Origin of the sequence: Pantoea sp. SIMBA_079, from assembly GCF_046940275.1 — a bacterium.
In the GTDB taxonomy this organism is placed as follows: Bacteria; Pseudomonadota; Gammaproteobacteria; order Enterobacterales; family Enterobacteriaceae; genus Pantoea; species Pantoea borealis.
The window spans coordinates 1-56,397 of record NZ_JAWRYR010000008.1; the positions used below are offsets into that span (position 1 = coordinate 1).

At 58.7% G+C, this 56,397-nt stretch carries 58 protein-coding genes (1 of these 58 only partly in view); 37 read left to right on the forward strand and 21 right to left on the reverse strand.

The window, feature by feature from the left end:
• Positions 1 to 196: 196 nt before the first annotated feature.
• On the reverse strand, positions 197 to 1,567 hold the full coding sequence (locus SB719_RS11780; RefSeq protein ID WP_304235538.1) for an amidohydrolase: 1,371 nt from the start codon (positions 1,565 to 1,567) through the stop codon (positions 197 to 199).
• Between the two features lie 89 nt (positions 1,568 to 1,656).
• On the reverse strand, positions 1,657 to 2,517 hold the full coding sequence (locus SB719_RS11785) for a LysR substrate-binding domain-containing protein (RefSeq protein ID WP_412159253.1): 861 nt from the start codon (positions 2,515 to 2,517) through the stop codon (positions 1,657 to 1,659).
• A gap of 87 nt (positions 2,518 to 2,604) precedes the next feature.
• Here SB719_RS11785 and SB719_RS11790 point away from each other — a divergent pair, with 87 nt between their 5' ends.
• From SB719_RS11790 to SB719_RS11810, 5 genes are all read left to right on the forward strand, one after another.
• Positions 2,605 to 3,777, forward strand: coding sequence for a cyanate transporter (locus SB719_RS11790; protein ID WP_412159254.1), 1,173 nt, complete (start codon positions 2,605 to 2,607; stop codon positions 3,775 to 3,777).
• A gap of 217 nt (positions 3,778 to 3,994) precedes the next feature.
• Complete coding sequence (gene lldP / locus SB719_RS11795; protein ID WP_065650004.1) at positions 3,995 to 5,644, forward strand: L-lactate permease; 1,650 nt, start codon at positions 3,995 to 3,997, stop codon at positions 5,642 to 5,644.
• A complete protein-coding gene (lldR, locus tag SB719_RS11800; RefSeq protein WP_223810701.1) occupies positions 5,641 to 6,405 on the forward strand; it encodes a transcriptional regulator LldR in 765 nt (254 codons plus the stop codon). The genes lldP and lldR overlap by 4 nt, the downstream gene beginning before the upstream one ends.
• Positions 6,405 to 7,595 carry an FMN-dependent L-lactate dehydrogenase LldD gene (lldD, locus tag SB719_RS11805; RefSeq protein WP_065650002.1) on the forward strand — a complete coding sequence of 397 codons (1,191 nt, stop codon included), beginning with the start codon at positions 6,405 to 6,407 and terminating at the stop codon, positions 7,593 to 7,595. The genes lldR and lldD overlap by 1 nt, the downstream gene beginning before the upstream one ends.
• Before the next feature lie 60 nt (positions 7,596 to 7,655).
• On the forward strand, positions 7,656 to 8,084 hold the full coding sequence (locus tag SB719_RS11810; protein WP_065650001.1) for an OsmC family protein: 429 nt from the start codon (positions 7,656 to 7,658) through the stop codon (positions 8,082 to 8,084).
• A gap of 64 nt (positions 8,085 to 8,148) precedes the next feature.
• On the opposite strand, the gene SB719_RS11815 is transcribed toward SB719_RS11810, so the two are convergent.
• Both SB719_RS11815 and SB719_RS11820 read right to left on the reverse strand, forming a co-directional pair.
• Entirely contained in the window at positions 8,149 to 8,388 is a 240-nt protein-coding gene (locus SB719_RS11815; RefSeq protein ID WP_039382924.1) for a hypothetical protein, read from the reverse strand.
• A gap of 111 nt (positions 8,389 to 8,499) precedes the next feature.
• Entirely contained in the window at positions 8,500 to 8,670 is a 171-nt protein-coding gene (locus tag SB719_RS11820) for a hypothetical protein (RefSeq protein ID WP_166713742.1), read from the reverse strand.
• A 211-nt stretch (positions 8,671 to 8,881) separates the two neighbouring features.
• On the opposite strand from SB719_RS11820, the gene SB719_RS11825 reads away from it, so the two are divergent.
• From SB719_RS11825 to SB719_RS11845, 5 genes are all read left to right on the forward strand, one after another.
• On the forward strand, positions 8,882 to 9,064 hold the full coding sequence (locus tag SB719_RS11825; protein ID WP_065650502.1) for a hypothetical protein: 183 nt from the start codon (positions 8,882 to 8,884) through the stop codon (positions 9,062 to 9,064).
• Between the two features lie 245 nt (positions 9,065 to 9,309).
• Positions 9,310 to 9,618, forward strand: coding sequence for a PTS sugar transporter subunit IIB (locus SB719_RS11830; protein WP_065650000.1), 309 nt, complete (start codon positions 9,310 to 9,312; stop codon positions 9,616 to 9,618).
• A gap of 88 nt (positions 9,619 to 9,706) precedes the next feature.
• Positions 9,707 to 11,017, forward strand: coding sequence for a PTS sugar transporter subunit IIC (locus tag SB719_RS11835; RefSeq protein ID WP_412159255.1), 1,311 nt, complete (start codon positions 9,707 to 9,709; stop codon positions 11,015 to 11,017).
• Positions 11,017 to 11,334 (forward strand): PTS lactose/cellobiose transporter subunit IIA, encoded by a 318-nt coding sequence (locus SB719_RS11840; protein ID WP_412159256.1) that lies wholly within the window; start codon positions 11,017 to 11,019, stop codon positions 11,332 to 11,334. Before SB719_RS11835 ends, SB719_RS11840 begins: the two co-directional genes overlap by 1 nt.
• Positions 11,335 to 11,343: 9 nt before the next feature.
• Positions 11,344 to 12,783 (forward strand): glycoside hydrolase family 1 protein, encoded by a 1,440-nt coding sequence (locus SB719_RS11845; protein ID WP_412159257.1) that lies wholly within the window; start codon positions 11,344 to 11,346, stop codon positions 12,781 to 12,783.
• Here SB719_RS11845 and SB719_RS11850 read toward each other — a convergent pair.
• Together SB719_RS11850 and SB719_RS11855 are read right to left on the reverse strand one after the other, a co-directional pair.
• Entirely contained in the window at positions 12,773 to 13,804 is a 1,032-nt protein-coding gene (locus SB719_RS11850) for a LacI family DNA-binding transcriptional regulator (protein WP_065649996.1), read from the reverse strand. The two genes, SB719_RS11845 and SB719_RS11850, sit on opposite strands and share 11 nt — an antisense overlap.
• A 91-nt stretch (positions 13,805 to 13,895) precedes the next feature.
• Positions 13,896 to 14,543, reverse strand: a complete 648-nt coding sequence (locus tag SB719_RS11855; RefSeq protein ID WP_065649995.1) for a CPBP family intramembrane glutamic endopeptidase — start codon at positions 14,541 to 14,543, stop codon at positions 13,896 to 13,898.
• A gap of 441 nt (positions 14,544 to 14,984) precedes the next feature.
• Here SB719_RS11855 and SB719_RS11860 point away from each other — a divergent pair, with 441 nt between their 5' ends.
• Positions 14,985 to 15,284, forward strand: coding sequence for an I78 family peptidase inhibitor (locus SB719_RS11860; protein ID WP_412159258.1), 300 nt, complete (start codon positions 14,985 to 14,987; stop codon positions 15,282 to 15,284).
• A gap of 169 nt (positions 15,285 to 15,453) precedes the next feature.
• Positions 15,454 to 15,768 carry a hypothetical protein gene (locus SB719_RS11865; protein WP_039385730.1) on the forward strand — a complete coding sequence of 105 codons (315 nt, stop codon included), beginning with the start codon at positions 15,454 to 15,456 and terminating at the stop codon, positions 15,766 to 15,768.
• 8 nt (positions 15,769 to 15,776) lie between these two features.
• On the opposite strand, the gene SB719_RS11870 is transcribed toward SB719_RS11865, so the two are convergent.
• Positions 15,777 to 16,028 (reverse strand): biofilm development regulator YmgB/AriR family protein, encoded by a 252-nt coding sequence (locus SB719_RS11870; protein ID WP_039382934.1) that lies wholly within the window; start codon positions 16,026 to 16,028, stop codon positions 15,777 to 15,779.
• 152 nt (positions 16,029 to 16,180) lie between these two features.
• The gene (locus tag SB719_RS11875) at positions 16,181 to 19,273 is read right to left on the reverse strand and encodes a beta-galactosidase (protein WP_314686932.1); all 3,093 of its coding nucleotides are present in this window, start codon (positions 19,271 to 19,273) and stop codon (positions 16,181 to 16,183) included.
• A gap of 254 nt (positions 19,274 to 19,527) precedes the next feature.
• Here SB719_RS11875 and iraP point away from each other — a divergent pair, with 254 nt between their 5' ends.
• The 3 genes from iraP to SB719_RS11890 all read left to right on the forward strand — a co-directional run bounded on the left by iraP (position 19,528) and on the right by SB719_RS11890 (position 21,832).
• The gene (gene iraP, locus SB719_RS11880; RefSeq protein ID WP_065649992.1) at positions 19,528 to 19,782 is read left to right on the forward strand and encodes an anti-adapter protein IraP; all 255 of its coding nucleotides are present in this window, start codon (positions 19,528 to 19,530) and stop codon (positions 19,780 to 19,782) included.
• A gap of 80 nt (positions 19,783 to 19,862) precedes the next feature.
• A complete protein-coding gene (locus tag SB719_RS11885) occupies positions 19,863 to 20,171 on the forward strand; it encodes a PsiF family protein (RefSeq protein WP_304235521.1) in 309 nt (102 codons plus the stop codon).
• A 134-nt stretch (positions 20,172 to 20,305) separates the two neighbouring features.
• On the forward strand, positions 20,306 to 21,832 hold the full coding sequence (locus tag SB719_RS11890) for an FAD-dependent oxidoreductase (protein ID WP_304235519.1): 1,527 nt from the start codon (positions 20,306 to 20,308) through the stop codon (positions 21,830 to 21,832).
• 67 nt (positions 21,833 to 21,899) lie between these two features.
• Here the strand turns inward: SB719_RS11890 and proC are convergent, their stop codons facing one another.
• Positions 21,900 to 22,712, reverse strand: a complete 813-nt coding sequence (gene proC, locus SB719_RS11895; RefSeq protein ID WP_304235517.1) for a pyrroline-5-carboxylate reductase — start codon at positions 22,710 to 22,712, stop codon at positions 21,900 to 21,902.
• A 142-nt stretch (positions 22,713 to 22,854) separates the two neighbouring features.
• Between proC and SB719_RS11900 the strand changes: the two genes are divergently transcribed.
• Positions 22,855 to 23,298: a YaiI/YqxD family protein gene (locus SB719_RS11900; RefSeq protein WP_065649988.1), complete on the forward strand. Its 444-nt coding sequence runs from the start codon at positions 22,855 to 22,857 to the stop codon at positions 23,296 to 23,298.
• On the opposite strand, the gene SB719_RS11905 is transcribed toward SB719_RS11900, so the two are convergent.
• Positions 23,299 to 23,958, reverse strand: coding sequence for a DUF2076 domain-containing protein (locus tag SB719_RS11905; RefSeq protein ID WP_304235513.1), 660 nt, complete (start codon positions 23,956 to 23,958; stop codon positions 23,299 to 23,301).
• A 284-nt stretch (positions 23,959 to 24,242) separates the two neighbouring features.
• Between SB719_RS11905 and aroL the strand changes: the two genes are divergently transcribed.
• From aroL to ppnP, 3 genes are all read left to right on the forward strand, one after another.
• A complete protein-coding gene (gene aroL / locus SB719_RS11910; RefSeq protein WP_304235510.1) occupies positions 24,243 to 24,767 on the forward strand; it encodes a shikimate kinase AroL in 525 nt (174 codons plus the stop codon).
• A 111-nt stretch (positions 24,768 to 24,878) separates the two neighbouring features.
• Positions 24,879 to 25,070: a YaiA family protein gene (locus SB719_RS11915; protein WP_065649985.1), complete on the forward strand. Its 192-nt coding sequence runs from the start codon at positions 24,879 to 24,881 to the stop codon at positions 25,068 to 25,070.
• 143 nt (positions 25,071 to 25,213) lie between these two features.
• Complete coding sequence (gene ppnP / locus SB719_RS11920) at positions 25,214 to 25,498, forward strand: pyrimidine/purine nucleoside phosphorylase (RefSeq protein WP_039382944.1); 285 nt, start codon at positions 25,214 to 25,216, stop codon at positions 25,496 to 25,498.
• A 56-nt stretch (positions 25,499 to 25,554) separates the two neighbouring features.
• Here ppnP and rdgC read toward each other — a convergent pair whose 3' ends face one another.
• Positions 25,555 to 26,466, reverse strand: coding sequence for a recombination-associated protein RdgC (gene rdgC, locus SB719_RS11925; RefSeq protein ID WP_412159259.1), 912 nt, complete (start codon positions 26,464 to 26,466; stop codon positions 25,555 to 25,557).
• A gap of 147 nt (positions 26,467 to 26,613) precedes the next feature.
• Here rdgC and mak point away from each other — a divergent pair, with 147 nt between their 5' ends.
• Positions 26,614 to 27,537: a fructokinase gene (gene mak / locus SB719_RS11930; protein WP_293006636.1), complete on the forward strand. Its 924-nt coding sequence runs from the start codon at positions 26,614 to 26,616 to the stop codon at positions 27,535 to 27,537.
• Here the strand turns inward: mak and SB719_RS11935 are convergent.
• From SB719_RS11935 to sbcD, 3 genes are all read right to left on the reverse strand, one after another.
• On the reverse strand, positions 27,532 to 27,921 hold the full coding sequence (locus SB719_RS11935) for a cell envelope integrity TolA C-terminal domain-containing protein (protein WP_292969372.1): 390 nt from the start codon (positions 27,919 to 27,921) through the stop codon (positions 27,532 to 27,534). The two genes, mak and SB719_RS11935, sit on opposite strands and share 6 nt — an antisense overlap.
• A 103-nt stretch (positions 27,922 to 28,024) precedes the next feature.
• Positions 28,025 to 31,702 (reverse strand): SbcC/MukB-like Walker B domain-containing protein, encoded by a 3,678-nt coding sequence (locus SB719_RS11940; RefSeq protein WP_304235503.1) that lies wholly within the window; start codon positions 31,700 to 31,702, stop codon positions 28,025 to 28,027.
• A complete protein-coding gene (gene sbcD / locus SB719_RS11945; protein WP_304235500.1) occupies positions 31,699 to 32,916 on the reverse strand; it encodes an exonuclease subunit SbcD in 1,218 nt (405 codons plus the stop codon). Before sbcD ends, SB719_RS11940 begins: the two co-directional genes overlap by 4 nt.
• Before the next feature lie 192 nt (positions 32,917 to 33,108).
• On the opposite strand from sbcD, the gene phoB reads away from it, so the two are divergent.
• The 6 genes from phoB to proY all read left to right on the forward strand — a co-directional run bounded on the left by phoB (position 33,109) and on the right by proY (position 40,535).
• A complete protein-coding gene (gene phoB, locus SB719_RS11950) occupies positions 33,109 to 33,798 on the forward strand; it encodes a phosphate response regulator transcription factor PhoB (protein WP_065649979.1) in 690 nt (229 codons plus the stop codon).
• Between the two features lie 15 nt (positions 33,799 to 33,813).
• Complete coding sequence (gene phoR, locus SB719_RS11955) at positions 33,814 to 35,124, forward strand: phosphate regulon sensor histidine kinase PhoR (protein WP_304235497.1); 1,311 nt, start codon at positions 33,814 to 33,816, stop codon at positions 35,122 to 35,124.
• A 68-nt stretch (positions 35,125 to 35,192) separates the two neighbouring features.
• Positions 35,193 to 36,113: a PstS family phosphate ABC transporter substrate-binding protein gene (locus tag SB719_RS11960; RefSeq protein ID WP_292969837.1), complete on the forward strand. Its 921-nt coding sequence runs from the start codon at positions 35,193 to 35,195 to the stop codon at positions 36,111 to 36,113.
• Positions 36,114 to 36,282: 169 nt separating this feature from the next.
• Entirely contained in the window at positions 36,283 to 37,389 is a 1,107-nt protein-coding gene (locus SB719_RS11965; RefSeq protein WP_304235495.1) for a cobalamin-independent methionine synthase II family protein, read from the forward strand.
• 401 nt (positions 37,390 to 37,790) lie between these two features.
• Positions 37,791 to 39,110: a branched-chain amino acid transport system II carrier protein gene (brnQ, locus tag SB719_RS11970; RefSeq protein WP_304235492.1), complete on the forward strand. Its 1,320-nt coding sequence runs from the start codon at positions 37,791 to 37,793 to the stop codon at positions 39,108 to 39,110.
• 69 nt (positions 39,111 to 39,179) lie between these two features.
• Entirely contained in the window at positions 39,180 to 40,535 is a 1,356-nt protein-coding gene (gene proY, locus SB719_RS11975; protein WP_065649975.1) for a proline-specific permease ProY, read from the forward strand.
• 288 nt (positions 40,536 to 40,823) lie between these two features.
• Here proY and SB719_RS11980 read toward each other — a convergent pair whose 3' ends face one another.
• From SB719_RS11980 to SB719_RS11990, 3 genes are all read right to left on the reverse strand, one after another.
• Complete coding sequence (locus SB719_RS11980) at positions 40,824 to 42,053, reverse strand: histidine-type phosphatase (protein WP_304235490.1); 1,230 nt, start codon at positions 42,051 to 42,053, stop codon at positions 40,824 to 40,826.
• Entirely contained in the window at positions 42,050 to 42,856 is an 807-nt protein-coding gene (locus SB719_RS11985; protein WP_292969390.1) for an inositol monophosphatase family protein, read from the reverse strand. Before SB719_RS11985 ends, SB719_RS11980 begins: the two co-directional genes overlap by 4 nt.
• A gap of 162 nt (positions 42,857 to 43,018) precedes the next feature.
• Entirely contained in the window at positions 43,019 to 43,600 is a 582-nt protein-coding gene (locus SB719_RS11990; RefSeq protein ID WP_304235488.1) for an ACP phosphodiesterase, read from the reverse strand.
• Positions 43,601 to 43,702: 102 nt separating this feature from the next.
• Between SB719_RS11990 and queA the strand changes: the two genes are divergently transcribed.
• From queA to secF, 5 genes are all read left to right on the forward strand, one after another.
• Positions 43,703 to 44,782 carry a tRNA preQ1(34) S-adenosylmethionine ribosyltransferase-isomerase QueA gene (gene queA, locus SB719_RS11995; RefSeq protein ID WP_065649971.1) on the forward strand — a complete coding sequence of 360 codons (1,080 nt, stop codon included), beginning with the start codon at positions 43,703 to 43,705 and terminating at the stop codon, positions 44,780 to 44,782.
• A gap of 71 nt (positions 44,783 to 44,853) precedes the next feature.
• Positions 44,854 to 45,978, forward strand: coding sequence for a tRNA guanosine(34) transglycosylase Tgt (tgt, locus tag SB719_RS12000; RefSeq protein ID WP_039385736.1), 1,125 nt, complete (start codon positions 44,854 to 44,856; stop codon positions 45,976 to 45,978).
• Positions 45,979 to 46,003: 25 nt separating this feature from the next.
• Positions 46,004 to 46,336, forward strand: coding sequence for a preprotein translocase subunit YajC (yajC, locus tag SB719_RS12005; RefSeq protein WP_039382958.1), 333 nt, complete (start codon positions 46,004 to 46,006; stop codon positions 46,334 to 46,336).
• Positions 46,337 to 46,360: 24 nt separating this feature from the next.
• A complete protein-coding gene (gene secD / locus SB719_RS12010; protein WP_075050751.1) occupies positions 46,361 to 48,208 on the forward strand; it encodes a protein translocase subunit SecD in 1,848 nt (615 codons plus the stop codon).
• Positions 48,209 to 48,218: 10 nt separating this feature from the next.
• Positions 48,219 to 49,187, forward strand: coding sequence for a protein translocase subunit SecF (gene secF, locus SB719_RS12015; protein WP_065649969.1), 969 nt, complete (start codon positions 48,219 to 48,221; stop codon positions 49,185 to 49,187).
• A gap of 49 nt (positions 49,188 to 49,236) precedes the next feature.
• Here the strand turns inward: secF and SB719_RS12020 are convergent, their stop codons facing one another.
• Entirely contained in the window at positions 49,237 to 49,785 is a 549-nt protein-coding gene (locus SB719_RS12020) for a DUF3251 domain-containing protein (protein ID WP_293006643.1), read from the reverse strand.
• 15 nt (positions 49,786 to 49,800) lie between these two features.
• Positions 49,801 to 50,238, reverse strand: coding sequence for a peptidoglycan-binding protein LysM (gene lysM, locus SB719_RS12025; protein WP_065649967.1), 438 nt, complete (start codon positions 50,236 to 50,238; stop codon positions 49,801 to 49,803).
• 172 nt (positions 50,239 to 50,410) lie between these two features.
• Here lysM and nrdR point away from each other — a divergent pair, with 172 nt between their 5' ends.
• The 6 genes from nrdR (at position 50,411) to pgpA (ending at position 54,472) form a co-directional block, all read left to right on the forward strand.
• Positions 50,411 to 50,860: a transcriptional regulator NrdR gene (gene nrdR, locus SB719_RS12030; protein WP_039382963.1), complete on the forward strand. Its 450-nt coding sequence runs from the start codon at positions 50,411 to 50,413 to the stop codon at positions 50,858 to 50,860.
• A gap of 3 nt (positions 50,861 to 50,863) precedes the next feature.
• Positions 50,864 to 51,967 carry a bifunctional diaminohydroxyphosphoribosylaminopyrimidine deaminase/5-amino-6-(5-phosphoribosylamino)uracil reductase RibD gene (ribD, locus tag SB719_RS12035; RefSeq protein ID WP_065649966.1) on the forward strand — a complete coding sequence of 368 codons (1,104 nt, stop codon included), beginning with the start codon at positions 50,864 to 50,866 and terminating at the stop codon, positions 51,965 to 51,967.
• Positions 51,968 to 52,061: 94 nt separating this feature from the next.
• A complete protein-coding gene (gene ribE / locus SB719_RS12040; RefSeq protein ID WP_039382965.1) occupies positions 52,062 to 52,532 on the forward strand; it encodes a 6,7-dimethyl-8-ribityllumazine synthase in 471 nt (156 codons plus the stop codon).
• Between the two features lie 19 nt (positions 52,533 to 52,551).
• Complete coding sequence (gene nusB, locus SB719_RS12045; RefSeq protein ID WP_065649965.1) at positions 52,552 to 52,971, forward strand: transcription antitermination factor NusB; 420 nt, start codon at positions 52,552 to 52,554, stop codon at positions 52,969 to 52,971.
• A 45-nt stretch (positions 52,972 to 53,016) separates the two neighbouring features.
• Complete coding sequence (gene thiL / locus SB719_RS12050; RefSeq protein ID WP_314686887.1) at positions 53,017 to 53,994, forward strand: thiamine-phosphate kinase; 978 nt, start codon at positions 53,017 to 53,019, stop codon at positions 53,992 to 53,994.
• Positions 53,981 to 54,472: a phosphatidylglycerophosphatase A gene (gene pgpA, locus SB719_RS12055; protein WP_065649963.1), complete on the forward strand. Its 492-nt coding sequence runs from the start codon at positions 53,981 to 53,983 to the stop codon at positions 54,470 to 54,472. Before thiL ends, pgpA begins: the two co-directional genes overlap by 14 nt.
• Before the next feature lie 457 nt (positions 54,473 to 54,929).
• Here pgpA and SB719_RS12060 read toward each other — a convergent pair whose 3' ends face one another.
• Both SB719_RS12060 and dxs read right to left on the reverse strand, forming a co-directional pair.
• Complete coding sequence (locus SB719_RS12060; protein ID WP_065649962.1) at positions 54,930 to 55,904, reverse strand: aldo/keto reductase; 975 nt, start codon at positions 55,902 to 55,904, stop codon at positions 54,930 to 54,932.
• 68 nt (positions 55,905 to 55,972) lie between these two features.
• On the reverse strand, positions 55,973 to 56,397 hold the 3' end of the coding sequence (gene dxs / locus SB719_RS12065) for a 1-deoxy-D-xylulose-5-phosphate synthase (protein ID WP_304236269.1). It continues 1,441 nt past the right edge of the window; the window shows 425 of its 1,866 coding nt (coding positions 1,442–1,866); its start codon lies off the right edge, out of view; it ends in the stop codon at positions 55,973 to 55,975.

Consider the following 56,397-nt stretch of genomic DNA (forward strand, 5'->3'; position numbering starts at 1 on the left):
GAAGCGGGCGTGAGCGAGGGAACCGCGCAGCGGCGGGCGGGGCTGGCGCAGGGCCGGGGAGTGCAGAGGGCGCGGCCTGGCGTCCTCTGCCCGGTCGCCGCGCCGGGGCGGAGGCAGCCGCCGGGGCTGACGGCGAACGGAACCGGCGCTTAACCCGGAACCGGTGTCCGCGCCCGGCGGCGAACAAAACCGGTGCTTAACCGGCAAAAAACACCGCTTTGCCGCGCTGAAAGGTGGCCTGCACCGGTGCAATCCGCGCCACGGCTTCAGCAGAACAGCTGGCTTTAACCAGCATCATACTGGCTTGATCCTGCAGCGCAGGCCACTGCCGCACGCCCTGATTAGAGAGCGGCAGGATCCCCCCGGTTGCGATATGCAGTGCGCGGCTTAGCCCATACTCATCAGAGCCGCGATAAAGCTGTGCATAGAGATTGGCTTTCTCCAGCATGCTGCCGGTACCAAAGGGGGACCAGTGATCGATCACGCTGTCAGTGCCGGTCATCACGTTAACGCCTGCCGCCTGCAGCTGCGGCAGCGGCATGGTCAGCCTGCCGATCGGAATGGTGGAGGCCAGGCTAATCTGCTGCTCCGCCAGGCCGGCAATCATTCGATCCAGCGCGCGTCCCTCCAGCGTGGCCAGCGCAAAGCCGTGGCTCAGCGTGACCCGACCTTTAAGCTGCGGATGACGGGCAACGGTATCAATCATGTACTGAATAGCCGCCACGCCTGCCGGGCTGGTCTCATGGAGATGAATATCCACGCCGCGCTGATAGTCGAGCGCTATCTGAAACATCGCATCAAGCGACGCTTCCATTGCGCCATCAACGCTGGTCGGATCGAGGCCGCCCACATGCGTGACGCCGGGCTGCATCGCCTCGCGCATGAGCCCGTCAACCTGTGAGTGCAGCAGGCCGTGTTGCGGAAAGGCGACAATGCCGCAGCGAAAATCGGGATGCTTTGCCAGCGCCTGCTGCAGGTGCGCCAGGCTCTGCAGGCCGCTGACCGGATCGATGTTGCAGTGGCTGCGCGCTTCAGTGGTGCCTTTACTCTGCAGCAGGCCAATCAGCGCTTCGGCGCGCGCCTGTGAAGCAGGCAGCAGCTGCGGGATCAGCACTTCTTCCCGGGCGATCATATCCATAATGGTTTTGCCCTGACGCGGGCGCGGAGCCTGCCACGGGCCGCCGTAAAACGTCTTATCAAGGTGGATATGCATATCACGGGTGCGGGGCAGCAGCAGCGCATCCTGCGCATCCCACTGCGGCAGCGCGGCGTTGCGCGACGTGCCGGCGGGCTCAATCGCGACAAAAAGCCCCTCTTTGATCGTGAGGTCATAGCGCGCGGTATGGGTGGCGATCACTTCGCCGCCCTCACGTTCAAACGCCTCTTCAAGGCGCACGTTGCAGAGCTGATAGTGGGCGGCGTCAGGCGGTGGCACCGCGGTCTCACAGGCTGAAATAGCGGACAATGGCGCGGCGCGGCTGATACCGGCCGCCAGCAGGCTGCCGGCTGCGGTCAGACGTACGCCCTGACTGAGAAAAGAACGACGGCTGGCAGAGGTAACGGGCATAGCGGGCTCCGGATAGCAGGGAAAACCTTAATCTGACAAATCTGTCGCCCCGCCGCTGCGATATTTGCCACTGCCCGGCAGTGGAAAAATCACTGCCACTGCAGATGGCAGAAATCAGCCAGCGCCTGCGCCAGCGTCTGCTGCAGCGTATCCTGTGGCAGACGACAGAACAGCGCCAGCTCAAAGTGTGTAACCGGCGGCAGGCCGTCGGCGATGCCCAGTACGCGGTGGCCGGGGAGACGGCAGCTGGCGGGCAGCAGCGTCAGGCCCAGTCCGGCGGCGCTGGCGCTGGCGAGCGCTGCCAGGCTGGCGCTGCTGTAGCTGATGCGCCAGCTGCGTGCCAGCTGGTCCAGCGCCTGGCACATCTCCTCCCGGTAGAGTCCCTGCTGCGGAAATACCACCAGCGGCACCGGCGAGCGGGTAAAGCAGGGGTGAGCCTGGCTGTCGAGCCAGAGCAGCGGCTCAGGACGCGAGGCGAGGGGGCGCTCGCCGCCGGGTTGCTTAATGAGCATGATATCCAGCTCTTCGCGCTGCCATGCACGGTGCAGATCAACATACATGCCGCTCATGACATCGAGGCGCAGCTGCGGATGCGTCCGGCTGAAATCCGCCAGCAGATCGGCGGTAGGCGCCGCAAAATCTTCCGGTACGCCAAGCCGCAGAATGCCGTCACGCCAGGTATCGCCTATGACATCCCACGCTTCGCTGTTAAGTGCAATGATGCGGCGCGCATAGGCCAGCATCTTTTCACCCTCTTCGGTCAGCATGACCTGATGTGAGGTACGCACCAGCAGCGCTCTGCCGATCATCTCCTCCAGCCGGCGCACCTGCTGGCTGACGGTGGACTGCGAGAGGTGCACCCGCCCGGCGGCGCGGGTAAAGCTGGCGGTTTCGCAGACGGCAACAAAGCTCAGCAGCTGCTGAGGCGTGAACATAGGCTGACGATTCATTTTTCCACTGCTGGCTATGACATTATTTTATTTCCCAATAGTAAACGCTGCTGCGATGCTGGCAACCTTTTCACTGTGAGAGTGTTTATGAACAGACAGTCCGTTTCGCTGACGCTGGCCGCCCTGATCCTGGCCGGACTGAATATGCGTCCGCTGCTGACGTCAGTCAGTCCGCTGCTCGGTCAGCTGCGTCAGGAGATAAGCCTGTCCCCGCTGGCGGCATCGCTGTTGCCGGCGGTGCCAATGATCATGATGGGCGTGGTGGCGCTGCTGAGTGTGTCTTTTTTGCAACGTATCGCGCTGCAGCGTCTGCTGCAGGCGGGGTTGCTGCTGCTGCTGCTGGCGCTGCTGGCACGGACGGTTACCGGCAGCGGCAGCGTGCTGGTTGCCAGCGCACTGGTTGCGGGTCTTGGTGCCGGCGTGGTGCAGATGGCGATGCCGGGCATCATTCGCCAGCGTTTTGCACAGCGCAGCGCAGCCGTAACCGGGCTGTGGGCGGGCGCGCTGATGGGCGGTGGCGGGGTGGCAGCAGCGCTGACGCCCTGGATCAGCGCCAGAACTGGCTGGTCGCTGGCGCTGGGCAGCTGGGCATTACCGGCGCTGCTGGCACTGCTGCTCTGGCTGCGGGTCAGGCTGCCGGCGACAGCGGCGCAGCCGGCACCGGCGCTGCCCCCGCTGTGGCGCACGCCGCGCGCCTGGTCGCTGGCGCTGAGCTTTGGACTGGTTAACGGCGGCTACGCTACCTGCGTGGCGTGGCTTCCGGACGCGTACCGGCAGTCCGGCTGGAGTGAGCAGGCGGGCGGTTCACTGCTTGGCGTAATGATTCTGTGTCAGGTTATCGGGGCGCTGCTAATGCCGCTGCTGGCACGCCGTGCTGACCGTCGCCCGCAGCTGATTTTCAGCCTGCTCTGTCAGCTGGCCGGTATGACAGGCCTGCTGATTGCGCCGCTGTTCGCCCCGTGGTGCTGGGCCGCGGTGGCCGGGTTTGGTCTTGGCGCTGCGTTTCCGCTGGCGATGGTGCTGGCACTCGATCATCTGCCGCACCCGCAGGCGGGCGCACGGCTGGTGGCATTTATGCAGGGGGCCGGTTTTATCATTGCCGGCTGCATGCCGTTTATCGCTGGCCAGCTGCAGGCGTTCAGCGGCAGCTTCTCCGGTATCTGGCTGATGCAGGGCGCGATCACGCTGGGCCTGATTGCGCTGAACCTGCGCTTTCATCCACACAGCTATGCCACGGCATTTACTCACCCGTCGCGCTGATTGGTCCTACCAAAGCCGGTAAAACCTTTTTGTCTGGTCACACTGCTGCAAAATTCTCCCGTAATACGTTGCTTTCAGTTAACAACGCATTAACTATCTGACGCCATAAGCCCGGTTTTGTGAAAGCGGTCCGACCACTTTCAGCGCGTTACGGGCACTGTTGCACGGTGCATGTTCTGCTGCACCGTGCCGGTCTGACTCCTCCGGAGATAATGGCATGCAGGTATGGCAGCAAAATTATGATCCGCTTAATAATCTGTGGCTTTCCAGCTTAGTCGCAGTGATCCCGATTGTTTTTTTCTTTTTCGCGCTGATTAAACTCAAGCTTAAAGGCTATCAGGCGGGCACGGCTACCGTTGTGCTGGCGCTGCTGGTGGCGCTGCTGCTATATGGCATGCCAGTGGGGCAGGCGCTGGCATCGGCGGTGTACGGGTTTTTCTATGGTCTGTGGCCGATCGCCTGGATCATCATTGCCGCTGTGTTTGTGTATAAAATCTCAGTTAAAACCGGGCAGTTTGACATTATCCGTGCGTCGATCCTGTCGATCACGCCGGATCAGCGCCTGCAGATGCTGATCGTCGGGTTTGCGTTCGGGGCCTTTCTGGAGGGCGCTGCCGGCTTTGGTGCGCCGGTGGCCATTACCGCTGCGTTGCTGGTCGGGCTGGGCTTTAAACCGCTTTATGCGGCGGGCCTCTGTTTAATTGTCAATACGGCCCCGGTAGCGTTCGGCGCGATGGGTATTCCGATTATTGTGGCCGGGCAGGTCACCGGGCTGGACAGCTTTCAGATTGGCCAGATGGCCGGGAGACAGCTGCCGTTTCTGACGCTGATTGTGCTGTTCTGGATCATGGCGATTATGGATGGCTGGCGCGGGGTGAAAGAGACCTGGCCGGCGGTGATCGTGGCGGGAGGATCGTTTGCCATTGCCCAGTTCCTGAGTTCCAACTTTCTCGGGCCGGAGCTGCCGGATATTATCTCCTCGCTCGCCTCATTAATCTGTCTGACGCTGTTTTTACGTCGCTGGCAGCCGGTACGCATTTTCCGTTTTGAAGAACGCGATACCGCTGACGCCGCGCCGGACGCGCAGCGCTACACGCTGGCGCAAATTGTGCGCGCATGGATGCCGTTTCTGTTTCTGACGGCAACGGTGACGCTGTGGAGCATCCCCCCGTTCAAGGCGCTGTTCGCCAAAGGCGGCGTGCTCTATGACTGGGTCTTTACCGTACCGGTACCGCTGCTGCATGAACTGGTGGCGCGGATGCCGCCGGTAGTGAGTCAGGCCACGCCATACGCTGCACTGTTTAAATTCGATGTGGTTTCCGCCACCGGCACGGCGATTCTGGTTGCGGCGCTGCTGTCGATCCTCTGGCTGCGGATGAAACCGCGCGCGGCGCTGCAGACGTTCGCAGAGACGCTGAAAGAGCTGGCGCTGCCGATCTACTCTATCGGCATGGTGCTGGCGTTTGCCTTTATCTCTAACTACTCCGGGCTTTCCGCCACGCTGGCGCTGGCGCTGGCGCACACCGGGCAGGCGTTTACCTTTTTCTCGCCGTTTCTCGGCTGGCTGGGCGTGTTCCTGACCGGATCGGACACCTCCTCCAACGCGCTGTTTGCTGCGCTGCAGGCCACCACGGCTCAGCAAATCGGCGTGTCCGATATTCTGCTGGTGGCCGCCAATACCACCGGCGGCGTGACCGGCAAGATGATATCGCCGCAGTCGATTGCCATCGCCTGCGCGGCGGTCGGGCTGGTGGGGAAAGAGTCCGATCTGTTTCGCTTCACTGTAAAACACAGCCTGATTTTTACCTGCATGGTCGGGGTGATCACCACGCTGCAGGCCTACGTGCTGACGTGGATGATCCCGTGAGCGCGCCGCTGCGCGAGCGTCTCAGCGCCTGGATCAGCGCGCAGCAGCTGACGCCCGGTATGCGGCTGCCGGGCGAACGCCAGCTGGCGGCGCTGCTGGGCGTCTCGCGCTCTTCCCTGCGCGAGGCGATTCAGCAGCTGATCAACAGTGGCGTCCTGATCAGCAAACGCGGCGGCGGCACCTGGCTGTGCCAGCCGCCGGAGCCCTGGTCAGAACAGCGTATCGTTGAGCCGATGCGTCAGCTGCTGGCGGCCGATCCCGACTACCGCTGGGATATTCTGGAGGCGCGCCACGCCATTGAGGCCAGCACCGCGTGGCACGCCGCGCTGCGCGCAACGGAAGCGGATAAAGAAAAACTGCGCTACGCCTTTGATGCGCTGCTGCGACTGAACGACTGCGGCGATCCCGATCTCGCGGCGCAGGCCGATCTGCGTTTTCATCTCGCTATCGCAGAGGCGTCGCACAACCTGGTCTTACTGCAGACCATGCGCGGCTTTTTCGATTTGCTGCAGTCCTCGGTCCTGCACAGCCGTCAGCGCATGTATACCCAGCCGGTAATATTTAACCGCCTTAATGAGCAGCATCAGGCGATGTTTGATGCGGTGATGGCGGGGGACGCCGCCGCCGCGCGTCAGGCGGCGATGGATCACCTCGGCTTTGTCCATACCACGATGAAAACGCTGCATGAAGATGAAGCGCGGCAGGCGCGCATTACCCGCCTGCCGGGTGAAACGGCAGCGACCCGTAAGGAGAACACCTGATGATTATTTCTGCTGCCAGTGACTATCGCGCCGCAGCGCAACGCATATTGCCCCCGTTCCTGTTTCACTATCTTGACGGCGGTGCCTATGCCGAACATACCCTGCGGCGAAACGTGGCTGACCTCTCTGACGTCGCGCTCCGTCAGCGGGTGCTGAAAAATATGTCTGCGCTGAGCCTGGAAACCCGGTTGTTTAACGAGACGCTGGCGATGCCGGTGGCGCTGGCGCCGGTGGGGTTATGCGGAATGTATGCGCGTCGGGGAGAGGTGCAGGCGGCGCGGGCCGCCGCGCAGAAGGGGATCCCCTTTACGCTCTCCACCGTCTCGCTCTGTCCAATTGAAGAGGTGGCGCCGGCCATTAACCGGCCGATGTGGTTTCAGCTCTATGTGCTGCGCGATCGAGGATTTATGCGTAACGCGCTGGAGCGCGCCAAAGCCGCCGGCTGTTCAACGCTGGTGTTTACGGTCGATATGCCCACGCCGGGCGCACGCTACCGTGATGCGCACTCCGGCATGAGCGGGCCGCACGCCGCGCTGCGTCGTTACTGGCAGGCGGCAACGCATCCGCAGTGGGCATGGGACGTCGGGCTACACGGAAGGCCTCACGATCTGGGCAATATTTCAGCCTATCTCGGCAAGCCCACCGGGCTGGAGGACTATATTGGCTGGCTGGCAAACAACTTCGATCCCTCGATCTCCTGGCAGGATCTGGAGTGGATCCGCGACTTCTGGGAGGGGCCGATGGTGATTAAAGGGATCCTGGATGCGGAAGATGCGCGCGACGCGGTGCGTTTCGGCGCTGACGGCATCGTGGTCTCTAACCACGGCGGACGGCAGCTGGATGGCGTACTCTCCTCCGCGCGGGCGCTGCCGGCCATCGCCGATGCGGTTAAAGGCGATATCACCATTCTGGCAGACAGCGGCATTCGCAGCGGTCTGGATGTGGTGCGCATGCTGGCGCTGGGTGCCGACAGCGTACTGCTGGGGCGCGCCTTTATCTATGCGCTGGCGACGCACGGCCAGCGCGGCGTGGAGAATCTGCTGACGCTGATTGAAAAAGAGATGCGGGTAGCGATGACGCTGACCGGTGCAAAATCGATCGCCGATATTACGCAGGAGTCGCTGGTGCAGGCTAATGCACTGCTGAGCGAGGCGGGTTTACAGCCCGCACGTCCGCGCGCGGTACGCTGAGCCAGGCAAAACAGAATGGGTTGTCTATACTGAGTGCTGTCCACTAACAGGAGGAATGACATGACCATTCACAAGAAAGGATCGGCCCACTGGGAAGGTGATATCAAAGGTAAAGGTACCGTCAGCACAGAGAGTGGCGTACTGAATCAGCAGCCGTATGGTTTTAATACGCGCTTTGAAGGCCAGAAAGGCACGAACCCGGAAGAGCTGATTGGTGCTGCACACGCTGCCTGTTTCTCTATGGCGCTGTCGCTGATGCTGGGCAATGCCGGCCATAAAGCGGAAAGTATCGACACCACCGCTGATGTCTCGCTGGATAAAAAAGGCGAAGGCTTTGCTATTACCAAAGTGGCACTCACCAGCACGATTTCGCTGCCAGGTGTGGATAAAGACGCGTTTGACGAGATTATTCAGAAAGCGAAAGCAGGCTGCCCGGTATCGCAGCTGCTGAATGCGGAAATTACGCTGGATTACACGCTGAATAACTGATTGCGCAACGCGTAACGGTCAATGCTTTAACGATGCGCCTGCGGGCGCATCGTTGTTTCTGCCTTCAGGCATACTCTGCATCATGCAGTGCTTCGCGCACGTTGCGCAGGCTGCTGCGCGCAATACGATACGCCTTGCGCGGATCGCCCGCCACAAACTCAAACGTGGGTGAATAGTAGAAGGGTAACCAGCCATCAAAGCCATTTTCCCACTCCCAGCGTACCGGGCAGGGCCAGAGGATACCGTCATACAAAATGTAATAAACCCAGCGTCCGGCAGGACGGCGGGGGCGCGATTTCTTCATGGGATTCACAACGATGATAGTGTAAAACAGCTTATATTTTGAACCTTATTGCCAGTGCTTGCAATGGCAGCTGGCTAAAATGTGCGCAATACAGCAAATCCTGGTCTCAATTCAGCGATGTACTTCGCCACACAGTAAGACCACGTTAGGGCGCACTTTATAGATACGATTGGCCATGGTTTCACAGGCCGTTTTCGTCGGATAAATACGCTCTGACACCGGTAACGCGTCACAGGCATCATGCCCGCAGGCACTCACTAATAAAACAAAACCAATCAGCATAACCGGCTCCTTTAACACCTTCGCGCTGGTACGGAATGTGTGGCTGTGTGTTCCCTTTTTTGATCCAGTATAGACAATTGCCTCACAGGTCAATGAACACCCTGAGCGGCTTTTTTATCCGAACGGTCTGATAGCAGCGCGCTGCGCATCCAAACCCGGCATAATCCAGGCTAAACTGTGCAGCTGACCCCTTTAAATGAGTGAGAAAAGCATGTCTGATATTGCCCATCCTGCCAGCAGTCCAAAACAGGCTGCCCTGCAGCTGGTTATTGAGCTGGTCCGTGCCGGAAAACTGAGCCCCCTGCATGGCGATGCGTCAAATATGATTTCCATTTACGAGCAGTTCAAGAGTCACTTCGAAGCAGATAAACACAAAGAGTCTGCTATCTCCTGATAGCGTCAGCCGTCCGGTAAGCGCCGCAGCCGTTAACTGAACTGCGGCGTCTGCCAGACGGCTTTCTCATGCGATTACGCACCTGCCATTATATAATCACCATCCTGCATTATTTCTTTGCCACTTAATTTATCCGGATTGAGTTTTGATATTTCTCACACTTTCTGTATCCAGATCTGAAACCGGTTGCAGAAAATCTGCTGGCTGTGTATTCGTTAATTAAACGCCATTCAGAGGAAACGATCATGCCAAAAATTTTACTGTGCTGTGCCGCCGGAATGTCCACCAGCATGGTGGTGCAGAAAATGGAAAAAGCGGCAAAAGAGCAGGGTGTTGATGTCGAGATAAAAGCGGTGGGAATAGAAGAGTTTAACGATGAAATTCAGGATGTTGATTGCTGTCTGCTTGGGCCGCAAATCAAATATAAACTGGCTGATTTTGCTCCGATAGCTCAGCAGCTTAATAAGCCTATTGCCGTGATAAATAGCATGGATTACGGCATGATGAATGGCGAGAAAATATTAGCGGATTCCTTAAAGCTGATTCACGCCTGAAAATAACGCCTGCACTCAAATAATTCTTCCGCCTGCACAGCCGCTGTGCAGGTTAATTCTCTTGTTGCCTGTTGCAAGGAGCTTGCCCATGAGCAGCATCAGCGAATCTTTATTTGGCGTCATTGAAAACCGGATCAGTCCATTTGCCGGACGCCTCTCCAGCCAGCGTCACGTGATCGCAATTCGCGATGGTTTCATCGCCTCTATGCCGTTTCTGATTGTCGGCTCCTTTATGCTGTTGTTTGCCCATCCGCCGTTTTCTGCCGACAGTTCATGGGCCTTCGCACAGTGGTGGCTGGGTATGGTGCGGGCGCACGAAGCGCAGATCATGATGCCCTACAACATGACAATGGGCATTATGGCGCTCTATATCGCCAGTGCTATCGCCTATAACCTTGCCAGCAGCTACAAAATGAATGGTTTTATGGCGGCCAGCCTGTCGCTGATGGCTTTCCTGGTGGTGGCCGCTCCCCAGAGCGATAAGACGCTGCCGGTGGGCTCGCTGGGTGGTGAAGGGATCTTCACGGCGATTCTGGTCGCGCTGTTCGCCACGGAAATGATGCATTTCCTGCAGAAACACCATATCGGCTTTAAGCTGCCCGAGCAGGTTCCGCCGAAAATTCGTCAGTCGTTTGATCTGCTGATCCCGATTGTCGCCATTTTCCTGACGCTGTTTCCGCTCAGCCTGTGGGTGCAGGCGCAGTTTGGCATGCTGCTGCCTCAGGCGATTATGGCCATCTTCGCGCCGGTCATCTCCGCGTCGGACTCACTGCCTGCGGTACTGATTGCAGTGCTTTTGTGCCATATGCTGTGGTTTGCCGGCATTCATGGTGCGGTGATCGTAGGAGGGATCCTGCAGGCGTTCTGGCTGACCAATCTCGGGCTGAATCAGCAGGCGCTGAACGCCGGAGAGCCGGTCATGCACGTGTTTATTGAACCCTTCTGGCAGTTTTTTATCGTGATAGGCGGCTCCGGTTCCACCATGGGACTGGTGCTGCTTTATCTGCGCAGCCGGTCAGCGCATCTGCGTTCAATTGGCAAGCTGAGTATTGTGCCCAGCATGTTTAACATCAACGAGCCGGTAATTTTTGGCTCACCGGTGGTGATGAACCCCATTCTGTTTATTCCGTTTCTGCTTGCGCCGCTGGTTAACGCCGTGATCGCCTGGACCGCCACCAAAACTAACCTGATCAATCACGTGGTGTCGCTGGCGCCGTGGACCACGCCCGCCCCGATTGGCGCAGCCTGGTCAACCGGCTGGGACTGGCGCGTGATTGTGCTGATCGCCGTGCTGGTAGCGATTGCCACGCTTATCTACTACCCGTTTTTCAAAATGTATGAGCGACAGCTGCTGCAACAGGAGCAGGCCGCAGCGGCACAACTGGCTAAGGAGTCATGATGGAAATTGATGAAAGCACGGTAATGGAACTGATTATTCAGGCGGGCGAGGCGCGCTCCTGCGCCATGCTGGCGCTGCGCGCGGCGCGTAATCAGGCGTGGAGTGACGCAGACGCACAGCTCACGGCCGCCACGCAGGCAGCGAAAGCGGCGCATCGTATCCAGACGGAACTGATTGGGGCTGATGAAGGCTGCGGCAAAATTCCGGTTAACCTGATTATGGTGCATGCCCAGGATCACCTGATGAACGCCATGCTCTGCCGCGAACTGGCAGAAGAGATCATTCAGCTACGTCGTGAACTGGCGGCACAACAGTAAGGAGCAGCTATGCAGCATCACAATCCCGGTGCGTTTCCGGAGGGATTTCTCTGGGGCGCATCAACCTCAGCGTATCAGATTGAGGGCGCATGGAATGCGGATGGCAAAGGACCGTCAGTCATTGACCATGCGCGTTTCAGTGATAACGTCACTGACTTTACCGTTTGCAGCGATCACTATCACCGCTTTAAAGAGGATATTGCGCTGCTGGCCGAAATGGGACTGAAAACCTACCGGTTCTCCATCGCCTGGAGCCGCCTCTACCCCGACGGCGACGGCGAGCTTAATCCGGCGGGCGTGGCGTTTTATCAGCAGCTGATTGATGAAATCTGCCGGCACGGCATTGAACCGCTGGTCACGCTCTATCATTTTGACCTGCCGTGGGCGCTGCAGCAGACAGGCGGCTGGTCAAACCGGCGCACCGTAGCGGCCTTCGAGCGCTTTGCCGTGACCTGCTTTGAACACTATGGCAAACAGGTAAAATACTGGCTGACCATCAATGAACAGAACATGATGATCCTCAAGGGGGAGGTCATCGGCACGCTGGCAGAAGGCACAGAAGATGTGCAGCGCAGCCTTTATCAGCAGAATCACCATATGATGCTGGCACAGGCGCGGGCGATGATCGCCTGCCATCAGCGTTTGCCGGACGCAAAAATTGGTCCGGCGCCCAATATCTCCTGCGTCTACGCCGCCAGCTCACGGCCGGAAGATGTGCTGGCCGCCGACAACTTTTCAGCGATCCGCAACTGGCTCTATCTCGATCTGGCGGTACACGGACGCTACAACGCGGTGGTCTGGGCGTTCTTGCAGCAGCGTGGCTGGCTGCCGGAGATTGAAGCGGGCGATATGGAGACCATCGCAGCGGGCAAACCTGATTTTATCGCCTTCAACTATTATGCCTCCGCTACCGTCAGCGCTGACCTGCCGGATGCCGCCCGTGGTGAACTGAACAGTAAGCAAAAAGCGGATCAGCAGATGGCGGGGATCGACAGTACGGTGTATGTCGGCTGCAATAATCCGCATCTGCCGCAGAATCAGTTTGGCTGGTATATCGATCCGGTCGGCTTTCGCATTACCGCCCGTGAGATCTACGCGCGCTATGCGCTGCCGCTGATTGTAACGGAGAATGGTCTGGGTGCCTTTGATACGCTGGAGGCGGGCAATAAAGTACACGATGATTACCGTATCGCCTACCTGCGCGATCATCTGCGGCAGCTGCGGCTGGCAATTGCGGACGGCGTGGCGCTGTTTGGCTACTGTCCGTGGTCAGCGATCGATCTGGTCAGTACGCATCAGGGGATCAGTAAACGCTACGGGTTTATCTATGTGAACCGCGATGAGCATGACCTGAAAGATCTGGCGCGCTATCGTAAAAAGAGCTTTTTCTGGTATCAGCAGCTGATTGCCAGCAACGGCGCCACGCTCGACGACGCGGTCAGCTACTGATCGCGTTACGCCGCGCCGGTCCGTCAGCGACCGACGCGCGTTCAATCAGCCGCCCGCTAAAGGGCGGCAACACCGTCACAGGCTTCCCCTCCAGCATTGCGACCAGCTGCGCCAGCGTGTGCTGGATCATTTCGGCGACCGGGACATGTACCGTGGTCAGCGGCGGCAGAAAAAAAGCGGCCATATTAATGTCATCAAAACCCATCAGTGAGACATCCTGCGGCAGTCGCCTGCCGGCCGCATGCAGCGCCAGCGCCGCGCCCATTACCATATCGTCATTGCTCGCCATCAGTGCGCTGAACGTGACCTTTGATGCCAGCAGCTGCTGCGTGGCCAGCTGGCCGCTGAGCGAGGTCCAGGCGCCCTGGACGACCCGGGCAGGCTCAAAGGGCAGCTGATGAGCAGCCAGCGCCTGCTGATAGCCAGCCAGCCGCGCGGCAGCGGTGGGCGAGCCCGGCAGGCCAGTAATGAACGCGATATCCTGATGTCCGCGCTGGATCAGATAACACACGGCATCAAAGGTGTTTTGCTGATGGGTCGCCCAGACGCAGTGTTCTGCATGCTGCGTCAGCTGCCGGTTGACCACCATAATCGGAATGGCGTGCTGCTCAATCAGCGCTTCCAGCGCGGCCGTATCCAGAAAGCGCGGATAGATAATGATGGCGTCACAGCGCAGATCGAGCAGAAATTCAATCGCCGCCCGTTCATCGTCGGCACTGGTTTTGCCGTCAGCCAGGATCAGCTGGCGCCCGTAGTTATTGGTCAGGGTGGCAGTCTGATAAAGCAGCTCGCTGAAATAGGGGCCGTTGAACAGGGAGTGGGTGACAATCAGACCAATATTCTGTGACTTTTGGGTTGCCAGACTGCGTGCCAGCAGGTTAGGACGATAACCGGTCTCTTCAATCGCCTGAAACACTTTCTGCTGCGTCGCTTTACTGACGTAGCGCGTACCCGCCAGCACGCGCGATACGGTGGCTTTGGAGACGCCAGCCTTCCGGGCCACATCCAGCATTGTAATCATTTTTCCGTCCCGTCATCCCTTCATGTGTAAGCGTGATAGTAACTGAAAATGCGCGGCGACAGAGGAGAGCACAGGTAAACAGTGAAGCCGATCAGGCAAAGAACCAGGCGGGCAGTATTGCAATCAGATTATTCAGCGTATGCAGAAAGATAGGCAGGGCCAGGTTATTACTGCGCAGGCGCGCATAGCAGAGCAGCAGTGAAAAGAGCGTCAGCGCCACCAGCGTTTCCCAGTGCACATATTGCGTGTGCAGCGCCGCAAACAGCAGGGAAGTCAGCAGCATGCAGGCGAAGCGGCTGCGGGGTGCCCAGAGCAGAAACGCCTGCAGCAGAAAGCCGCGAAACAGCACTTCCTCAAATACCGGCGCCAGCAGTACCGCCGTCAGCAGCAGGATCAGCATCGAGTTGCGCCCCTGCTGGCTCTGCTCAATCAGCCAGCCTTCCGGCTGCAAAAACCGGGTCTGAGCCATCATCAGCAGAAACAGCGCACCGATAAACAGCAGCGTCTGCAGAGGGCGCAGTGCACCCAGCGGGATATCGCTGCGACGCTGACAATAAAAGCGGTAGAGCGGATAGATCACGGCGAACTCAAACAGGCAGAGAACCGGTACCAGCAACCCATCATTACGTAACGCGCTGTAGTTAGGAAAGAGCGTAATCAGCATCGTTATGAGGTAATAGACAACAAAGCAGCCCGCGTAAAACAGGGTTAAGGTAACTTTGTCGGATTGAGTATCCATAGGCGACTCAGCGGGCAGGGGGAAGGGGGAAGGGCATAGTAGCAATGGCGCAGAGTGCTGTCGAGGTGCGCGATCTCAGATTTCAGTACCACTTCAGCGTTACAGTAAAAAACCAGGCACGGCGGGCAGGTGCCCGGCAGATGTGCCTGGCAGTCACCGGCCGGCGCGTTAGCGAACGCGTACGGCCACGAACGTCATCAGTATGACGCAGCCGATAAAAATCATGAGTTCCATAGTAAGCCTCCTCAGATGATTCTTAGAAAGAATAGTTTTTTTCTGGCGAGTCAGTGAGTCACTTAGTGCGATTAATCTTAAATTTTCCGCGTAACCGCGCAGTTTCCGGAGCGGAAACCGGCATTTTTCGGCCAGCGAAGTTCGTTTACGCGCCGGGCTTTGCTACTCTCAGAGGCGACGTAGTTATCTGTTCAGAAGGAGAGAGTTGTGACGCATTGTGGAAAAGTCCTGTTGCTAACCGCTGCCATGGCCTTAAGCGCCTGTCAGTCTGCCGGCAAAACCCGTACCCAGGCTGCGGCCAGCGTGGATCCGGAAACCGACCAGTGTCGCGCATCGCAGTATCAGAACTTTATTGGCCAGCCACTGACAGCGATCGGCAGTCAGAAATTTGCCGGTCCGGTACGCGCGATCCCCTGGAACGGTGCCGTCACCATGGACTTTAATCTGCACCGGCTGAATTTCATGGGCGATAAAGAGGGCAACATCACCCGCGTCTACTGCGGCTGACACCAGACGGACACACGACTGTCATCGGGTTGTCATGCCCGGCGGCGAGGATACTCTGACAAACAGAGATCGCCTCGTCATCTCAGACATGCACTGTTCGTCTTGTTTCTTCCCGCTGCGGCGGGAATTTTTTTAACCGGCGAACGCGCTACTGCAACAAGAGGTAATGATGAAAAGATTTTCAGGCTTTCTGCTGTTAACGCTGCTGGCCCCGCTGGCGCATGCATCCGGCGAAGCTGCCTGGCAGGAAAATGAGCAGCAGAGCCGTCAGGCGTGCCTGCTGGCCAGTACGCTGGCGCAGGCGAAAATTGTGGGTAAGCCGGTGCAGTTTGACGACCGCACCGGTTATGACGCGCTGCTGCTGCAGGGACGCTATCCGCAAAAGCACATGAAAAACCGCACCGGACGTGAACTCTGCCTCTACCATCGTCAGAGCGGCAAAGCCGTCGTCAGCGAAGCCGATCAGCTGCGGGTCGCAAAATAAATCATCCCTCAGGCTCCCGGCTCGCTGCCCAGTAATTGTGCCAGCAGCGTCCGGTAGCTCTGCAGACGCTGCTCATCGCCCTCAAACTCCAGCTTCTCAATGACCCGCGCAATAACCGCTTTACTGGTCGCAGGCTGCCCCTCGGCCATCAGTTCCCGCATAATAGCCGCCAGCAGATCGCTCTCATGCGGCACGTGCCAGGCAGGCGTGTTGAAGTAGTCGGTAATCGCCCGACTGGCGCTGTCAGGATAGGTTCTCATGGCTGACCTCCGCAGAGACAACACGGCGTGCCGCCAGCAGGCGGCAGCAACAGAACCCGAACGGCGTGCCCGCAAAAGGGGCTGCGCGTCTGGTTATTTTTTAAACATAGTTGCGCGCCGTAAGCTTGTCAGCAACGTTTCGTCATATTTTTTCACATTTGCCGATCGTCCTGATGCAGCGTCAGCGTCATCTGCCAGCGCTGCTGCGTCAGCAGAAATTCCGGGCTGACGCTCGGGCTCCAGGAGTCATCGCCGCCAACTCCCATATGAAAACCATCAAGATGCAGCCAGCAGCCTGTTTCCGGTTGCAGCAGATGACGATGTGACGTATCGCGCAGCTGCTCAAGACTGTAGCGACTGAGTGAAAAGGCGAAATCACCGCTGATTTGCCAGCTGCCGCTGTCGAGCTGCCGGGTACCGCAGCGCAAGCCGTTTTCACCGGGGAAAACATAGTCGGTGGTGAGATCGGCAAGCGGCAGCTGCCAGCGGGAAAACTGCGCTGCCAGCTGGCGATCCGGATAATTTTCGTGAGGGCCCAGACCCAGCCAGCTCACCTGCTCCGGTGAGTGTGCCAGCTGGCAGCGCCAGCCGATACGTGCCGGCGGCGGTAACCCGGCGGCCTGCTCAACCGTCAGGGACAGCGTAACCTCACCCCGGGCGTTGATAAAGTAGCGCTGGTGCGTGGTAAAACAGACCTGCTCCTGCGTGCGCCACTGATGCCAGGTTTCAATCTGTACCCCGTGCGCCAGGCTGTCAGCCTGCATCGCCAGCAGCACCGGTTCGAGCTGCCCGTAGCCGGCGCGCCGCCAGCGCTCAATCCAGGCATTGGGATCTACGCTGGCCGCTTCACTGGTGCCAATGTCGTTGTCGATGGGGGCGCGGATAAAGCAGGGCTGCAGCGGCGTCAGCAGGGTCTGCCGCTCATCCACCTGCCACTGTACCAGCTCACCGCTCAGGCGTGAGAAGCGCCAGCGCTGCTGCGCGATCGCCACGTCAATCTCCTCCGGCTGCATGAGCAGCTGCGGCGCACTGTTGCCGGATACCGGCAGACGCAGCGGCAGCGCGGCAGGCAGCTGCCACTGATCCCACGCGACGCGCGCATCAGCTTCGGACCAGGCGGTGGCTTCCGGCTGATGCACTGCGACATTCAGCCATGCGGCACCCTGCAGGCCTGATGGCAGCGCAATCTCAATCTGCTGGCTGCCCTGTGGCGCAATATCGAGCGGTACCGTGCCGGTCGCCACCGGCACTCCGTCCTGCTCAATACCCCAGCGCAGCTGCTCGTTATCGCTGTGCCGGAACAGATATTCGCTGGTGACCGTGATGCGCCCTGGCTGCGTGGCGTCATGCTCAAAGCGGAAAAACTGCTGCGCGCGCTGCGCTTCATACAGGGCCGGATGCGGCGAGCGGTCAGCATAGACCAGGCCATTCATGCAGAACTGGCGGTCGTTAGGGGTATCGCCAAAATCGCCGCCGTACGCCTGCCAGGCGTTTCCGTTGCTGTCATAGCGCGTCAGGCTCTGATCGGCCCAGTCCCAGACAAAGCCGCCCTGCAGACGCGGAAACGCACGAAACGCCTGCCAGTACTTCGCAAAACCGCCAAAGCTGTTCCCCATGGCGTGCGCGTATTCACACAGGATCAGCGGACGCTGTTCGCCCGGCAAACCAATCCACTTTTTCAGCGACCACTTGGGTACGGCAGGGAAGGGCTGATCCTGATCGACCCGCGCGTACATCGGGCAGATAATATCGGTTGCGGCGCTGTCTGCGCCGCCTCCCTCATACTGCACCGGGCGCGTTGTGTCGCTGCTTTTGACCCAGCGGTAAAGCGCATCATGCGTGCTGCCGTGCCCGGACTCATTGCCCAGCGACCAGATAATGATACAGGTGTGATTGCGGTCGCGCTGTACCATGCGCGTAACCCGCTCGCTGAAGGCGGCAAACCAGCGCGGATCGTCAGAGAGCCGGTTCATCGGCTGCATACCGTGCGTTTCAATATTCGCCTCATCCACTACATACAGACCGTAACGATCGCAAAGCCGATACCAGAGCGGATGATTAGGGTAGTGGGCGCAGCGCACTGCGTTGAAGTTATGGCGCTTCATCAGCTCAATATCACGGCGCATGCTGGCCTCATCCACCACCTGACCGCGTTCCGGATGGTGTTCATGGCGGTTAACGCCGCGGATCAGCAGCGGCTTGCCATTCAGGCAGAGCTGTCCCTGCTCAATGCTGACGCGCCGGAACCCGACGTCATACGCTTCCGCTTCCAGCACCTGATGCTGCGCATCCAGCAGTGTGACTACTGCGCGGTAAAGGTGAGGCGTCTCCGCACTCCAGAGCCGCGGCTGGTTTACCGGCAGCCGCAGCGTGGCCCGTTCCGGATAGCGTCCGCGCTCATCAATAATGGCGCTGCCGGGCATCTGCTCCTGCGTGCCGACGCAGGTCTCACCCAGCCACAGGCTGACGCGAATGTGGCAGCCTGCCAGGGCGGTTTCACTGGCATCAAGCTTGACGCTGACGCGTAAATCGCCCTGCGAATACTCCGGGCTGAGCGCGGTTTCAAGCTGGATATCTGCAAAGCGGGTGTCAGGTTTATGCAGCAGCGTCACATCGCGGAAAATGCCGCTCATGCGCCACATATCCTGATCTTCCAGATAGCTGCCGTCGCACCAGCGCAGCACCATTACGGCCAGGCGATTTTCGCCCGACTGCAGGGCGGCGCTGAGATCAAACTCTGCCGGCAGACGGCTGTCCTGGGAGTAGCCCAGCCACCGTCCGTTGCACCATACAAAGCAGGCTGAATTCACACCGTCAAAAATAACGCGCGTCTGGCCCTGCTGCAGCCACTGCTCATCAACGCTGAATGTGAGCGAATAGCATCCTGTTGGGTTAGCCTGCGGCACAAACGGCGGATTAACCGGAATAGGGTACTGCACGTTGGTATAAACTGGCGCATCGTAGCCGTGCAGCTGCCAGTTAGATGGCACCGGCAGAGTCGCAGCATCCGGCAGATCCTGCCACAGCCAGCTCTCAGGCACCGCTTCGGGGTGAGTAAAGTAGCTAAACTGCCACTCGCCATTCAGCGACTGCACCGAAGGCGACGGGCGATCGTCGCGGGCGGCCTGTTCGTCGCGCCAGCTGGCAAACGGCGGATGGCTGTCCAGACGTTGCAGGCTGGTAATCACCGGGTTTTCCCAGTCGCGACGGGCCAGAATAGCCGCTAAGGAGAGTGCAGAAGTCATGATGATATCTCTTTAATTGTAATGCGCTCACATTGATGCAAATAGCATCAGCTGTAAAGCATTCGTTGCTGAAACCGTGACAAAAAAGCCGGATGTGCAGCAGGCTGTCTGCGTCAGCAAAACGTTTCGCCATTAGGCGTTGAATTGTTACGCTTTTTTAAGGGCTATTTATTCACAAAAGTGAGGAAAAGCGCTTGTTGTTTTCTTCGGCTCAGTGCTACCGTCAGCACTCCTTTCCTTATCGAGTTCATTGCATGAAAAATCTGATTGCAGAACTCCTGCTCAGGCTGGCGGAGAAAGAAGAGGCATCCAAAGATCTGGTGGTGCAGATCGAGGCGCTGGAGATAGTGCTGACTGCCATGCTGCGCCAGCTGAATGCAGAACAGCATCATCAAATCGCCAGCGCGATTGAAAATGCGATGCCGCCCGCCGCACCGATTGCAGAGAGCGCGGATGCTGCGCTATTACGCAACTATATCGAAAAATTGCTCAAGCACCCGCGTTACTGAGCGTGCCTGAGTGATTTACCGCTGTTTTACCGATTTTCGTGCCAGACTGATAAAGCCCCCCCTACACGGAGATCCTGGCAATGAAATGTTCTTTACTGGCTCTGACTGGTGCTGCCCTCCTGTTTACCGTCGGCAGTGCAGGCGCCGCTGAAAAAACGCCGCAGCAGGAAAAGATGACGCGCTGTAATCAGCTGGCCGCCACGCAAAATCTGAAAGGCGATGAGCGTAAAACCTTTATGAGCGATTGCCTGAAAAAAGAGAGCAAGCTCGGCAATATGACGCCGCAGCAGCTGAAAATGAAAAGCTGTAACAGTGCAGCCGGAGAAAAAGATCTCTCGGGTGACGCGCGCAAAACCTTCATGAGTACCTGCCTGAAAAAAAGCGCCTGATGATAAAAGCGGTGGCTGATAAACGCCTTAGCTGCCGCTTGCTTTATTTTTCCTGCCAGTTTCCCAGGCTTTGCCACACTTACTCTTTGCAGGGGTTTGTCATCCCGCATCCGACAATAATAAAGGAGCAAAGTGTGAGCTATCAATCTGTCACAGAGCTTGACGCGCTGGCGCAGCAGAAGCCGGTCCCGTTTAGCGTGGGCGAGACCGAAATAATTTTGATCCGTGATGGCGCGCAGGTGCAGGCATTTCAGGCCAAATGCCCGCACGCTGGCGCGCCGCTGGCTGAAGGGGCCGTCTGTGATGGCAGGCTGATTTGCCCGTGGCACAAAGCGGTATTTCAACTGCAGGATGGCAAAATGTGTGAACCGCTGGCGCTTGCCAACCTGACGCGTTATCCGGTGCGGATTGAGCAGGGCAACGTGTTCGTCAGTGAGCAGCCACTCTCTGAAGCATCCGCACCCGCTACGACAGATAACGCGCCGGTCTATGTCATTCTTGGCAGCGGAGCGGCGGGCGCCGCGGCGATCTGGACGCTGCGCGATGAGGGATTTAAGGGACACATCATTCGTATTGATCGGGAGGCTGCGGCCCCGTACGACCGTACCGCGCTGAGCAAGTTTGTGCCGGCGGGCAAAATGGCTATTGATGACGTGCCCACGCTGCTGCAGGAGGATGTGCTGGAACCGGTCACGCTGCTGCAGGATGAGGTGGTACAGCTGCAGGCGCGTGCACAAACGTTAACGCTGAAGAGCGGGCAGCAGGTGAGGTTTGACCGGCTGCTGGTAGCCACCGGTGGCGTACCACAGGCGCCGGATATGCCTGGCAGAGATTTGGCCGGCGTTCACCTGATGCGTTCGCGCGATCAGGCTGCGGCGCTGCTGAAAGAGGTCGATGAAACGCAGGAGCTGGTGATCGTCGGTAACAGCTTTATCGGCATGGAAGTGGCCGGAGCGCTGCGCAGTCGCGGTGTAAAGGTCACCGTGGTTGCCCGCCAGCGTCTGCCGTTTGTCAAACAGTTTGGCGAAGAGATAGCTGAACACTTTTATGCGCTGCACCGCAGCAACGGTGTCACGTTTGAGCAGGGTGAGCCGGAGGCGCTGGAGGGGGAGAGTGAGGTCGCCGCAGTTCGCCTCAAAGGGGGAAAAAGGCTGCCCGCACGACGGGTGCTGTTCGGCACCGGCGTCAGGCCTGCGACCGGGTTTGTGCATGACTTAACGCTGCAGGAGGATGGCAGCCTGCTGACCGATCGCCAGCTGCGGGTGACGGATACCGTCTGGGTTGCCGGTGATATTGCCACCTATCCCACCGCTGACGGCACGCAGCGTATTGAGCACTATCGCGTGGCTCACCAGCAGGGGCGGATTGCCGCGCTGAATATGCTGGATAAGCAGATTGAGTACGATCGCGTGCCTTTTTTCTGGACGGCGCACTACGGCACCCGTTACGAATATCTCGGGCATGCGGAGGAGTGGGATGACTATCGTCTGCTTGGTTCGCTGGATGAACAGACGTTTATCGCGTTCTACTGCCAGCAGGGCCATATTGCGGCGGTCTGTTCAGCAGGATTGTACACGCTCACTGCCGCGCTGATCGACGCGATGCAGCAGCCGCTGACGCTGGCGCAGGGCATAGCGCTGTATGAGCAGTATACAGCGTAATACCCTGCCTGATGCCGGTCCTCTGCGCAGAAAAGAGGACCGGATTGCCGGCAGGCGCGGGCAGGGGTTAGCCTTTACTCAGCGCTTCTGACTTCGCCATGCAGCGCTGCATGGCGTTCATTACCGCCGCGCGAAAGCCATTCTCTTCCAGTGCTTTTATGGCCTCAATCGTCGTACCGCCGGGCGAGCAGACCTGATCTTTCAGCTCAGCGGGATGTTTGCCCGTCTCAATGACCATTTGTGCGGCGCCTTTTACCGCCTGCGCAGCAAACTCATACGCCTGCGCGCGCGGCATGCCGCCCAGCACGGCGGCGTCGGCCATGGCTTCAATAAACATAAACACATATGCCGGAGCAGAGCCGCTGACGCCCACGACCGCATGGATCAGATACTCATTAACCACCGCGGCTTTCCCGAAGCTTTCAAAGATAGCCACGATCTCGTCCACTTCCTGCGGCTCCACCAGCACGTTGGGGGTCACCGAGGTCATGCCCTGATTGACCAGTGCCGGCGTATTGGGCATCACCCGCACAATTTTACGATCGTGGCCCAGGACGCCAGCCAGTGAATCCAGCGTCACGCCCGCGGCAATCGAGACCACCAGCGCATCCTTTTTCATCACCCCCGCCAGATCGCTGAGCACTTTCAGGATCACATTAGGTTTGACCGCGCCAAACAGGATATCCGCCTCGCGCGCCAGGGCTTCTGCGCTCTCTGCTGCGCTGATCCCGTGCTGCTGCGCCATCTGCTGGTTGGTCTCCGCTTTACGGTCCCATACCAGAATATTGGCCGGGGCGATAAGCCCGCTGCCGGTCAGGCCGCTGATGATCGCCTGCGCCATGTTACCGCAGCCGATGAAGCCGATTTTTTTCTCCAGCATCGCTCTCTCCTTAATCGTGTTGATTTCGCTGCGGGTTAGCTTACGTCAGCGGCGGTGAATAACAAGTACCGGCAAAATATCGTTTGCCTTTCCTGGCGAGCACGGCAAGATCGCGCCTGTTATTCGTTATCAGGAAACCATTATGTCAATCTGGGTCGATGCTGACGCCTGTCCGGTCGTCATTAAAGAGGTGCTTTATCGCGCGGCTGAACGCACAAACGTGACGGTGACCTTTGTCGCTAACCAGCCGCTGCGCGTGCCGCCTTCGCCCTGGCTGAAGACGCTGCAGGTCGCGGCCGGCTTTGATGTGGCAGACAATGAAATTGTGAAGCGCGTACAGCCAGGAGAGCTGGTGATCACCGGCGACATTCCGCTGGCGGCGGAAGTACTGGAAAAAGGGGCCGCCGCGCTGAATCCGCGCGGTGAGCGCTACTCGCCTGATACCATCCGGCAGCGCCTCACCATGCGCGATTTTATGGAGACAATGCGTGCCAGTGGCATTCAGAGCGGCGGTCCGGCGGCACTGAGTCCGCGCGACCGCCAGCTGTTTGCCAACGAGCTGGACAAGTGGCTGCGTCAGCGCTGATCAGACAAAACTGTCATCATCATCAAAGCCGCCGCTATCAAAATCATTCAGATCGCTGTTGTCGGCAAAACTATTGTCATTCCAGCTGCTGTTGTCATTGAGAAACGCATTGCTGCTGTCGTTGCCGTTAAACGTATCCAGGTTATCGTCCACCTGCGGCAGCGCCGGTTCGTTGATGATATTGACGATCTCTTCCGGCTGCGAATGATGAAACAGGCTGGTGAGCATATCTGCCATCACCACGCCGCCCGCCACGCCCACTGCCGTCTGCAGCGCGCCGCCGAGAAAGCCGGTGCCGCGGGCCGGCGCGGCTGGCTGCTGCGGGGCCGCATTGTTCCAGCCTGACTGCTGCTGCTGCTGCTGCTGAGGCTGCGGACGCGACCCGCTGCCAAACAAACCGGACAGAAAGCCGCCGCTCTGCTGCGGAGCCTGCTGCTGTGCCTGCATGTTTTCCAGTTCGGTAATCCGGGCATTCAGCTTTTTCAGCGCAGCTTCCTGAATCAGAATCGCCTGGGCCATATAGTAAGGCGCGTCAGGCTGGTTCTGCAGATGCTGACGGATAAGCTGTTCAGCACCCGCATCGCGCGGACCACTCTGCTCACCGGCCTGCTTTAACCGGCTGAAGAGATTTTCAATGAGCTGCTGTTCCTGATTTTGCATGGGTGAACCTCCGTTGGCGTTAAGGTTATCTATATGCGGGCAGGGGCGGCGAAAGTAAATCGCTGACGTGGTAAGCAAATGTTGCCCGCGTTAATAAGTCAGAGCATGCACGAAACGCGCATGCTTTTTCTCAACCAATTCAGTGTGCTAATTATAGTACGCGCTAAAATGCGCGTAATTTGTGCTCTGAAACTGGCTGCTAAAATAAAATCCGGATATTATGCGACGCATTATTGACCTGATGGCCTGCCGGCGTGGCAGAGCACGGCGGAGAATGAGCCCGGATGTCATTACCCATCTATCTGATTGGCGCACGCGGATGCGGCAAAACGACTATCGGCCAGGTGCTGGCGCGCACGCTGGGATATACCTTCTGTGATACCGACCACTATCTGCAGCAGACAGCAGAGTGCAGCGTAGCTGAGATTGTTGCCCGTGAAGGCTGGGAGAGCTTTCGCGCGCGTGAAACTGAGGCGCTGCGCGCCGTCACCGCACCGGCAACGGTGATTGCCACCGGCGGCGGAATGGTTCTGGCAGAGGTAAATCGCCACTTTATGCGTGAGCGGGGACATGTCATCTGGCTCAGCGCGCCGGCGGAAGCGCTGGCGAACCGGCTGCAGCAGCAGCCTGAAACCGCGCAGCGGCCCACCCTGACCGGCCAGCCGATTGCAGAAGAGATGGATGAAGTTCTGCGCCTGCGCGCGCCGCTTTATCAGCAGGCAGCGCACTATCGGGTCGATGCCATGCAGCCGCCTGAGCAGGTTGCAGAAGAGATTATACGTTCACTCGCTCTGGCCCGCGCCAGCTGATCGTCATCAGAAAACTCCCGCTTTACTGGCATCAATGCATGCTGGTCTATACTCAGTAACAGGCAGCGGATTGCCCCTGCCGTGTGGAACACTGATAAGAGAGGGAAAACGATGCCATCCAGACCACCCTATCCGCGTGAAGCCCGTGTCGTCGCCGTCGAAAAAGGGCCTGAAGGTAACAAAGTTACCTGGTATGAACTGCGTGCCGATCATCCCAAAGAGAACTCCCTGATCAGCGAGCACGAATCAGAGCAGGAAGCGCAGGATGCGAAAGATCGCTACGAAGACGTGGAAAAAGAATAAACCTCTCTGGCAGGGACGCCAGTGAATTCTCCGGACTCTCCTGAATTGCGCTGCTGCTGCGTCAGCAGCAATTTATTTACGTGACACTCTGACGGTTTCCCTTGTAATCTGCTGATAACCTTCATGTGCTGCGAGGAAAAAGCATGCTCAATGTCAGTGATTATTTCGACGGAAAAGTGAAATCGATCGGGTTCGACAGCGTGACCATTGGCCGCGCCAGCGTAGGCGTTATGGCTGAAGGCGAGTACACTTTTGGCACCGGCCAGCCGGAAGAGATGACGGTGGTGAGCGGCGCACTGAAAGTGCTGCTGCCAGGCGAGGCGGAGTGGAAATGGTATGAGGCGGGCAGCACATTTAACGTCCCGGGCCACAGTGAGTTTCACCTGCAGGTAGCTGAGCCTACCTCCTATCTCTGCCGCTACCTGTAAACGGTAAAAGAGAGACAGAGCTGCAACCTTCAGGCTGCAGCTTTTTTTATGCCTTATTAACGCGGGGCTTCGCCGCCGAGCGCATCGGTCAGGCTGGCAATCAGCGCGGCGAGTTCGCCGGTCATCAGCGTAAAGTCAGCGTCAAAGCGCTGAGCGAAATCCTCGCGATCGATATCATCATTCTGTTCACGCAGCGTATCGCTGAATTTCAGGCGTTTTACTGAACCATCATCAGCGATCACAAACTGAATTCGTTCCTGCCAGTCGAGCGCCAGTCTGGTCACCACTTTGCCCGCTTCAATGTGATTGGCAATCTCATCGGAGATCAGATCCTGCTTCTTGCAGCGGATCACGCCACCATCTTCCAGCAGCGCTTTCAGCTCCGCTTCATCCATCAGATCGTAGCCTGCAGGCAGTTCGCCGCCGCGCACCCACTCCGTCAGCGTCAGCTCAATTGGCTTCTCCATGGTCAGCGGCACGACCGGCAGCGAGCCGAGGCTTTTGCGCAGCAGCGCCAGCTTATCTTCCGCTTTTTTAGCGCTGGCGCAGTCGACAGCGATCAGATTATTAACCGTATCGATCCACATAAAGGTCTGACTGAAACGACTGAAAGCGCGCGGCAGCAGGCTATGCAGTACTTCATCTTTCAGCGAATCTTTTTCGGTTTTTTTCAGCTTGCGGCTCTGCTCTGCCTCCAGCTTCTCAATTTTGGCATCCAGCGCCTGCTTCACGACCGGTGACGGCAGAATTTTCTGCTCGGTGCGGGCACAGATCACTATCTGTCCGTTGACCTCGTGGGCCAGCGCTTCCCCGCGGTTACCCATCGGCGATACCCAGCCAGTCTGGGCCATATCCTGACTTCCGCACGGTGAGAACGTAAATGCATCAAGCTGTTTTTCCAGATCGTCTGCGGACAGCGGAAGGTCACGATTCAGACGATAAACCATCATATTTTTAAACCACAACATCGGGATTCCTTACCGTGGGTGCGATCGGGCGCACAAGTCTCAAACAGGGAGCGCGCATGATAGCGAAACCTGCGCCGGGTTTCATTGCCTTTCCCGAATGGCCCCTCTACTGTATCTCCACCCCATGTGAATAATGAGGAATAACCCGTGCGTATCGGTATCGATTTAGGCGGCACCAAGACAGAGGTTATTGCTTTATCTGATGACGGCCTGCAGCTGTTCCGCCATCGCGTGAATACCCCGCGCAACGACTACGCTGCCACGGTCGGGGCGATGGCGGATTTGGTCCGTCTGGCCGAGGCGCAGACCGGAGAGCGGGGCAGCGTCGGGGTCGGTATTCCCGGCTCGATTTCGCCTTATGCGCAGCGGGTTAAAAATGCCAACTCCACCTGGCTGAACGGCCAGCCGCTGGACAAAGATCTGGCGCAGGCGCTGAGCCGGGAGGTGCGTATTGCCAATGATGCAAACTGTCTGGCGGTCTCTGAAGCCACGGACGGCGCCGGCGCCGGTCAGCCGCTGGTGTTTGCGGTGATCATCGGCACCGGATCCGGCGCGGGGATCGCCATGAACGGCGTGTCGCGCATCGGGCTAAATGGCAACGCCGGCGAGTGGGGGCACAATCCGCTGCCGTGGATGGATGCCGACGAGCAGCGCTTTCAGCAGGAAGTACCGTGCTACTGCGGCTTACGGGGATGTATTGAAACCTTTGTCTCCGGCACCGGTTTTGCCACTGACTACCAGCGGCTGAGCGGACAGGCGCTGAAAGGCGCGGAGATTATGCAGCTGATCGCGCAGCAGGATCCGCTGGCGGAGCAGGCGATGCGCCGCTACGAACAGCGGCTGGCGAAAGCGCTGGCGCAGGTAGTGAATCTGCTCGATCCCGACGTGATTGTACTGGGCGGCGGTATGAGTAATGTGGATCGCCTGTATCAGACGCTGCCCGCCCTGATGAAACCCTGGGTGTTTGGCCGCGAGTGTGAAACGCCGGTACGTAAAGCGCTGCACGGCGATTCCAGCGGCGTGCGCGGTGCAGCCTGGCTCTGGCCACTGGAAGGGCAGGCAACGTTATGACGTATGTGGCGCAAAACCAAACCACGCCGGCTGCGTGCGATCGGGCGGCGGGGGCAGCGCGCCGGACCGGGCAACCAGCTGCCAGGCGCGCAGGCACAGCGCCTCGTCACCCTGCGTCTGGGTGACGGCAAAGCGTCCGCTGGCCTGCCACTCCAGTCGCAGCCAGCACTGCTGTCCGGCATAGCGTGCCGCATCGCGGAACTGCTGGTTAAGCTGATGCTGAACGCTGCGCGTCCAGTGGCAGGAAGCGCTTTCCGGCGCCGCATCCGGCTCACACAGGTTGGCTGATGCGACGGGCTGAACGGCAGGCGAACGGGCGCAGCCATTCAGCATCAGCGTTGTCAGCAGCAGGCCCGCTGCGGCGGCAATAAACGGTATTTTCATAACAGAGCCTGATAAACGGAAGTCAGCTGCTGAGTCTACCGCGCGCCGGGCGGAAAGCTATGGCATTCCTCTGACTCTCTGCAGAACCAGAATCAGTCGCAGGTTACTCACCCGGCAGCAGCAGCTTGCTGTATCCCAGACCATTCATTTTTCGTACCCGGATCTGAACCGGAATACGCTCTTTCATCGCCTCAACGTGGCTGATCACGCCAATGGTTTTCCCGCTGGCGTTAAGCGCATCCAGCGCGTCGAGCGCGGTATCCAGCGTTTCCGCATCAAGCGTGCCAAACCCTTCATCGAGAAACAGGGATTCAATGCGGGTTTTATGGCTGACCAGGTCGGAAAGCGCCAGCGCCAGCGCCAGACTCACCAGAAAACTTTCACCACCCGAAAGCGTCCGGGTATCGCGGGTGGCGTCCGCCTGCCAGGTATCCACCACCTCCAGCTCCAGCTCATCGCTGAGGCGTCGCTGCAGCAGATAGCGGCCATGCAGGCGATCGAGCTGACGATTTGCCAGCCATACCAGATGATCCAGCGTTAACCCCTGAGCAAAACGCCGGAACTTATCCCCTTTGGCTGAACCAATCAGATCGTTGAGGCGGCTTAGCTGCACCAGCTCAGCTTCATCGGCAGCGATCTCTGCCAGCAGCGTCTGCTGCTGCTGACGCAGGGCCGCATCACTCTGCAGCTGCTGCTGCGCTTCTCCCTGCTGGCGCGCGTTATCACGCAGCGTCAGACGTAACGTCTCAAGCTGCTGGCTGAGCGTGGCAGCCTGCTCATCGCTGAGGCCAGCCGGACGCTGCTGCTGATGCTGCGTCAGTCGCTGCTCCAGCTGCTCATCGCGGGCGATCTGTTGCAAACGCTGCTGCTCCAGCTGCTGCAGCTGTGTGCGCAACTGCTGCAGCGTCTCTTCCGGCAGCAGCGCCGCGCGTAGCGCCGCTTCATCCGCAAACGCGCTCTGCTGCAGCGCCTGGCAGAACTGCTGCTCAGCCTGCTGCAGACGCTCTGTCAGGGCGGTCTGCTGGCTGTGCGTTTGCGCCAGCTGCCCCTGCAGGCTGTGCAGCCCGCTGTGCGCCTGCTGCCGCTGCTGCAGCGCCTGTGCCAGCGCCTGTTCCTGCTGCTGCAGTCGCGCGTGCTGCTGCTGGCGCGCCTCCGTCACGCTGCGCGACCCAAACAGCTGGTTGCGCTGCTGCTGTTGCTCCTGCTGCTGCTGCTGCATCAGCGTCAGAGCGCGCTGCAGGCTCTCCTGCTGCTGCTGTTCACGCTGCAGCGTCTGCTGCAGGCTGTGCTGCTCGCTTCCGGCTCTGGCGAGCTGCGGCTGCAGAGAAGTCAGTAACTGCTCACTTTCCTGCCAGCGCTGCCAGCGCTGCTGCTGTGCAGCGAGCCAGCTGGCGCGTCCGGCGGCGTCCGGCAGAATAAGCTGATGGGCACTGAGCTGCTCTGTCAGCCGCGTCGTATACTGCTGCAGCGCCTGCTGCTCATCCCGGAGGCGCTGTTCCAGATCGGCCAGCAGCTGCTGTGCGCTCTCCAGCTGCTGCTGCGCAAGCTGCTGCTGCTGCTGGTGCTGCTGCCACTGCTGCTGCTGCTGCAGATGCGCATCTTTGGCCTGCTGCAGCGCTGCCGCTGCCTGCTCGCGCGCCTGCAGCTGCTGTTGCTCCGTCAGCGCCTGCGCCTCCAGCTGCTGCTGCCAGGCGGTGAATTCCGCATGCTGTGCAGGCGAATAGTGCAGCCCCAGAGTAGCGCACAGCGCCTGCCACTCGCTATCCAGTGCCGCCAGCTGGCGATCCAGTTCAGCCAGCTCCTCTTCAAGCGCCTGCTGCTGCTGCAGGGAGAGTTTTTGCTGTTCGCCCTGTGCCGTACCTGACTCTTTTAGCTGCGCGACGGCCGTCTCCAGCGCGGCAAGTCGCTGCTGATTGTCATCCGGTCTGACCTGCTGATATTCCGCTATCGCCGGATGCTGACAGGAACCACACAGCGGGCAGGGGGTGTCAGGCTGTAACCTGGCGCGCTCATCAGCCAGCCGGGCGATGGTCCGTTCCAGTTCACACAGGCGACGCAGATCGAGCAGCGCCTGCTGCTCGCGCTTCCAGCTGTCGCGCAGCGTCTGCAGCGTCGCTTCACCCTCCCGGTAACTCTGCTGCAGCTGCTTCAGCCGGGTAGCGCGCTGTATGCGCTGCGGCTGCAGCGATTGCCACTGCGCGGCCAGCAGCGTCAGCTGCTGACGCGGGGCACGCTGCTGCTGATAGCGGGCGAGGGCGTCACGCAGATCGGCGCTGCGCTGCTGATTTTCCAGAGAGGTCAGCGCCTGCTCAGCCTGTTCGCGCTGCTGGCGGCTCTCCGCTTCCGCCTGCGCTAATGGCTGAGCCGCCTGTTCGCGCGCCGCCAGCGCCTGCTGCTGCTGCGCCAGCTGCTGTCGCTGCCGCTGCCGCTGTTCGGCAAGCTGCGTCGCCGCCTGTTCACGCCCCTCAAGATGATCGATATCCGCCTGCCAGCGCGCCAGCTCCGGCCCCCAGCCCGCGGTAGCCGCTTCGCGCGTGCGCCACGCCTGCTGTTCCGCCAGCTGTTGCTGTAAGCGTTCACTCGCCTGCTGCTGCTGCTGCAGCGCCTGTTCGCTCTGCGCGACCGCCTGCTGTTGCTGTGTCAGCAGCTGCTGCTGTTCACTCAGCTGCTGTGCGGTGCGCGCTATCTGCTGATCGAGCGGCAGCACCTGCTCCGTCAGCAGCGTTTCAAGCTGCTGTCCCGCCCCGGCCACATCATCGCGCATCTGCAGCGCCTGCTGATAGCCGTGTTCTGCCTGCTGCAGCGTCGCTTCAGCCTGCTGTTGCTGCTGCTGCAGCTGGCGGATCAGCTGCTGCTGTGCATCGCTGTCCTGCTGCAGCTGCCCGCGCAGCTGCAGCCCGGCACGCAGCTTCTCTGCCGGTTCGGCGCGCGCCAGTCGCTGGCGATCTGTATGCGCCTGCTGCCACGCCTGTTCGGCAGCCTGACGCGCTGCGGCAGCGATCTGCTGCTCCTGCGTCAGCTGCTGCGCCTGCGTCAGCCACTGCTGCTGTTCCTGCGCCTGCGTGAGCTGGGTATTCAGCGCGACTTCTTCAGCGCTTAATGTGTTCAGCTGCTGTGTGAGCGCCGCACGCTGCGCTTCATCCAGCAGCGTCATGCCGCCGGCACGGGCGCGCAGCGTTTCAAGCGCCGCACGCGCCGCGCGCCAGCGTTCAAAGATATGGATGGAGATATCGCCATAAATTTCGGTCCCGGTCAGCTCCTCCAGCAGTTCGGCGCGCTCGCCGGGCCGGGCGTTCAGAAATGCCGCAAACTGACCCTGCGACAGCATCATTGAACGGGTGAAGCGGGCAAAATCAAGCCCGGAGAGCGACTCTATGGCTTTCAGCTTATCGCCGACTTTATCCGCCACGATCTGGTTATCGGCGACCCGCGCCAGCTCAACGCGTGGCGCCTGCAGCTTGCCGTCAGCCTGACCGCGTGCGCGGTTCTGGCTCCAGAAAGCGCGCCAGGCCTCACCTTTAACTTCAAACTCCACTTCGGCCAGACACTCGGCGGTGTCGCGCGTCATCAGCTGATTTTCACTCTGCGACAGTCCGCCAAGGCGCGGCGTCTGGTGATAGAGCGCCAGACAGATGGCATCGAGCAGCGTGGTTTTCCCGGCGCCGGTGGCACCCGTGATGGCAAACAGGCCGTTGCTGGCAAACGGCTCCTGACGGAAGTCGATCAGCCATTCGCCGCGCAGCGCGTTGAGATTTTTAAAACGTAACGTCAGAATTTTCATGCGGATGGATCCTCCAGCGCAGCCAGCGCGGTGCGAAACAGGCGGGTCAGCCCGTCACTCTGCTGCGCGTCCAGCTCTGACTCCTGCGCCAGACGACGGGCAAACACCTCTTCTACCTTTAACTCGCTCAGTGTTTCATTAGTGAGCTGCTCCAGGCTGCGCTGACGCAGCGTACGACTGCGGCGCACCAGCAGCACCTCTACCGGCAGGGTGGCTGTGAGCTGTTCAATACGCCGCTGCAGATCGGTGAGATACTCCTGCGTGGTGATCTCAATATCCAGCCATACCGGCAGCGGCCCGTCATAGCGCGCAAACTGTGCCAGCTGTGCCTCAATGTCTGCCATCGATCCTTTTAGCATCTGCATAGGCTGAAAGGCGGGTACAGGCAGCGCAGTGACGCGCTCCAGCGTGCTGCTAAAATCGAGCAGAAAGACGCTTTTATCTCGTCCGGTTTCATCAAAGCTGAGCGGGATAGGGGAGCCGCTGTAGCGAATATGATCCGTGCCGCCAATCCGCTGCGCGCGGTGAATATGGCCGAGCGCAATATAGTCTGCGGGCGGAAACGCCTGCGCCGGAAACGCATCCAGCGTGCCGATATAGATATCGCGTACCGCGTCGCTTTTGGTCACGCCCACGGTAGTGAGGTGGCCGGTGGCGATGATCGGCAGCGGCTGATCCAGCCGGTCTCGTTCTGCCACGGCGGCGTTGTAGCAGTGCTGATAGTGCTGTTCAATCGCCTGCAGCAGCGACAGCTGTTTGTCGCGACCGGACTGACCGGCCCGGCTGCGCAGAATATCGCGCGGGCGCAGATAGGGTATGGCGCACAGCAGTGCGCCCGGCGATCCGTCACGGCGCATCAGCGTCAGCACCTGCTGTTCGCCGCCGGGCGTGGCGCTGGTGATCACCCGGGTATTGAGGCAGGCCAGCAGTTCACGCGACTCATTCAGCGTGGCAACCGAATCGTGGTTGCCCGCCAGCACAATCAGCTGACAGCCGCTGGGCTGTAGCGCGACGACGAACCGGTTAAACATTTCACGGGCATAACTGGGGGGTGAGCCGGTATCAAACAGATCGCCTGCCACGATCAGTGCATCAACCTGATGCTCAGCAATTTGCCGGAGCAGCCAGTCGAGAAAAGCCTGATGTTCTGCGGCGCGACTCTTGCTGTAAAAAAACTGACCGAGATGCCAGTCTGCGGTGTGAATAATGCGCATGGGGTGTCCTGCCTGAAAGCTGGCGGCCAGTATAACGGCTTCGGCCGTAAAGGAAAAAACACGTTTTTGCCGGTGATGCTGCCGTTTTTATCTCTTGCTTACGGGCAGGGTTTTTCATAAAAGTGTCATAAAACTGACGCATAATGACGCCGCATATCCCAGTGACATCCCGTCACACTCGCAGGAGCAATAATGGCCAAGCGCATTTTGGTTGTGGAAGATGAAGCACCCATCCGGGAGATGTTATGTTTTGTGCTGGAACAGAATGACTACCAGCCAATCGAAGCGGACGATTATGACAGCGCGATTAGCCGGCTGATTGAGCCCTGGCCCGATCTGATCCTGCTGGACTGGATGTTACCCGGCGGCAGCGGCATTCAGTTTATTAAGCATCTGAAGCGTGAAGCCATGACGCGCGATATCCCGGTCATGATGCTGACCGCGCGCGGTGAAGAAGAAGATCGCGTGCGCGGGCTGGAAGTGGGTGCCGACGATTACATCACCAAGCCGTTCTCACCAAAAGAGCTGATGGCGCGCATCAAAGCCGTGATGCGGCGTATCTCCCCGATGGCGGTCGAAGAGGTGATTGAGATGCAGGGACTGAGTCTCGATCCCTCCTCACATCGCGTGATGTCGGAAACCACGCCGCTGGAGATGGGGCCGACTGAATATAAACTGCTGCATTTTTTTATGACGCATCCGGAGCGGGTCTACAGTCGTGAACAGCTGCTGAACCACGTCTGGGGCACCAATGTGTATGTCGAAGATCGCACCGTTGATGTCCATATCCGTCGCCTGCGTAAAGCACTGGAAACCTCCGGCCATGACCGCATGGTACAAACCGTACGCGGAACAGGGTACCGTTTCTCTGCCCGCTACTAAACGGAGCCTGCTACCGTGCTGGAACGCCTCTCCTGGAAGCGATTACTGACCGAGCTGGTGCTGGCCTGTCTGCCTGCGCTGCTGCTCGGCCTGCTGTCTGGCTATCTGCCGTGGTGGCTGCTGGCTGCTGTTTCAGGCGTTCTGCTCTGGCATTTCGCTAACCTGATGCGTCTCTCCCACTGGCTGTGGGTCGACCGCTCAATGACACCACCCACCGGGCGCGGCAGCTGGGAGCCGCTGTTTTATGGCCTCTATCAGATGCAGCTGCGTAACCGCCGCCGCCGCCGCGAGCTGGGAAACCTGATCAAACGCTTTCGCAGCGGCGCGGAGTCGCTGCCGGATGCCGTGGTGCTGACCACCGAAGAGGGAACCATTTTCTGGTGTAACGGCCTCGCTCAGCAGCATCTGGGGCTGCGCTGGCCGGAGGATAACGGCCAGAATATTCTCAACCTGCTGCGCTATCCGGAATTCTCCCGCTATATCCGCCAGCGCGATTTTGACCGGCCGCTGACGGTGGTGCTGAACAATCAGCGGCACATGGAGTTCCGCGTGATGCCTTACAGTGAAGGGCAGTGGCTGATGGTGGCGCGCGACGTGACCCAGATGCATCAGCTGGAGGGCGCCCGCCGCAACTTTTTTGCCAACGTCAGTCATGAACTGCGCACGCCGCTCACGGTGCTGCAGGGCTATCTGGAAATGATGGACGATGAGGCGATGAATGCGCGCACGCGCAGCAAAGCGCTGGGTACGATGCAGGAGCAGACCCGGCGCATGGACAGTCTGGTCAGGCAGCTGCTGACGCTGTCACGCATTGAGGCGGCGCCGGCGCTCGATCTCAAAGAGCGGGTCGACGTGCCGGCCATGCTGCATCTGCTGCAGCGCGAAGCGGAAACGCTGAGCCAGGGGCGTCACGTTATTCACTTTCAAACCGATCCTCATCTGCGCGTACTGGGTAACGACGAGCAGCTGCGCAGCGCTATCTCTAACCTGGTCTATAACGCGGTTAATCACACGCCGGAAGGCACCCATATCACTGTCAGCTGGCTGCGCACGCGACAGGGGGCAGAGTTTAAAGTTTGCGATAACGGCCCCGGCATCAGCGAAGAGCATCTGCCGCGCCTGACGGAGCGCTTTTACCGCGTTGATAAAGCGCGTTCCCGGGCAACAGGGGGCAGCGGACTGGGGCTGGCGATCGTCAAGCATGCGCTGAGCCATCACAACGCCCGGCTGGAGATCACCAGCCAGCCGCATCAGGAGACCTGCTTTCGCTTTCTGCTGCCGTCGCGTCTGATTGTGGAAGAGGCCGCGCAGGAACGGGCAGGGTAATCAGCATTGCGCCGCTTTCGCCGGCGCGCCACAATAGCATTTCTCTTTTCTCTGACGGCGGCACCATGCTGAAATCTCTGCTCTTCACGTTGTTGCTGCTCTCCCCGGTTCTGGCGCAGGCGCAAAAAGCGATGCTGACCGGCAATCTCAGTAGCGTGGGGTCCGACACGCTGGGCTACCTGATGACGCTGTGGGGAGAAGATTTCAGCCTGCAGGCGCCCGGCGTTAACGTTCAGGTTCAGGCTGCGGGCTCTTCGACCGCGCCAACGGCGCTGGCGGCAGGTGCCGCACAGCTGGGCGCAATGAGCCGGCCGATGCAAAATGAGGAACGTCAGCTCTTCATTGCCCGTTACGGCTACGCACCGCTCGCTGTCCCGGTTGCGATGGATGCGCTGGTGGTGGTGGTGAATCAGGCTAATCCGTTACGGAGTATCAGTCAGCCGCAGCTTGATGCGATCTATTCCGTCACCCGCCTGTGCGGCGGCACGCAGGTGCCGCAGCGCTGGGGCGATACAGGCGTTGCAGACGGTAAATGGGCGCAGCGGCGTATCCAGCGCTTTGGCCGCAACTCCGCCTCCGGCACCTGGGGCTTCTTCAAACAGCAGGCGCTCTGTCGCGGCGATTTTCGCGCTGACGTGGCGGAGTTCCCCGGCTCGGCTGCCGTGGTGCAGGCGGTAGCGGCCACGCCAGAGAGTATCGGCTACGCCAGCTTTGGCTTTCATCTCAGCGGCGTAAGGATGCTGCCGATAGTGACCCGAACCGGTGAAAGCATCATGCCTGATGCCGGGTCGATCCGCAGTGGCCGCTATCCCTGGTCGCGGCCACTCTATATTTATGTGAACAAACCGCCCGGCAAGCCGCTGCCACCGCTGGTGGCTGCATTTCTGCATCAGGTGCTATCGTCGCAGGGGCAGCGCCGGGTGGCGGAAGCGGGCTATTTACCTCTCTCAGACACGCAAATCTCTGCTGCGCGGGCGGCCATTGAATAAATATGAAGAACGGACACAGGAAAGTGAATTTTCTTCATGTCTGCTGAAAATTCTTCCGTTGCCCTGCGCGCTGAAGCGTGGCACTCTTTGGACATATAGCCATCCAGACGGCTAAAATAACCATGAGAAATTATACCTGACCGCAACTACCGGTCTGCAAGGAGAATCTATGTCCGCTCTGCATGCCCCGTTCCGCGCCGATACCGTCGGCAGTTTTCTGCGTCCCGCTGCGATCAAACAGGCACGCGAGCAGCACGCCCGTGGTGAAATTAGCGCTGAGCAGCTGCGCGAAGTGGAAGATCAGGCTATCCGTCATGTGGTAGAGCAGCAGCGCGCCAATGGCCTGCAGGTTGTTACCGACGGAGAGTTCCGTCGCGCATGGTGGCATTTTGATTTCTTTGGCGACCTGAATGGCGTGGAGCTGTTTGAAGCGGAGCAGGGTATCCAGTTCAACGGCGTGCAGACCAAAGCGCACGGCGTAAAAGTCACCGGTAAAGTCTCGTTTAATCCGGCGCATCCGATGCTGGATCACTTCCGCTTTCTGCAGAGTATCGCCGGCGATGCGGTAGCTAAAATGACCATTCCCAGCCCGAGCGTGCTGCATTTCCGCGGCGGCCGTAAGGTTATCGACGCCACGGTTTATCCCGATCTGGACGCCTATTTTGCCGATCTGGCTCAGACCTATAAAGACGCCATTGCCGCGTTTTATGCTGCCGGCTGCCGCTATCTGCAGCTGGACGACACCGTCTGGGCCTATCTCTGCTCCGGTGAACAGCAGGAACAGATCCGCGCGCGCGGTGACGATCCGCAGGCGCTGGCCCGCACCTATGCACAGGTACTCAACGCAGCGCTGGCAGACAAACCGGCGGATCTCACCGTCGGGCTGCACGTGTGCCGCGGCAACTTCCGTTCTACCTGGATATCGGAAGGCGGCTATGAGCCGGTAGCGGAAATCCTGTTCGGCAGCGTGAATATCGACGCCTTTTTCCTGGAGTATGACAATGAGCGCTCCGGCGGATTTGAGCCGCTGCGCTTCATTAAGCCAGGCCATCAGAAAGCGGTACTCGGTCTTATCACAACGAAAACCGGCGCGCTGGAAGATCCTGAACAGGTCAAAGCGCGGCTGCAGGAAGCGGCGCAATATATCAGCCTCAATCAGATCTGCCTCAGTCCGCAGTGCGGTTTTGCCTCTACCGAAGAGGGCAACAGCCTGAGCGAAGCGGAACAGTGGCAGAAGATCCGCCTGGTCGTGGATATTGCTAAACAGGTGTGGTGAGAGTGTAAAGTTGTGCAGACAGGCGCGTAAATCGCGCCTTTTGTGCATCCGGAACCGCACTTATGCAAGAACAACTTTTGGTTTGTCTGAATTTTAAACAAATCATCTGGGGCGTTTAGCGGCTATTTCGCCCATAATCACTGCCTGCATGCGCTTATGCGCGATATCCTTCTGGTTTTTCGATCCTGTATTGTCTTTCTCCGCTATAAACGTTTTAATTTGCGCCGTTGTCGATTCATCCCTCTGTGAACAGAAGAAAAGCAGATTAAATCACCTGCGCTGTCTCGATTCGGCCCGCATTTCGCACTGGTTAATCCAGCTAAGCCATTGTTACTGCGCAATCAGGGGACAACACAAACTCAACTTCCACCGCAACATCAGCTACAGGCACGACAGACGTTATGACATACCGTTTAACCCCGAAGGACATCCTTGCGCTGGGCTTTATGACCTTTGCCCTGTTTGTTGGCGCAGGCAACATTATCTTTCCACCTATGGTGGGCATTCAGTCTGGTGAACACGTCTGGGTTGCTGCATTCGGTTTCCTCGCTACCGCGGTTGGCCTGCCGGTTATGACCGTGATTGCGCTGGCGCGCGTTGGCGGCGGCATCGATGCGCTCAGCTCGCCAATCGGTAAAGCGGCGGGTCTGCTGCTGGCGACGGTCTGCTATCTGGCCGTGGGCCCGCTGTTCGCAACACCCCGTACCGCAACAGTGTCGTTTGAAGTCGGTATCGCTCCGCTGACCGGTGACGGCGCGCTGCCGCTGTTTATCTACAGCCTGATCTACTTTGCGCTGGTGATCGGCATCTCTCTCTATCCGGGCAAACTGCTGGATACCGTAGGGCACGTGCTGGCACCGCTGAAAATTGTGGCGCTGACCATACTCGGCGTAGCGGCGCTGGTCTGGCCGGCAGGCGGTATTGCACCTGCGACGGCAGACTATCAGCGCGCCGCGTTCTCTACCGGTTTTGTGAATGGCTATCTCACCATGGATACGCTGGGCGCCCTGGTGTTTGGTATTGTGATTGTGAATGCGGCGCGTTCACGCGGCGTTGAAGATGCGAAACTGCTGACGCGCTACACCATGCTGGCTGGCCTTATCGCCGGTGTCGGACTGACGCTGGTTTACCTGAGCCTGTTTAAGCTCGGCTCCGGCAGTGCCGGTCTGGTTGACCAGAATGCTAACGGCGCCGCGATCCTGCATGCGTACGTACAGCAGACGTTTGGCAGCATGGGCAGCTTCTTCCTGGCTGCGCTGATCTTTATCGCCTGCATGGTAACGGCCGTTGGCCTGACCTGCGCCTGCGCTGAATTTTTTGCACAATATCTGCCGCTGTCGTATAAAGCGCTGGTGTTTATTCTGGGCCTGTTCTCAATGGTGGTGTCGAATCTGGGCCTGAGCCATCTGATTCAGATCTCTATCCCGGTGCTGACAGCAATTTATCCGCCCTGTATCGTGCTGATAGTGCTAAGCTTCACCCTCAGCTGGTGGAACCGCAGCGCGCGTATTATTGCGCCAACCATGCTGGTCAGCCTGCTGTTTGGCATTGTGGATGCAATCAAAACCACCAGCTTTAAAGAGATACTGCCGCTGTTCAGTCAGCATCTGCCGCTGGCCGATCAGGGACTCGCCTGGCTGCCGCCTTCGCTGGCAATGATGGTGATTGCTGCCGTCGTGGATCGCGTTAAAGGATCGCAGCAGGTAGCGGTCCGGCAGTAAACGACACGGCTGTTCATTCCGACCACGGGCTTGCCCGTGGTTTTTTCATTTTCACAGGACCTGTTTGTTATGCAAGAAACCAACACGCTCAAACGCGGACTGAGCACGCGCCATATTCGCTTTATGGCGCTGGGATCGGCAATCGGCACCGGGCTGTTTTACGGCTCGGCGGATGCTATCAGGATGGCGGGCCCCAGCGTTTTGCTGGCCTATATTATCGGCGGCGCAGTGGCCTATATCATTATGCGTGCGCTGGGAGAGATGTCGGTTAACAACCCGCAATCCAGCTCCTTTTCCCGCTATGCGCAGGATTATCTCGGTCCGCTGGCGGGCTACATCACCGGCTGGACCTACTGCTTTGAGATCCTGATTGTGGCGATTGCGGACGTCACTGCCTTTGGCATTTATATGGGTGTCTGGTTTCCGGAGGTGCCGCACTGGATCTGGGTGCTGTCAGTGGTGCTGATTATTGGTGCCATCAACCTGATGAGCGTGAAGGTATTTGGCGAGGTAGAGTTCTGGTTCTCCTTCTTCAAGGTCGCCACCATTATCATCATGATTGTGGCGGGTTTTGGCATGATTTTCTGGGGCATCGGCAACGGCGGCCAGCCAACCGGGATCCATAATCTCTGGAGCAACGGCGGTTTCTTCGCCCACGGTATTGTGGGTATGCTGCTCTCCCTGCAGATGGTGATGTTTGCCTATGGGGGCATCGAGATCATCGGTATTACTGCCGGTGAAGCGGATGAGCCAGCCAAATCCATTCCGCGCGCGATCAATTCAGTGCCGCTGCGTATCCTGGTGTTTTATGTCGGCACGCTGTTTGTCATCATGTCGATCTACCCGTGGAATCAGGTGGGTACCGAGGGCAGCCCGTTTGTGCTGACGTTCCAGCATCTGGGGATTGCTGCGGCGGCGTCAATTCTTAACTTTGTCGTGCTGACCGCTTCGCTGTCTGCCATCAACAGCGATGTGTTTGGTGTGGGACGTATGCTGCACGGTATGGCGCAGCAGGGTCACGCGCCTAAAGTGTTTCAGAAAGTCTCTTCGCGCGGTATCCCGTGGGTCACGGTGGTGGTGATGATGTTCGCGATGCTCATCGCCGTTTATCTTAACTATCTGATGCCGGAAAAAGTCTTTTTGGTGATCGCCTCGCTGGCGACCTTTGCCACGGTGTGGGTGTGGATCATGATCCTGCTGTCGCAGATTGCATTCCGGCGCAAAATTGGTAAGGCGCAGGCGGCACAGCTGCAGTTTGCCGTGCCAGGCGGCAGTGCCACGACCTGGGCAGGCGTGCTGTTTCTCGCCTTTATCATTGCGCTGATTGGCTACTTCCCGGATACGCGAATTTCACTCTATGTGGGCTTTGCATGGATTGTGCTGCTGCTGCTGGCATGGCCACTGGTAAAAAGACAGAAACGCTGAGCGTTACGCTGAGCTGAAAAGAAAAGAGTCGCCCTGTGTGGCGACTTTTTTTATGGAAAAAAAGTATTCGGCGCATCCTGTCGCCGAAAAATAGAACAAAAACGGAAAAATAGGTCAAAACTAAGGGATGATTGACGCCCTCAGAATACCCTAATTTTCATAGTGTTACGTTAATGCAGGCAAATATAGAATTATCGCAATTCAGCGACAAAAACGCTTCAGCAGAATTAAAAGGCAGGTAAAAAATTAATAAGCCCGCATGGCGGGCTGAACAAAGGTGCAACTGGCTCAGGGTGCCCACGTGACGGGGGCGAGGGCGTTGCTGTCAACTCCCTGTCTGAGCTGAGCCAGCGTTGATTGATAAGGACAGAGCGTGCCGACGGCGCTGTTGTGACAGTCTGGCTGATGCCACTCTGCCTGCAGTAAAGGATGCAGCCGATCTACCGGCGTGAGCTGGCGCAGCGCATCCAGACTCTGAGCCTGAAAGTAAATACGCAGCTGGCGGCTGTTATCGCGCGTATCGCGCCAGCGCTCAAACACCAGGCTGCTGCCTGGCGGAATATTCCCGCGTGCGTAGCCCGGCAGCTGCCAGCTGAAATGCATCAGGGTGCGTACCATGGCGATATTAGTGTCATGGGCCACCAGCAGCAGCCAGCGGGTATCGGGCGAACCGGGCCGATCTTCCAGCGCCGCGATCGCCGCATCCAGCAATAGAGAACCGCGCTTTTGTGCCAGATAGGGGACATCGTTACTCAGATCGTAATTGGCAGTGAGCAGCGGCAGCAGTGCCGTAATATGCTGTGCTGAAGTCAGGCGACCCTGCGCCAGTGCCTCTGGCGGCAGGTTTTCACTCCAGCCCAGCCGCAGCGTTTCCACCATGCTTGCCATCACGCTTAATCCCTGAACATAGCTGTGGCCGTTCCGGGTCTGCTTTAGCTGCCATGGACGCGAAAAAAAGCGGCATTCGCCATCGCAGACCGCCGCATTCAGCTGCCGGATCACCGGCTGCAGCCGCTGCTGCAGTGCAGCAAGATCGCCGGCTCGTTCGGCGATAGCCGCCTGCTCGCGGGCAGCATCGGTCCGGGCAAATGGAAACGTTTCGCTCTGAAACAGAGGATCCGGCGCATCGGCGACAGCGTGCACCGGCACACCACAGCCGGGAAACGCACCGTCGGTCAGCGCCTGGGCCGTAGCCCGCGTGCGCTGCAGCGGACTGGCGCGCACGTAGATTTGCCGGCTGTCAGGGCAGCCTGCACGAAGCAGACCCGCCTGACGGTAATAGTCACCCTGCCAGCGCCCTTTATTCACTACCGCGCTGTAGCCGTGACCGGTAAGTTCGCCATCTGGCGTGCTCCAGCGCGGCCAGGGACGCTGCGTGGCCGCTTCAATTTCTGCCCGGTTAGCCGCGGTCGGAGGACGCACGCCGTGCCGGCTGATCTCCACGACCTTTTCCAGCTGCCAGGGATCGGCTGCGGTGGCCAGCAGCGGCAGCAGCAGCAATAGCAGCAGCGATTTCACGTCAGCGGCTCCGCCAGCAGCGCATTGATCTGCGGCCAGAGCGTGGCGTTAGCCAGCAGCACCGGATTGCCCTGCGTCAGGCCGTTATTGTGTTCATAACGGTTAGTCTCTCCGCCCGCTTCCCGCATCAGCACAATGCCGGGCAGGCCATCCCACGGCTGCATGCGCGCTTCATAGTAGCCGGTCAGCCGGCCAGCGGCCGCCCACGCGCTCATCAGTACGCCGGAACCGTTGCGGATAAACATGCCGCCCTGCTGCAGCAGCGCGCTGATAAAGTCGAGCAGCGGAGCCGCAGGCTGACTGGTTGAACAGCCCAGGCCAAACACGCCCTGGCTCAGCTGCCCGGCGCTGTGTGCCTGGATACGCTGCTCATTCATCCAGGCGCCTTTGCCCCGGCAGGCGTGAAAAGTCTCCTGATGATTAGGATCGCATACCACACTAATGACGGGTTCGCCCTCACACACAATCGCCAGCGCTACACACCAGTTGTGCAGCCCGCTGAGAAAGTTGCTAGTGCCATCAATCGGATCGACTACCCAGATAAAACGTGCCTCTCCGGCGTCTCCGCCGCTCTCCTCGCCGATAACCGCATCTTCAGGAAAGCGTTCAAGAATAAGGTGCCTGATCAACTCTTCAACGTTGCGGTCGGCTTCACTGACCAGATCCTGTAAATCCTTCTTATATTCTGCAACCAGCTGGTTACGCTGCTGATACCACGACATGGCGCGACTGCCGGCGGCTCTGGCGACCTCGCAGGCAAAATGATAGCGCGCCTCTAATTCAGTTAACGTAGCTGATGACATGTTTCCCTCTTATCATTTTCTGGCTGGTGTAGTAACCAGACGTGCCTGAACAGGCGGAATGGTGGTATAGCCGGGTCTGGTAAAGTTAAGAAAGGCTTCATTAAGCCGCAGATATATGCGGCTGGCAAGAGGGGAAAAGCGGTATTGGCGCGGATAGTGGATTCAGAGGCGCTGCGCGCGTGCATCCGCCATCAGACGCGGATAGAAAGCAAAAAACAGCGCTTCCAGCGCATCATAGTGGTCAACAAAATCCTGATAGGAGTCGCGCAGTGCCGCAAGACGGGGACGCCGATGCGCCATCCCGCTCAGCACCCGCTCCAGCCGTGCCGGGTCAGCGTAGTGCTCAAACCAGCGTTCGCGCCACATCACCGCGTTCAGCTCAATAAAGCTTTCCGGCGTTCCCGCCAGCTGGGGCACGATATGCTGCTGCGCGGCCGCACTAAATGCGGCCAGGGAGATGTCGGGCTGAAACTGCTGCCAGTGGCGCGCAAGAAAATGATCCCAGATAACATCAAGCGTGATCGGGGCAACACGCCGCGTTTCCGGACGAAACCACTGCCGGGCGGTGCGCACTTCAGGCAGATTATCCGTCAGCACGTCGATACGGCGGTGCAGGGCGATCCCCGCAGCGACCGGTGCCGGCCATTGCGCCTGAACGTTGCCGCGCACAAAGTCAGCCAGCAGGTTGCCCAGCAGTGAGCTGTCTGCCAGCGTGGCAAGATGAAGGTGAGCAAGAAAATTCATGCGCTATTATAGGCAGAATCGCGTCTCTGCAGCCAGTTGTTCAGAATTTCCCACTTTTCCGCTAAACTATGCCGCCTGTTTTTGAGTCCGGAAAAGTTATACATGCGTGTCGCCGATTTTAGCTTTGAGTTGCCCGAATCCCTGATTGCCCACTATCCCCAGGCGCAGCGCAGCGGATGCCGTCTGCTGTCGCTGGATGGCCCGAGCGGTGCCCTGACGCACGGTGTCTTTACCGATGTGCTGGAAAAGCTCAATCCCGGCGATCTGCTGGTGTTCAATAATACGCGCGTGATCCCGGCGCGCGTTTATGGACGTAAAGCCAGCGGCGGCCGGATTGAAATGCTGGTAGAGCGTATGCTGGATGACAAGCGGGTGCTGGCGCACGTGCGCGCCTCAAAGGCGCCAAAGCCGGGCGCTGAGCTGCTGCTGGGCGATGATGAGAGCGTAAAAGCGACCATGGTAGCGCGGCATGACACGCTGTTTGAGATCGCGTTTAGCGATGAACGCGCGGTGCTTGATATCCTCAACAGCGTAGGCCATATGCCGCTGCCGCCCTATATCGATCGCCCGGATGAAGAGGCCGATCGTGAGCTTTACCAGACGGTATACAGCGCACGTCCCGGTGCGGTGGCTGCGCCGACCGCAGGCCTGCACTTCGATGAACCGCTGCTGGAGGCGCTGAAAGCCAAAGGGGTGGAGATGGCCTTTGTGACGCTGCACGTCGGGGCAGGGACCTTCCAGCCGGTGCGCGTTGAGAATATCAATGACCACATCATGCACTCGGAATATGCAGAGGTGCCGCAGGATGTGGTTGACGCGGTGCTGGCCTGCAAAGCACGCGGTAATAAAGTTGTGGCGGTGGGAACCACCTCGGTGCGTTCGCTGGAGAGTGCCGCACAGGCGAGTCAGGATGCGCCGCTGGCGCCTTTCTTTGATGACACGCAGATCTTTATCTATCCCGGCTATCGCTATCAGATTATCGATGCGCTCATTACCAACTTCCATCTGCCGGAATCGACGCTGATTATGCTGGTTTCTGCGTTTGCCGGGTATAAAAACACCATGGCGGCGTACCAGAGCGCGGTTGCCGAACAGTACCGTTTCTTTAGCTACGGGGATGCGATGTACATCACCCGTAATCCGCACGCTCCTGACGAACCTGTCGGAAGCACACACCCTTAATGTCCCGTTGCCGCCTGCGGGTGGCGCGGGTTCAGTCGGGTAAATCAGACTGTTTCTCTGATGAGGTTAATGTGAAATTTGAATTAGATACAACAGACGGACGCGCGCGCCGTGGTCGTCTGGTTTTCGATCGTGGCGTTGTCGAAACCCCGGCATTTATGCCTGTGGGCACGTACGGCACCGTTAAAGGCATGACGCCGGAAGAGGTGAAAGAGACCGGTGCGCAGATCCTGCTGGGCAACACCTTCCACCTCTGGCTGCGTCCGGGTCAGGAGATCATGAAGCTGCATGGCGATCTGCATGACTTTATGAACTGGCAGGGGCCGATTCTTACCGACTCGGGCGGTTTCCAGGTATTCAGCCTGGGTGATATCCGTAAGATCACGGAAGCGGGCGTGCATTTCCGCAACCCGATCAACGGCGATCCGATCTTCCTCGATCCGGAAAAATCAATGGAGATCCAGTACGATCTCGGCTCCGATATCGTGATGATTTTCGATGAGTGCACGCCATATCCGGCTGACTGGGATTATGCGAAACGCTCAATGGAAATGTCGCTGCGCTGGGCGCAGCGCAGCCGCGATCGCTTTGATTCGCTCGGCAATAAAAATGCGCTGTTCGGGATTATTCAGGGCGGTGTTTACGAAGATTTACGAGATGTCTCCGTCAAAGGTCTGGTAGAGATTGGCTTTGATGGGTACGCTGTGGGCGGCCTCGCGGTGGGCGAGCCGAAAGAGGATATGCACCGTATTCTGGAACATGTCTGCCCGCAAATTCCGCAGGATAAACCGCGCTATCTGATGGGCGTCGGGAAACCGGAAGATCTGGTGGAAGGCGTACGTCGCGGTATCGATATGTTTGACTGCGTTATGCCTACCCGCAACGCGCGCAACGGTCATCTGTTTGTTACCGACGGCGTGGTGAAAATCCGCAACGCGAAGTATAAAGATGACACCGCACCGCTGGATGCAGAGTGTGATTGTTACACCTGTCGCAATTACAGCCGCGCCTACTTGCATCATCTTGATCGCTGTAACGAAATACTGGGCGCACGCCTGAATACGATTCACAATCTGCGCTACTACCAGCGTCTGATGGCGGGTTTACGCCAGGCCATCGAAGAGGGTAAATTAGAGCACTTTGTTAGCGAGTTCTACCTACGGACGGGCAAAGCGGTTCCACCGTTAAACGTCTGATTATTCTATCAATGAGGGAAATTAAATGAGCTTTTTCATTTCTGACGCCGTCGCAGCTGCGGGCGCTCCGTCACAGGGAAGTCCGTATTCTCTGGTGATCATGCTGGTGGTTTTTGGTCTGATTTTCTACTTCATGATCCTGCGTCCGCAGCAGAAGCGCGCTAAAGATCATAAGAAGCTGATGGACTCTATCTCGAAAGGAGATGAAGTGCTGACCAACGGCGGCCTGGTGGGTCGTGTCACTAAAGTTGCTGATACCGGTTATATCGCTATCGCCCTGAACGACACCACTGAAGTAGTAATCAAACGTGATTTCGTGGCCGCCGTCCTGCCGAAAGGGTCGATGAAGGCGCTGTAATTTTATCTCCCGAAGGGAACTGCCGTGTTAAACCGTTATCCTTTGTGGAAGTACATCATGCTGGTCGCCGTTATTCTCATCGGCCTGCTGTATGCGCTTCCTAACCTTTATGGTGAGGATCCGGCCGTTCAGATCACTGGTGCGCGCGGAAGCGCCGCCAGTGAGCAGACGTTGGATCAGATCCAGAACGTACTCAAACAAGACAACATTCAGAGCAAATCCCTCGCACTGGAAAATGGCGCTATTCTGGCGCGTTTCGATAACACCGATGTGCAGCTGCGCGCGCGCGAAGCGCTCACGACTGCGCTGGGTGACGATTTTGTGGTAGCCCTCAACCTTGCGCCGGCCACGCCGCGCTGGCTCACTCTGCTGGCGGCGGAACCGATGAAGCTCGGTCTCGACCTGCGGGGCGGGGTGCACTTCCTGATGGAAGTGGATATGGATACCGCGCTGGGCAAGCTGCAGGAGCAGAATGCAGACGGCCTGCGCAGCGATCTGCGTGAAAAAAATATCCCTTACACCAACGTTAACAAACTCGCTAACTACGGTGTGGAAGTCCGTTTCCGCGACGGCAAAAGCCGCGATGACGCGATCAGCTACTTAACGCCACGCCACCGCGATATGGTATTCACCAGCGCGGGCAGCGATGCAATGCGCGCGATGATGACCGATGCGCGCCTGAGTGAAGCGCGGGAATACGCAGTGCAGCAGAATATTACTATCCTGCGTAACCGCGTTAACCAGCTGGGCGTTGCCGAACCGCTGGTGCAGCGTCAGGGTGCCGATCGCATTGTGGTTGAGCTGCCAGGTATCCAGGATACCGCGCGTGCGAAAGAGATTCTGGGTGCCACCGCGACGCTGGAGTTCCGTCTGGTTAACACCAGCGTGGATCCGGGTGCTGCGGCGAATGGACGCGTGCCGGGTGACTCAGAAGTGAAGAAAACGCGTGAAGGGCAGCCGGTTGTGCTCTATAAGCGTGTCATTCTCACTGGCGACCACATCACTGATTCCACGTCCAGCATGGATGAGTACAACCAGCCGCAGGTGAATATTTCACTGGATGGCGCGGGCGGTAACATCATGTCGAACTTCACCAAGGACAATATCGGCAAACCGATGGCGACCCTGTTTGTGGAGTACAAGGACAGCGGCAAGAAAGATGCCAACGGCAGAGCGATTCTGGCGAAACAGGAAGAAGTGATCAACGTGGCGAATATTCAGTCGCGTCTGGGTAACAGCTTCCGCATCACCGGTATCAGCAACCCGAATGAAGCGCGCCAGCTCTCGCTGCTGCTGCGTGCCGGTGCGCTGATTGCACCGATTCAGATTGTCGAAGAGCGTACTATTGGCCCGACCATGGGTCAGCAGAACATCACGCAGGGTCTGGAAGCCTGCCTGTGGGGTCTGATCGCCTCGATTATCTTTATGGTGGTGTTCTACAAAAAATTTGGTCTGATCGCGACCAGCGCGCTGCTGTGTAACCTGGTGCTGATTGTCGGCATCATGTCGCTGCTGCCGGGTGCCACGCTCACCATGCCGGGCATTGCCGGTATCGTGCTGACGCTGGCGGTTGCCGTAGATGCCAATGTGTTGATTAACGAACGTATTAAAGAAGAGCTGCGTAACGGACGTTCGGTCCAGCAGGCGATCCATGAAGGCTACAAAGGTGCCTTCTCCAGTATCGTCGACGCCAACGTCACTACGCTGATTAAAGTCATCATTCTTTATGCGGTCGGTACCGGCTCTATCAAAGGCTTTGCAATCACGACGGCTATCGGTATTGCAACCTCGATGTTTACCGCTATCGTCGGCACCCGTGCCATCGTTAACCTGGTGTACGGCGGCAAACGCATCAACAAGCTGTCTATCTGAGGAGTGCGTTGTGGCACAGGAATATAGTATTGAACAGCTGAACCACGGGCGTAAGGTCGTTGACTTTATGCGCTGGGATACGCTGGCGTTTATCATCTCGGGTCTGCTGATCGTGGCGTCCATCGCCATTATCGGCGTGCGCGGGTTCAACTGGGGACTCGATTTCACCGGCGGTACGGTGATTGAGATTAACCTGGAGAAACCTGCGGACCTGGATGCGTTGCGCGAAGGGCTGGTAAAAGCGGGCTTTGACGAGCCGCTGGTGCAGAACTTCGGCAGCAGCCGCGACGTGATGGTGCGGATGCCACCTGCGACCGGCAATGCGGGTCAGGAGCTGGGCAACAAGGTGTTGTCCTCTATCAATCAGACCACGCAGCAGAACGCGACGGTAAAACGCATTGAGTTTGTCGGGCCAAGCGTGGGCAGCGATCTGGCGCAGGCGGGGGCGATGGCGCTGCTCTCTGCGTTAATCGCTATTCTGATATACATCGGGTTTCGCTTTGAGTGGCGTCTGGCACTGGGCACCGTGCTGGCGCTGGCGCATGACGTTATCATTACCTGCGGCCTGCTGGCGCTGTTCAGCATTGAAATCGATCTGACCATCGTTGCCTCGCTGATGTCGGTGATTGGTTACTCGCTTAACGATAAGATTGTGGTTTCTGACCGTATTCGTGAGAACTTCCGTAAGATCCGTCGCGGTTCCTCTTACGATATCACCAACGTGTCGCTGACCCAGACGCTGAGCCGTACCCTGATCACCTCTATCACCACGCTGGCGATGATCCTGATCCTGTTTATCTTTGGCGGCGCGCTGCTGAAAGGCTTCTCGCTCACGATGCTGATTGGTGTGACTATCGGTACGATCTCATCCATCTATGTCTCTTCAGCGCTGGCGCTGAAGCTGGGGATGAAGCGTGAGCACATGCTGGTGCAGAAAGTGGAAAAAGAGGGCGCCGATCAGCCTTCTATTCTGCCGTAATCCCGGCGCTGACCGATGTAAAAAGGCCCTTCTCCGGAAGGGCCTTTTTTTATGGCGCGGCGTCTGCCGTCACCTCATGTACGCGCACATAGCCCAGCTGGCCCGGTGTCAGGCCACTCAGGCGTAGCGGCACCGTCACAGAACTGCGCGGCATCAGGCTGGCGGGCACGCTGATACGCTGACTCAGGCTGCCAGCGGTCAGCGGCTGACCGCTGACCGGATCGCTTTCACCCCAGACTACGGTCGCACTCAGCGCCGGTACCGGCTTGTTATCAGCAGACCGGATGACCAGGCTGGCCCGGCTTCCGTTAGCCTCTGCACTTAAGTTCAGCAGTGACAGGCGCAACGTACCCAGCTGCGTCTCCAAATCTACCGGCGTCGCGGAATGCGGCACCAGCCATGCGCCCTGAGTGGACTGGCGGTTAAGCTGCCCCTGTAGTTCCAGCGCGCTGGCGCGGCGGGTAAGGTGACGCATCTGCTGATTGAGCTGGCTCACCTCCTGATGCAGTTCTCTGACCTGCGGGGCAGGGGGCGGGGTACTGCAACCGCTAAGCAGCAACAGCAGCGCCAACGGAACCGGTAAGCTCCTGAGTCTCATGCTCTCTCCGGTTTCTTATTCAGGAATACGCAGTACCTGACCCGGATAGATTTTGTCCGGATGGCTCAGCATCGGCTTGTTAGCTTCAAAAATCTTGTTGTACTGATTAGGATCGCCGTAAACCTGTTTAGAGATAGCGCTCAGGGTATCGCCTTTCTTCACTGTATAGAGGTTGGCTTCACGCGCGGTGTCGCTGACGGTGACTTTATCATCGACTTTAGTGATGCCCGCAACGTTACCGGCCGCCACCAGAATCTTCTCTTTCAGCTCCTGTGAAATGCCATCGCCGCTGACGGTCACGGTATCGCCCTGTACATTGACATTGACTTTATCGCTGTCTGGCAGGCCGAGCTTGTTGATGTGATCCTGCAGCTTTTTGCTAGAGTCATCACTGCCTGTCACGGTATCCCACAGTTTCTCTCCTGCCTCTTTGACAAAGTTAAACAGACCCATAGTTCCTCCTGTGATTGTGCCGGATTGGCCTTTTAAGCGTAGTGCGTTTTTAGGGTTTGCTGGCAGAAGAGGTGATGACTGCTGAAAAAAGCGCCGGACAGGCAGCCTCTGTTTTGTTAAATGTGAGTTCGCGTTACACTGTGTGGCCCAAAATCTCGCGACAGGAAACGTCATGCATTGCCCATTCTGTTCCGCTGTGGATACCAAAGTGATCGACTCACGCCTGGTCAGTGAAGGTTCCTCGGTGCGCCGCCGCCGTCAGTGTCTGGTGTGCCATGAGCGCTTTACCACGTTTGAGATGGCGGAGCTGGTGATGCCGCGCGTGGTGAAAAGCAACGACGTGCGTGAGCCTTTTAACGAAGATAAGCTGACCAGCGGCATGATGAAAGCGCTGGAGAAGCGTCCCGTCAGTGCTGATGCGGTTGATAGCGCAGTAAATCACATCAAAACGCAGCTGCGTGCGACCGGCGAACGTGAGATTGCCAGCAAGCTGATTGGCAATCTGGTGATGGAAGAGCTAAAAAAACTGGATAAGGTCGCCTATATCCGCTTCGCCTCGGTCTACCGCAGCTTTGAAGATATCCGCGACTTCGGCGAAGAGATCGCCCGCTTACAGGACTGAATCATGACCGATGCTCGCTATATGGCGCGCGCGCTGGAACTGGCGCGACGCGGTCGCTTTACTACGATGCCGAATCCCAATGTCGGCTGCGTGATCGTGCGTGACGGCACACTGGTCGGCGAAGGCTGGCATCAGCGTGCAGGTGAACCCCATGCTGAAGTGCATGCGCTGCGCATGGCAGGGGAGCAGGCGCGCGGTGCAACGGCCTACGTCACGCTGGAGCCGTGCAGCCATCATGGCCGGACGCCACCCTGCTGCGATGCGCTGATTGCTGCTGGCGTCAGTCGCGTGGTGGTGGCCATGCAGGATCCTAATCCGCAGGTCGCCGGGCGCGGCCTCTGGCGCCTGCAGCAGGCGGGAATCGAGGTCAGTCACGGGCTGATGATGGCGGAAGCGGAAGCGCTCAATCGCGGGTTCCTCAAGCGTATGCGCACCGGTTTTCCCTGGATACAGCTCAAGCTTGGCGCGTCGCTGGATGGTCGCACAGCAATGGCGAGCGGTGAGAGCAAGTGGATCACCTCGGCGGCCGCCCGCCGGGATGTGCAGCAGTTCCGCGCACAGAGTTCCGCGATTCTCACCAGCAGCGCCACCGTGCTGGCCGACGATCCGTCACTCACGGTGCGCCCCGAGGAACTCAGCGATAGCCTCCGCCAGCAGCTGGATGCGCAGACGCTGCGGCAGCCGGTGCGGGTGGTGGTTGACAGCCAGCAGCGCGTGACGCCGCAGCACCGGTTGATTCATCAGCCGGGTGAGAGCTGGCTGATGCGCACCGCGCCCGATAACGCAGCGTGGCCGGAGAGCGTGACGCAGATTGCGGTGCCGCCGCGCGGCGAACAGCTTGATCTGGTGGCGATGATGATGCTGCTCGGACAGCGCCAGATCAACAGCGTCTGGGTCGAGGCGGGGGCGGGTCTGGCGGGCGCGCTGATTCAGGCCGGGCTGGTGGATGAGCTGATTGTTTATATGGCACCGGTGCTGCTTGGCGACGCCGGGCGCGGGCTCTGTACGCTGCCCGGGCTGGAGGCGTTGAGCGCCGCGCCGCGCCTCGATTTTCGCGATGTGCGCAAAGTAGGTGACGATCTGCGTCTTACCCTGACCCTGCGTTAAGCATGCACGGAAAAGCCTGAGCGCACGGCTAAAGAGTATGATAGAATCCGCCCCCTTCTGCGGGGGCTATAAAACACACACCCAAAGGATATGTATGAACGTTATCGAAGCTGCTGTTGCCACGCCTGATGCCAAAATTGCCATTGTAATTGCGCGTTTTAACAACTTTATCAATGACAGTCTGCTGGATGGCGCGGTCGATGCGCTGAAGCGTATCGGTCAGGTTAAAGCTGAAAACATTACCGTGGTCTGGGTTCCGGGCGCCTATGAGCTGCCGCTGGCCGCGCGTGCGCTGGCGAATACCGGTAAGCACGACGCAATTGTTGCGCTGGGCACGGTGATCCGCGGTGGCACTGCCCACTTCGAATATGTGGCGGGCGAAGCGAGCTCCGGTATTGCTAACGTGGCAATGAGCTGCGAAATCCCGGTCACCTTCGGCGTTCTGACCACCGAAAATATCGAGCAGGCGATTGAACGCGCCGGCACGAAAGCGGGTAACAAAGGCGCGGAAGCCGCGCTGACCGCACTTGAAATGATCAACGTATTGAAAGCCATTAAAGCCTGATTTTTGTAAGGGGAATTTTGTGAAACCTGCTGCTCGTCGTCGCGCCCGTGAGTGCGCTGTCCAGGCGCTCTACTCCTGGCAGTTGTCTAACAACGACATTGCCGATGTGGAATACCAGTTTCTGGCGGAACAAGACGTCAAAGACGTCGATATTAGCTATTTCCGCGAACTGCTGGCCGGTGTGGCGACCAACAGCGCGTACCTGGATGGCCTGATGAAACCGTACCTGTCGCGCCAGCTTGAAGAGCTGGGTCAGGTAGAAAAAGCGATCCTGCGCCTCTCGCTCTATGAGCTGAGCAAGCGTGCGGATGTGCCGTATAAAGTCGCCATCAACGAAGGTATTGAGCTGGCAAAAGTGTTCGGCGCTGAAGACAGCCATAAGTTTGTCAACGGCGTGCTGGATAAAGCTGCTCCGCAAATACGACCAAACAGAAAGTAGTGCAGAAGGCCGGGTGACCGGCCTTTTTTCATTGAGACCTGATTTATGTCCTGTGGTGAATTTGAACTGATCGCACGCTATTTCAACCGTGTAACCAGCTCCCGTCGCGACGTGGAGAAGGGCATTGGTGATGACTGTGCGTTAATGAACGTTCCTGACAAACAGACCCTCGCTATCAGCACCGACACGCTGGTGGCGGGCGTCCATTTCTTACGCGATATCCATCCGGCCGATCTCGGCTATAAGGCGCTGGCGGTCAACCTCAGTGACTTAGCTGCAATGGGCGCCGATCCGGCATGGCTGACGCTGGCGCTGACGCTGCCTGAGGTCGATGAGACCTGGCTGGCTGGCTTCAGCGACAGCCTGTTTGAGCTGCTCGACTACTACGATATGCAGCTGATTGGTGGCGACACCACGCGCGGTCCGCTCAGCCTGACGCTGGGTATTCATGGACTGGTGCCTGCCGGGCGCGCGCTGAAGCGCTCCGGCGCAAAGCCGGGTGACTGGATCTACGTTACCGGCACGCTGGGCGACAGCGCGGCGGGACTATCGCTGCTGCAGCATCACCATCGTCTCGACGATCCGGCGGTGCATGAGGTGCTGATCAAGCGTCATCTGCGTCCGATGCCGCGCGTGCTGCAGGGCCAGGCGCTGCGCAGCCTTGCTACGTCGGCGATCGATATCTCTGATGGCCTGATTTCCGATCTTGGTCATATTCTCACGGCCAGCCGGGTTGGCGCACGCCTGAATCTCGACGCGCTGCCGCTCTCCGCTACGCTGCGCGATCATTTTGCGCCGGAGCAGGTGCTGCGCTGGGCGCTGAGCGGCGGCGAGGATTATGAACTCTGCTTCACGGTGCCTGAAGTAAACCGCGGCGCGCTGGATGTGGCGCTGGGCCGGCTTGGCGCACCTTATACCTGCATCGGACAGATTGCCCCGGAAGCCGAAGGGTTGACGCTGCTGGAGCACGGCAAGCCGCGCCGCTACAATCACAAAGGATTTGACCATTTTGACGCGCGATAAAGATGTAGCAAAAAGTCGCCTGCGGATGCGTAATCCCTGGCATCTGCTGGCAACCGGTTTTGGCAGCGGGTTAAGCCCATTTATGCCCGGCACAGTAGGCTCGGTGGCTGCCATTCCGTTCTGGTGGCTGATGACGTTTCTGCCGCTGCAGCTCTATTCGCTGGTGGTGCTGGTGGGTATCAGCGTGGGCGTTTATCTCTGTCATCGCACCGCGCGTGATATGGGCGTACACGATCACGGTAGCATTGTCTGGGACGAGTTCATCGGCATGTGGATCACGCTGATGGCCATCCCGGTGCTTAACGGCTGGTGGGTGCTGGCAGGCTTTGTTATCTTCCGGATTTTTGATATCTGGAAACCGTGGCCTATTCGCTGGTTCGATAAAAACGTACATGGCGGAATGGGCATTATGGTCGATGATATCATCGCCGGCGTGGTCTCCGCCGCCGTGCTGTACGGTGCCGGCCTGCTGCTGTAGAGGCGGCCAGGGGCGCATGAATGCGTATAACCACGGTATATGGCTCGGCCAGGGGCGCATGAATGCGCCCCCTACAGGTGTTCCGCCGCGTAATTATTACCGTAGGGGCGGCATTTATGCCGCCCTGGTTCAGGTGCATGATTTGGCCAGGGGCGCATGAATGCGTATAACCACGGTATATGGCTCGGCCAGGGGCGCATGAATGCGCCCCCTACAGGTGTTCCGCCGCGTAATTATTACCGTAGGGGCGGCATTTATGCCGCCCTGGTTTCAGGTGCATGATTTGGCCAGAGGCGCATGAATGCGTATAACCGCGGTATATGGCTCGGCCAGGGGCGCATGAATGCGTATAACCGCGGTATATGATTTGGCCAGGGGCGCATAAATGCGCCCCCTACGCCGGAATTACTGTAGGGGCGGCATTTATGCCGCCCTGGTTTATGCGGATATCAATTGCTTATTCATACCCCACAGCCGGATGTGGCTGATAAACCATCTCCAGCTCGGCGATATCTTCTGCGCTTAACTCAACGTCAACCGCTTTGACCAGCTCGGCAAACTGCTGTTCACGTGACGCGCCAATAATAGGTGCCGTCACGGCCGGTTTATGCAGCAGCCATGCCAGCGCAACCTGCGCGCGCGTGACCTTTTTCTCAGCGGCAATGGTAGCCAGCCGCTCCGCAATCGCGGCGTCGTTCTCTTCTGTACCGGTATAAAGCTTCTCCATTACATTATCAGAGACCGAGCGCGCGGTGGTTTCACCCCAGGGACGCGTCAGCTTGCCGCGCGCCAGTGGACTCCACGGCAGCACGGCGATACCCTCACGCTGACAAAGCGGGTGCATCTCCTTTTCCTCTTCACGCTGGATCAGATTGTACTGATCCTGCATGCTGACAAAGCGTGCCCAGCCATGCGTTTGCTGCAGCTGCAGCGCCTCAGCAAACTGAGACGCATGCATGGAAGAGGCACCGATATAGCGCGCCTTGCCCGCTTTCACCACCTCATCCAGCGCCTGCAGCGTCTCTTCAATCGGCGTTGCATAATCCCAGCGGTGGATCTGCAGCAGATCCACATGCTCCATGCCGAGTCGCATCAGGCTGTCATCGATCGACTGCAGAATATTCTGCCGCGACAGGCCCTGTGGCAGGTTGCTGAGCGGAAAATAAACTTTGGTCGCCACCACCACGTCCTCGCGCCGCGCGAAATCTTTCAGCGCGCGTCCGAGGATCTCTTCGCTGCTGCCGTCAGAATAGCTGTTGGCGGTATCGAAAAAGTTAATGCCCGCGTCCAGCGCCTGTTTGATCAGCGGACGGCTGCTCTCTTCCGGCAGCGTCCAGGCGTGGTTGCCGCGCATCGGATCGCCATAGGTCATACAGCCTAAGCAGAGTCGGGATACCTGGAGATCGGTCTGGCCTAAACGAACGGTTTTCATTGAGAGCTCCTGCTCTTATGCGTGGGAAAAGGATTCCGTAAGCATAGCAGCAGGAGCGAAGAGGAGAGTTACTGCGCGAGCCAGGCCGCGATTTGCTGCTGAATGCCGGCGGCATCCAGCTGGTAGTCGTGACGTACCTCTTCCTGAGTACCCTGCGGAATAAACTCATCCGGCAGGCCAAGGTTGAGCACCGGTACTGCCAGGCGTTTCGCCATCACAAACTCATTTACGCCGCTGCCGGCCCCCCCCATGATGGCACCTTCTTCCAGCGTCACCAGCGCCTCATGGCTCTGTGCCAGCTCGCGGATCAGGGTTTCATCCAGCGGCTTCACAAAGCGCATATCCACCAGCGTAGCGTTCAGTGCCTCTGCTGCGGCCTGCGCATCCGGCAGCAGTGTGCCGAAGTTGAGGATCGCCAGTTTTTCACCCTGACGCTTCACAACCCCTTTACCCAGCGGCAGGCTGGTGAGTGGCTCAAGCGTGGCACCGGTAC

Coding starts and splice junctions, on each gene's coding strand:
- proC (WP_304235517.1), bottom strand. CDS start 22,712: ATGCTGGAGAAAAAAATCGGCTTCATCGGCTGCGGTAACATGGCGCAG.
- SB719_RS11835 (WP_412159255.1), top strand. CDS start 9,707: ATGAGCAGCATCAGCGAATCTTTATTTGGCGTCATTGAAAACCGGATC.
- lldP (WP_065650004.1), top strand. CDS start 3,995: ATGCAGGTATGGCAGCAAAATTATGATCCGCTTAATAATCTGTGGCTT.
- SB719_RS11990 (WP_304235488.1), bottom strand. CDS start 43,600: ATGAATTTTCTTGCTCACCTTCATCTTGCCACGCTGGCAGACAGCTCA.
- SB719_RS11850 (WP_065649996.1), bottom strand. CDS start 13,804: ATGATTACAATGCTGGATGTGGCCCGGAAGGCTGGCGTCTCCAAAGCC.
- proY (WP_065649975.1), top strand. CDS start 39,180: ATGCAAGAAACCAACACGCTCAAACGCGGACTGAGCACGCGCCATATT.
- SB719_RS11875 (WP_314686932.1), bottom strand. CDS start 19,273: ATGACTTCTGCACTCTCCTTAGCGGCTATTCTGGCCCGTCGCGACTGG.
- SB719_RS11845 (WP_412159257.1), top strand. CDS start 11,344: ATGCAGCATCACAATCCCGGTGCGTTTCCGGAGGGATTTCTCTGGGGC.
- SB719_RS11900 (WP_065649988.1), top strand. CDS start 22,855: ATGTCAATCTGGGTCGATGCTGACGCCTGTCCGGTCGTCATTAAAGAG.
- SB719_RS11785 (WP_412159253.1), bottom strand. CDS start 2,517: ATGAATCGTCAGCCTATGTTCACGCCTCAGCAGCTGCTGAGCTTTGTT.
- SB719_RS11780 (WP_304235538.1), bottom strand. CDS start 1,567: ATGCCCGTTACCTCTGCCAGCCGTCGTTCTTTTCTCAGTCAGGGCGTA.
- SB719_RS11840 (WP_412159256.1), top strand. CDS start 11,017: ATGGAAATTGATGAAAGCACGGTAATGGAACTGATTATTCAGGCGGGC.
- SB719_RS11825 (WP_065650502.1), top strand. CDS start 8,882: ATGTCTGATATTGCCCATCCTGCCAGCAGTCCAAAACAGGCTGCCCTG.
- SB719_RS11905 (WP_304235513.1), bottom strand. CDS start 23,958: ATGCAAAATCAGGAACAGCAGCTCATTGAAAATCTCTTCAGCCGGTTA.
- thiL (WP_314686887.1), top strand. CDS start 53,017: ATGTCCTGTGGTGAATTTGAACTGATCGCACGCTATTTCAACCGTGTA.
- SB719_RS11870 (WP_039382934.1), bottom strand. CDS start 16,028: ATGAGAACCTATCCTGACAGCGCCAGTCGGGCGATTACCGACTACTTC.
- SB719_RS11940 (WP_304235503.1), bottom strand. CDS start 31,702: ATGAAAATTCTGACGTTACGTTTTAAAAATCTCAACGCGCTGCGCGGC.
- ppnP (WP_039382944.1), top strand. CDS start 25,214: ATGCTCAATGTCAGTGATTATTTCGACGGAAAAGTGAAATCGATCGGG.
- SB719_RS11915 (WP_065649985.1), top strand. CDS start 24,879: ATGCCATCCAGACCACCCTATCCGCGTGAAGCCCGTGTCGTCGCCGTC.
- ribD (WP_065649966.1), top strand. CDS start 50,864: ATGACCGATGCTCGCTATATGGCGCGCGCGCTGGAACTGGCGCGACGC.
- yajC (WP_039382958.1), top strand. CDS start 46,004: ATGAGCTTTTTCATTTCTGACGCCGTCGCAGCTGCGGGCGCTCCGTCA.
- SB719_RS11855 (WP_065649995.1), bottom strand. CDS start 14,543: ATGGATACTCAATCCGACAAAGTTACCTTAACCCTGTTTTACGCGGGC.
- brnQ (WP_304235492.1), top strand. CDS start 37,791: ATGACATACCGTTTAACCCCGAAGGACATCCTTGCGCTGGGCTTTATG.
- nrdR (WP_039382963.1), top strand. CDS start 50,411: ATGCATTGCCCATTCTGTTCCGCTGTGGATACCAAAGTGATCGACTCA.
- SB719_RS11935 (WP_292969372.1), bottom strand. CDS start 27,921: ATGAAAATACCGTTTATTGCCGCCGCAGCGGGCCTGCTGCTGACAACG.
- SB719_RS11810 (WP_065650001.1), top strand. CDS start 7,656: ATGACCATTCACAAGAAAGGATCGGCCCACTGGGAAGGTGATATCAAA.
- SB719_RS12020 (WP_293006643.1), bottom strand. CDS start 49,785: ATGAGACTCAGGAGCTTACCGGTTCCGTTGGCGCTGCTGTTGCTGCTT.
- ribE (WP_039382965.1), top strand. CDS start 52,062: ATGAACGTTATCGAAGCTGCTGTTGCCACGCCTGATGCCAAAATTGCC.
- iraP (WP_065649992.1), top strand. CDS start 19,528: ATGAAAAATCTGATTGCAGAACTCCTGCTCAGGCTGGCGGAGAAAGAA.
- phoB (WP_065649979.1), top strand. CDS start 33,109: ATGGCCAAGCGCATTTTGGTTGTGGAAGATGAAGCACCCATCCGGGAG.
- SB719_RS11985 (WP_292969390.1), bottom strand. CDS start 42,856: ATGTCATCAGCTACGTTAACTGAATTAGAGGCGCGCTATCATTTTGCC.
- rdgC (WP_412159259.1), bottom strand. CDS start 26,466: ATGTTGTGGTTTAAAAATATGATGGTTTATCGTCTGAATCGTGACCTT.
- queA (WP_065649971.1), top strand. CDS start 43,703: ATGCGTGTCGCCGATTTTAGCTTTGAGTTGCCCGAATCCCTGATTGCC.
- SB719_RS11885 (WP_304235521.1), top strand. CDS start 19,863: ATGAAATGTTCTTTACTGGCTCTGACTGGTGCTGCCCTCCTGTTTACC.
- SB719_RS12060 (WP_065649962.1), bottom strand. CDS start 55,904: ATGAAAACCGTTCGTTTAGGCCAGACCGATCTCCAGGTATCCCGACTC.
- sbcD (WP_304235500.1), bottom strand. CDS start 32,916: ATGCGCATTATTCACACCGCAGACTGGCATCTCGGTCAGTTTTTTTAC.
- SB719_RS11830 (WP_065650000.1), top strand. CDS start 9,310: ATGCCAAAAATTTTACTGTGCTGTGCCGCCGGAATGTCCACCAGCATG.
- SB719_RS11965 (WP_304235495.1), top strand. CDS start 36,283: ATGTCCGCTCTGCATGCCCCGTTCCGCGCCGATACCGTCGGCAGTTTT.
- SB719_RS11865 (WP_039385730.1), top strand. CDS start 15,454: ATGAAAAGATTTTCAGGCTTTCTGCTGTTAACGCTGCTGGCCCCGCTG.
- aroL (WP_304235510.1), top strand. CDS start 24,243: ATGTCATTACCCATCTATCTGATTGGCGCACGCGGATGCGGCAAAACG.
- SB719_RS11790 (WP_412159254.1), top strand. CDS start 2,605: ATGAACAGACAGTCCGTTTCGCTGACGCTGGCCGCCCTGATCCTGGCC.
- SB719_RS11820 (WP_166713742.1), bottom strand. CDS start 8,670: ATGCTGATTGGTTTTGTTTTATTAGTGAGTGCCTGCGGGCATGATGCC.
- SB719_RS11815 (WP_039382924.1), bottom strand. CDS start 8,388: ATGAAGAAATCGCGCCCCCGCCGTCCTGCCGGACGCTGGGTTTATTAC.
- lldD (WP_065650002.1), top strand. CDS start 6,405: ATGATTATTTCTGCTGCCAGTGACTATCGCGCCGCAGCGCAACGCATA.
- lysM (WP_065649967.1), bottom strand. CDS start 50,238: ATGGGTCTGTTTAACTTTGTCAAAGAGGCAGGAGAGAAACTGTGGGAT.